At 49.0% G+C, this 44,959-nt stretch carries 41 protein-coding genes; 5 read left to right on the top strand and 36 right to left on the bottom strand.

Annotated features, from left to right (window positions below; translation table 11 throughout):
• Positions 1 to 580: 580 nt before the first annotated feature.
• From ACMP1L_RS00215 to ACMP1L_RS00285, 15 genes are all read right to left on the bottom strand, one after another.
• Positions 581 to 1,279 carry a YoaK family protein gene (locus tag ACMP1L_RS00215; RefSeq protein ID WP_243025538.1) on the bottom strand — a complete coding sequence of 233 codons (699 nt, stop codon included), beginning with the start codon at positions 1,277 to 1,279 and terminating at the stop codon, positions 581 to 583.
• A 187-nt stretch (positions 1,280 to 1,466) separates the two neighbouring features.
• Positions 1,467 to 1,961, bottom strand: a complete 495-nt coding sequence (locus ACMP1L_RS00220) for a LeuD/DmdB family oxidoreductase small subunit (RefSeq protein WP_118732076.1) — start codon at positions 1,959 to 1,961, stop codon at positions 1,467 to 1,469.
• The gene (locus ACMP1L_RS00225) at positions 1,961 to 3,223 is read right to left on the bottom strand and encodes a 3-isopropylmalate dehydratase large subunit (RefSeq protein WP_118732075.1); all 1,263 of its coding nucleotides are present in this window, start codon (positions 3,221 to 3,223) and stop codon (positions 1,961 to 1,963) included. Before ACMP1L_RS00225 ends, ACMP1L_RS00220 begins: the two co-directional genes overlap by 1 nt.
• Positions 3,224 to 3,261: 38 nt before the next feature.
• Positions 3,262 to 4,446 (bottom strand): mandelate racemase/muconate lactonizing enzyme family protein, encoded by a 1,185-nt coding sequence (locus ACMP1L_RS00230; RefSeq protein WP_418451564.1) that lies wholly within the window; start codon positions 4,444 to 4,446, stop codon positions 3,262 to 3,264.
• Complete coding sequence (locus ACMP1L_RS00235; RefSeq protein WP_418451566.1) at positions 4,443 to 5,699, bottom strand: pyridoxal phosphate-dependent aminotransferase; 1,257 nt, start codon at positions 5,697 to 5,699, stop codon at positions 4,443 to 4,445. Before ACMP1L_RS00235 ends, ACMP1L_RS00230 begins: the two co-directional genes overlap by 4 nt.
• 110 nt (positions 5,700 to 5,809) lie before the next feature.
• On the bottom strand, positions 5,810 to 6,685 hold the full coding sequence (locus ACMP1L_RS00240) for a LysR family transcriptional regulator (RefSeq protein WP_182432555.1): 876 nt from the start codon (positions 6,683 to 6,685) through the stop codon (positions 5,810 to 5,812).
• A gap of 142 nt (positions 6,686 to 6,827) precedes the next feature.
• Positions 6,828 to 8,366, bottom strand: coding sequence for a tripartite tricarboxylate transporter permease (locus ACMP1L_RS00245; RefSeq protein ID WP_118732071.1), 1,539 nt, complete (start codon positions 8,364 to 8,366; stop codon positions 6,828 to 6,830).
• A gap of 12 nt (positions 8,367 to 8,378) precedes the next feature.
• Entirely contained in the window at positions 8,379 to 8,816 is a 438-nt protein-coding gene (locus ACMP1L_RS00250) for a tripartite tricarboxylate transporter TctB family protein (protein WP_182432554.1), read from the bottom strand.
• Between the two features lie 133 nt (positions 8,817 to 8,949).
• Complete coding sequence (locus ACMP1L_RS00255) at positions 8,950 to 10,026, bottom strand: tripartite tricarboxylate transporter substrate binding protein (protein ID WP_118732069.1); 1,077 nt, start codon at positions 10,024 to 10,026, stop codon at positions 8,950 to 8,952.
• 49 nt (positions 10,027 to 10,075) lie between these two features.
• Positions 10,076 to 11,233: a MalY/PatB family protein gene (locus ACMP1L_RS00260; protein WP_418451568.1), complete on the bottom strand. Its 1,158-nt coding sequence runs from the start codon at positions 11,231 to 11,233 to the stop codon at positions 10,076 to 10,078.
• A gap of 580 nt (positions 11,234 to 11,813) precedes the next feature.
• Complete coding sequence (locus ACMP1L_RS00265) at positions 11,814 to 13,319, bottom strand: tripartite tricarboxylate transporter permease (protein ID WP_418451569.1); 1,506 nt, start codon at positions 13,317 to 13,319, stop codon at positions 11,814 to 11,816.
• 17 nt (positions 13,320 to 13,336) lie between these two features.
• The gene (locus ACMP1L_RS00270; protein WP_418451571.1) at positions 13,337 to 13,774 is read right to left on the bottom strand and encodes a tripartite tricarboxylate transporter TctB family protein; all 438 of its coding nucleotides are present in this window, start codon (positions 13,772 to 13,774) and stop codon (positions 13,337 to 13,339) included.
• A gap of 234 nt (positions 13,775 to 14,008) precedes the next feature.
• A complete protein-coding gene (locus ACMP1L_RS00275; protein ID WP_418451573.1) occupies positions 14,009 to 14,392 on the bottom strand; it encodes a GNAT family N-acetyltransferase in 384 nt (127 codons plus the stop codon).
• 625 nt (positions 14,393 to 15,017) lie between these two features.
• Entirely contained in the window at positions 15,018 to 15,539 is a 522-nt protein-coding gene (locus tag ACMP1L_RS00280) for a MarR family winged helix-turn-helix transcriptional regulator (RefSeq protein ID WP_418451574.1), read from the bottom strand.
• An 11-nt stretch (positions 15,540 to 15,550) separates the two neighbouring features.
• Positions 15,551 to 16,273 carry a FadR/GntR family transcriptional regulator gene (locus tag ACMP1L_RS00285; protein ID WP_177303366.1) on the bottom strand — a complete coding sequence of 241 codons (723 nt, stop codon included), beginning with the start codon at positions 16,271 to 16,273 and terminating at the stop codon, positions 15,551 to 15,553.
• Positions 16,274 to 16,559: 286 nt separating this feature from the next.
• Here ACMP1L_RS00285 and ACMP1L_RS00290 point away from each other — a divergent pair, with 286 nt between their 5' ends.
• The 5 genes from ACMP1L_RS00290 to ACMP1L_RS00310 all read left to right on the top strand — a co-directional run bounded on the left by ACMP1L_RS00290 (position 16,560) and on the right by ACMP1L_RS00310 (position 22,220).
• Positions 16,560 to 17,930 (top strand): MmgE/PrpD family protein, encoded by a 1,371-nt coding sequence (locus tag ACMP1L_RS00290; RefSeq protein ID WP_118732061.1) that lies wholly within the window; start codon positions 16,560 to 16,562, stop codon positions 17,928 to 17,930.
• 29 nt (positions 17,931 to 17,959) lie between these two features.
• Positions 17,960 to 18,844: a fumarate hydratase gene (locus ACMP1L_RS00295; RefSeq protein ID WP_118732060.1), complete on the top strand. Its 885-nt coding sequence runs from the start codon at positions 17,960 to 17,962 to the stop codon at positions 18,842 to 18,844.
• Between the two features lie 33 nt (positions 18,845 to 18,877).
• Positions 18,878 to 19,468, top strand: a complete 591-nt coding sequence (locus ACMP1L_RS00300; protein ID WP_118732059.1) for a FumA C-terminus/TtdB family hydratase beta subunit — start codon at positions 18,878 to 18,880, stop codon at positions 19,466 to 19,468.
• A gap of 174 nt (positions 19,469 to 19,642) precedes the next feature.
• Complete coding sequence (fumC, locus tag ACMP1L_RS00305; protein WP_418451576.1) at positions 19,643 to 21,007, top strand: class II fumarate hydratase; 1,365 nt, start codon at positions 19,643 to 19,645, stop codon at positions 21,005 to 21,007.
• A gap of 43 nt (positions 21,008 to 21,050) precedes the next feature.
• Positions 21,051 to 22,220 (top strand): NAD(P)-dependent malic enzyme, encoded by a 1,170-nt coding sequence (locus tag ACMP1L_RS00310; RefSeq protein WP_118732058.1) that lies wholly within the window; start codon positions 21,051 to 21,053, stop codon positions 22,218 to 22,220.
• A gap of 55 nt (positions 22,221 to 22,275) precedes the next feature.
• Here the strand turns inward: ACMP1L_RS00310 and ACMP1L_RS00315 are convergent, their stop codons facing one another.
• The 21 genes from ACMP1L_RS00315 to ACMP1L_RS00415 all read right to left on the bottom strand — a co-directional run bounded on the left by ACMP1L_RS00315 (position 22,276) and on the right by ACMP1L_RS00415 (position 44,560).
• Positions 22,276 to 23,886, bottom strand: a complete 1,611-nt coding sequence (locus ACMP1L_RS00315) for an FAD-dependent oxidoreductase (RefSeq protein WP_118732057.1) — start codon at positions 23,884 to 23,886, stop codon at positions 22,276 to 22,278.
• 15 nt (positions 23,887 to 23,901) lie between these two features.
• Positions 23,902 to 24,576 carry a 4Fe-4S dicluster domain-containing protein gene (locus ACMP1L_RS00320; RefSeq protein ID WP_118732056.1) on the bottom strand — a complete coding sequence of 225 codons (675 nt, stop codon included), beginning with the start codon at positions 24,574 to 24,576 and terminating at the stop codon, positions 23,902 to 23,904.
• A 36-nt stretch (positions 24,577 to 24,612) separates the two neighbouring features.
• Positions 24,613 to 25,467, bottom strand: coding sequence for an FAD/NAD(P)-binding protein (locus tag ACMP1L_RS00325; RefSeq protein WP_118732055.1), 855 nt, complete (start codon positions 25,465 to 25,467; stop codon positions 24,613 to 24,615).
• Positions 25,460 to 26,497: a 4Fe-4S dicluster domain-containing protein gene (locus tag ACMP1L_RS00330; RefSeq protein ID WP_418451579.1), complete on the bottom strand. Its 1,038-nt coding sequence runs from the start codon at positions 26,495 to 26,497 to the stop codon at positions 25,460 to 25,462. The genes ACMP1L_RS00325 and ACMP1L_RS00330 overlap by 8 nt, the downstream gene beginning before the upstream one ends.
• A gap of 3 nt (positions 26,498 to 26,500) precedes the next feature.
• Entirely contained in the window at positions 26,501 to 27,469 is a 969-nt protein-coding gene (locus ACMP1L_RS00335; protein WP_118732053.1) for a 4Fe-4S dicluster domain-containing protein, read from the bottom strand.
• Positions 27,457 to 27,915: a hydrogenase iron-sulfur subunit gene (locus ACMP1L_RS00340; RefSeq protein WP_118732052.1), complete on the bottom strand. Its 459-nt coding sequence runs from the start codon at positions 27,913 to 27,915 to the stop codon at positions 27,457 to 27,459. Before ACMP1L_RS00340 ends, ACMP1L_RS00335 begins: the two co-directional genes overlap by 13 nt.
• Positions 27,906 to 29,891, bottom strand: a complete 1,986-nt coding sequence (locus ACMP1L_RS00345; protein WP_118732051.1) for a CoB--CoM heterodisulfide reductase iron-sulfur subunit A family protein — start codon at positions 29,889 to 29,891, stop codon at positions 27,906 to 27,908. Before ACMP1L_RS00345 ends, ACMP1L_RS00340 begins: the two co-directional genes overlap by 10 nt.
• A gap of 23 nt (positions 29,892 to 29,914) precedes the next feature.
• Positions 29,915 to 30,307, bottom strand: coding sequence for a 4Fe-4S dicluster domain-containing protein (locus tag ACMP1L_RS00350; RefSeq protein ID WP_177303361.1), 393 nt, complete (start codon positions 30,305 to 30,307; stop codon positions 29,915 to 29,917).
• Positions 30,304 to 31,125: a CoB--CoM heterodisulfide reductase iron-sulfur subunit B family protein gene (locus tag ACMP1L_RS00355; RefSeq protein WP_347560154.1), complete on the bottom strand. Its 822-nt coding sequence runs from the start codon at positions 31,123 to 31,125 to the stop codon at positions 30,304 to 30,306. The genes ACMP1L_RS00350 and ACMP1L_RS00355 overlap by 4 nt, the downstream gene beginning before the upstream one ends.
• Positions 31,126 to 31,435: 310 nt before the next feature.
• A complete protein-coding gene (locus ACMP1L_RS00360; protein ID WP_418451582.1) occupies positions 31,436 to 32,494 on the bottom strand; it encodes a 1-aminocyclopropane-1-carboxylate deaminase/D-cysteine desulfhydrase in 1,059 nt (352 codons plus the stop codon).
• Between the two features lie 33 nt (positions 32,495 to 32,527).
• Positions 32,528 to 33,703 (bottom strand): UxaA family hydrolase, encoded by a 1,176-nt coding sequence (locus ACMP1L_RS00365; protein ID WP_418451584.1) that lies wholly within the window; start codon positions 33,701 to 33,703, stop codon positions 32,528 to 32,530.
• Positions 33,700 to 34,020 (bottom strand): UxaA family hydrolase, encoded by a 321-nt coding sequence (locus ACMP1L_RS00370; protein WP_118732048.1) that lies wholly within the window; start codon positions 34,018 to 34,020, stop codon positions 33,700 to 33,702. Before ACMP1L_RS00370 ends, ACMP1L_RS00365 begins: the two co-directional genes overlap by 4 nt.
• A gap of 214 nt (positions 34,021 to 34,234) precedes the next feature.
• Complete coding sequence (locus tag ACMP1L_RS00375; protein ID WP_118732047.1) at positions 34,235 to 34,663, bottom strand: hypothetical protein; 429 nt, start codon at positions 34,661 to 34,663, stop codon at positions 34,235 to 34,237.
• 157 nt (positions 34,664 to 34,820) lie between these two features.
• Complete coding sequence (locus ACMP1L_RS00380) at positions 34,821 to 35,642, bottom strand: TPM domain-containing protein (protein WP_118732046.1); 822 nt, start codon at positions 35,640 to 35,642, stop codon at positions 34,821 to 34,823.
• Positions 35,643 to 35,658: 16 nt separating this feature from the next.
• Positions 35,659 to 36,750 carry a hypothetical protein gene (locus tag ACMP1L_RS00385; protein WP_118732045.1) on the bottom strand — a complete coding sequence of 364 codons (1,092 nt, stop codon included), beginning with the start codon at positions 36,748 to 36,750 and terminating at the stop codon, positions 35,659 to 35,661.
• Between the two features lie 214 nt (positions 36,751 to 36,964).
• On the bottom strand, positions 36,965 to 38,293 hold the full coding sequence (locus tag ACMP1L_RS00390; RefSeq protein ID WP_418451585.1) for an SPFH domain-containing protein: 1,329 nt from the start codon (positions 38,291 to 38,293) through the stop codon (positions 36,965 to 36,967).
• A 193-nt stretch (positions 38,294 to 38,486) separates the two neighbouring features.
• Positions 38,487 to 40,487 carry a molecular chaperone HtpG gene (htpG, locus tag ACMP1L_RS00395; protein ID WP_418451586.1) on the bottom strand — a complete coding sequence of 667 codons (2,001 nt, stop codon included), beginning with the start codon at positions 40,485 to 40,487 and terminating at the stop codon, positions 38,487 to 38,489.
• 173 nt (positions 40,488 to 40,660) lie between these two features.
• Positions 40,661 to 41,158 (bottom strand): DUF5721 family protein, encoded by a 498-nt coding sequence (locus tag ACMP1L_RS00400; RefSeq protein WP_475544496.1) that lies wholly within the window; start codon positions 41,156 to 41,158, stop codon positions 40,661 to 40,663.
• Between the two features lie 70 nt (positions 41,159 to 41,228).
• Entirely contained in the window at positions 41,229 to 42,230 is a 1,002-nt protein-coding gene (locus ACMP1L_RS00405; RefSeq protein WP_418451589.1) for a peptidylprolyl isomerase, read from the bottom strand.
• A gap of 25 nt (positions 42,231 to 42,255) precedes the next feature.
• Positions 42,256 to 43,761: a DUF2130 domain-containing protein gene (locus ACMP1L_RS00410; RefSeq protein ID WP_418451591.1), complete on the bottom strand. Its 1,506-nt coding sequence runs from the start codon at positions 43,759 to 43,761 to the stop codon at positions 42,256 to 42,258.
• Between the two features lie 16 nt (positions 43,762 to 43,777).
• Positions 43,778 to 44,560, bottom strand: a complete 783-nt coding sequence (locus ACMP1L_RS00415; protein ID WP_118732039.1) for an HAD family hydrolase — start codon at positions 44,558 to 44,560, stop codon at positions 43,778 to 43,780.
• Positions 44,561 to 44,959: the final 399 nt, after the last annotated feature.

The following is a 44,959-nucleotide window of genomic DNA, read 5'->3' on the forward strand; positions in this document are numbered from 1 at the left end:
ACAAGATCAGTGACATAATCCAGATGGAAAAATATCTGACCCTCTATCAATGTGCAAGGGAATGCAATGATTTTGACTCCTTTGTAAAGGTCGTGGCGTAGTTTTGTGCAATTTTTCAAATTTGCTCATTTATAGTTATAATAACAGAATGATTTCAAACAACAGGTACGAAAACTTCTGCTTAAAGTATTAAATAGACGAAACGACAAGAAACGTTATACGAGGAAAGGATTCAAAGAAATAATGAAATTCTATCCCTTAGCAATGCCTACATCTATGTCAACTTGTTTTGAAACTGCAAATATTATTATGGAGAGCCGTATGCAGGAAAGCCGCACGTACGGCTCTGTGAGTGGCTTACGTTGTGAGGCATAAGTCTATTCGACTTCTTCATGAACGAATATAGCGGCACCCCAAACTCATACGCCTTGTCTGAGCACGCAAGGCGTATGAGTTTGGGGTGCAGGAGAAACAATCAGCTATAGAGCACATAAAGTACAAAATTCTGCTTAAAGTCTGCGGTTCTGTATGCGGAGCCCAAAACTTCGGACTTTATTTAGATATTGTGACTTATATTTATTTAACGCAGCTTCTCTAAAAACATCAGTAGGAAACTGATCAAAAGTAGCACACTAGAAACCCAGATTGTAGTGATACCTAGTTTCAGAGACATTACGCCGCCTACACCGGCTCCAATGGCAAAGAAGAAAATAATGCCAAAATAATAGAGAAACTGCCGCAGCTGCTCCGGCTTGTGATCCTCAAAATACATGGTCAGCGCTGTGGTTCCGCTTCTTAAGTTTCCGATACACATGGTACTGGCGTAGGAATAGCCGCCCACCTTGCGGAAGGACTGCACCTGCATCGCGCAGGCAAAGGAAACCAGCACAGTAGCCAGCATATTCCGCTCCTCCGGCAGAAACCCTACCAGCGTCAGTATGATAATCTCCAGCAGAAGAATGCTCTGCCTCCAGTGCAGCTTCCTTGCGTCTTTAAAATGCAGATGAATCTCTTCTGAAATATAAACCCCCAGCACAAACGAAAGCAGCGGTACCAGATACCTCAGTGCGCTTCTCATGTTGCCACTGATGATATGCTGGCTCATGAGGACCACATTTCCAGTCTGCGCATTGGAAAATACATGATCGCGCACATTATAGGTATAGGCATCCTGAAGTCCGCCGGACAATGCCAGAAACATATTATTCAGAAACGCCTCAGACATCTGTTTTTCTGTCAGCAGCTTCGCCGCACATTTTTTCAAATAATCTGTATTCATGATAACTTCTATCCATTTCCCATTTTATCATCATTTGTTTGCCAGCCGCTCCCCGGATCCCGGGTTGCCGGCTCTGGTTCATTGTACTTGACTTTCCGGCAAATGTCCACCCCTATTCCAAACAAAAAGGCCTGTTATCCCACAACGATTATCTGCGAAATAACAGGCTCCTCCTTTCATTCCCGGATCAGGAGAACAGATTGCGCTTAATGCGGTTGATCAGTCCGCCGCAGTTCATGATATCATTAATGAAAGCCGGAAACGGTGTAATCTCATAAGTCTTGTTCCGGGTCACGTTCATGAGGATTCCCTTGTCAAAATCGATGGCAAGCTCATCCAGCTCCTGGCAGTCGTCTACTGCTTCGGTACAGATTACGATTGGAAGACCGATATTGATCGCATTGCGGTAGAAGATACGGGAAAATCCTTTCGCCACCACGCAGGAAAATCCTGCTGCCTTGACGGATTTCGGTGCATGCTCTCTGGAGGATCCGCAGCCAAAGCCGACTCCGGCTACCAGAACATCTCCCGGATCCATGCGTTTGATCAGATCCGGATCATAATCCTCCATGCAGTGTTTTGCCATTTCACTGTCTTCTACAATACTGGTATAACGTGTCGGATACATCTGGTCTGTATTGACATTATCACCGACGCGTCTTGCTTTTCCCTGAATAAACATTATTCCATCACCTCCTGCGGATGTGTGATCCGTCCGGTAAGCGCACTGGCCGCCGCAACAGCCGGGCTGGACAGATAAATTTCTGATTCCAGATGGCCCATACGTCCGGTAAAGTTCCGGTTCGTTGTCGCAAGGGCCCGCTCGCCTGCTGCCAGAATCCCCATGCTTCCGCCGATACACGGACCGCAGCACGGAGTCATGATGGCACAGCCTGCGTTCATGAAATCCATCAGAAGGCCCTCTTCCATGGCCTCGCGGTAAATCTTCGGAGTCGCAGGAATGACAATGACGCGTAGTCCCGGCGCAACCTTCTTTCCGCGCAGGATATCTGCTGCTTCCTTTAAGTCAGACAGTCTACCGTTGGTGCAGGATCCGATAACGATCTGATCCAGCTTTACCTCGCCAAACTCAGAGAAGCATCTGCCGTTATCCGGTTTGCCCGGGAAAGCTACAATCGGCTCAACCTCATCCAGATCCAGTACCAGGGTCTTCTCATATGCGTCAGCCGGAGCCTCCCCGCATACGATACCGCCCTCAGCGCCCACTTTCTTTAAGTAAGCTCTGGTTACATCATCTACCGGGAATACTGCATTCTTTGCGCCGGCCTCTACCGCCATGTTGCAGATGGTCATACGGTCATCCATAGTCAGATCCGCAATGTCACCCACAAACTCCAGGGACGCATAGTCCGCGCCATTTACGCTGATCTGGCGAAGCAGCCAGAGAATGATATCCTTTCCTGATACCCATTTTTTCTTTTTGCCGCGGAGCTCCACGCGGATTCCGCGCGGAACCTGGAACCACAGCTCTCCGGTCAGCATGGCTGCCGCCATGTCCGTGCTTCCGATACCGGTGGAAAACGCGCCGAATGCACCATAGGTACAGGTGTGGGAATCCGCACCCACGATCAGGTCGCCGGTATGTACATAGCCCTTTTCCGGAAGCAGTACATGCTCTATTCCACCATTTCCTACATCATAAATATCAGAAATCCCCTGTGCTTTCGCAAACTCTCTGCAGGCCTTGCACTGGGTTGCTGTCTGAATATCCTTGTTCGGGGTAAAATGATCCATTACAATTACTACCTTTTCCGGATTTTTCACCTTTGCACCCTCGATTTTCGCGAACTCACGGATCGCTACCGGGGTAGTCAGGTCATTTCCGAGAATCAGATCCAGGGATACCTCAATCAGATCTCCCGCCTTTACAGACTCCATGGCGCAGTGGCGGGCCAGAATCTGCTGTGTCATCGTCATACTCATCGGTTTTTCTCACTCCTTTTTGTCTATATCCATTCTTTTTACTGGTCCATAACAGCTCCGTCAGTAGTCAGCCTGGTTACCACTTTACGGCGCTCAAACGGGAATTTTTCTTCCACACCGTCTATCAGCTCAATTCCAAGTCCCGGTGCGTCCGGCACGATCAGGAAGCCGTCCCGGCACTCCGGCATACGATCCACGATATCGCAGACATGGAACTCGGATTTTCCGGTCTTCTCGAACACGAAACGCGCATGGGCTGCCGGTCCGTTCGGATCCGGATATTCCTGAATGGTAAAGCACGGAACCGCTGCGTCTAACTGGATGCAGGCTGCAGTTGCTACCGGGCTTAACGGATTGTGCGGGATGATTCCAAGATGGTTGGCCTCCGCAATCGCTGCAATTTTCTTCGCTCCGGTGAAACCGCCGCAGACACAGATGCTCACACGCAGATAATCCAGCGCCTGACGTTTTACCAGCATCTGGTATTCCTGCGGTGTATGGATACGTTCACCGGTTGCCAGCGGAATGCGGATCTTCTGAGCCACCCATGCCATGGAATCAAAGTTGTCCGGAATCAGCGGATCTTCGTAGAACATCGGAAACAATGGCTCTAACTGGGAAGCCAGCGCAATGGCCTCCGCAGGGTTTAAACGCCGGTGATTCTCGATACATAAGTCTACATCCAGGCCAACTGCCTCACGGATCCGGCTTAAGCGCTCTACACCATTGCTCATCTTTCTTGCATAGGTCTCAAAATAGCGGGTAGATCTCGGCTCATCCAGGAACGGGGATAAATGACCGATAGCCGTAAAGCCTTTCTCCTTCTCTGCCAGGCAACTCTCCATCAGCTCCTCAAAGGAACCCCCGGATACATGTGAGTATACCCGGACTTTATCTCTTACTTTGCCGCCCAGCAGCTGGTATACCGGCACACCATAATACTTTCCGGCAATGTCATACAGCGCGATATCGATGGCACTCAGCGCACCCAGGACAGCCGCTCCGCGGAAATGGAAGCAGCGGTACATATACTGCCAGTGATGCTCAATCCGCAGCGGATCCTGACCGATCAGATACTCGCGGAAGGATTTGATCACCTCTCCGGAGGACTCCAGAAAGCCCCAGTCGCCGGATTCGCCGATACCGGTGATTCCCTCATCGGTATATACTTTTACAAATAAGAATTTATTGACCGGAATTAATTTGATATCTGTAATCTTCATACTTCTGCCTCCACTCTGTCTACTGCCTGTTTGATGATAGCCGGTGCCCGCAGGCATTTCTCGGTGGTGACTGCACACGGTGAGAAGCGGAGCCCTTTCTTCTGAGGCACCACATATACATGCTCCTCCTCCAGATATGCAGCGACCTTAGCCGGATTTTTGCACGGAATTGCGATGAAATAGCCATGCTTGTACGGACAGCACTTTAAGCCCACACGCCGGGCTTCCCCGTAGAAGCTCTGGCCGCGCTTTGTAATCAGATCCGAGAATACCAGGCGCTCTTTGTCTACCTCGGCTTTCACTTCCGGATTCAGATTAATGTCCACCAGAATCCTCTGGGCGATCCGGACAACATTGGACCATACGGATCTGGAGGAATAGGACATGGCGGCCTTGAACAGGTCTGCAGCCTCCTTCGTTTCCGCCAGGCAGACAATGGCACCACAGCGCATGCCGCACATGGTATAGCTCTTGGACATACTGAATACCACCAGGGTCATCATGTTTTCCGGCATATCATGGATGCTGTCAAAAATAGATCTGGTTTCCTCAAAGCTTCCGTCAAAATCAATATAGGACACATCCAGACAGAAGGTCAGGCGGCGGTCCGGATACTCAGCTGCCAGCTTTTTCAGAACAGCTGCTACCTTGTCCATCTCTTCCTTTCTCATGGAGTAACCGGTCGGGTTGTTGGCCGGAGTATTGAGCAGCAGCAGTACCTGTTTCTGTTTTTCCAGAAGCTCTCTTAAGCCTGCTTCCATGCCCTCTACGTTAAAAGTATCCTGATCGTTGAACATCGGAAAGTCTTTTAAGAAACGTCCGTGCTCCTCACAGATGTTGCGGTACGGTCCCCAGATCCAGTCGGTGGTCAGAAGGCTGTCTCCGTTATCCAGAAAGTTCCAGATGGCATGACGCAGTGCGCCGCAGCCGCCCGGAGTCGGAACAGACTCTACATGGAAGCGCTCACTGACATGACCGAACAGGGAAATCTGAACCGCCTCATTGAAGCCTGGTATACCACCGATCGGCGCATAGCTGCACATCTCCTCTATCGGCATGGAACGAAGCATCTTCTCCACCGTTGGAAGTACCATCAGCTTTCCGGCATCGTCCTGACACTCGCCCAGAGTGGAATTGATCACAGCATCTCCACCCAGCTCTGCAATGGCCGCTTTGGCCTTCTGGCTTGCGGCAAAAATTTTATCCGGTGCATACTCACGCATTGCATGATCTGCAAGTGTTACATATTTCATAGGTTTTCTCCCTTCCGTTTTCTGCAATATACTCTGTCCTTATTATAATAGAAAGAGCTTCTCAGCGTAAAATACACTTTTTCTATGTCTCCATAACCTCTTTTTATGGCTTACCGTTTCAGCTCCTGCTTGATAAAGGAGATCAGCGTGCGGGCATCGTTGTAGATCACCTTGCCACGCCGGGTGATGAGGCCGATCTCCGCCCGCATGGGATTTTCCAGCGAGAGCGCACAAATCTGGTCATCCATACGAACCGCATCCCGGAGCAGGAATGCTCCGCAGCCGTCCCGTATCACCAGATTTTTGATGGTATGCAGCTGGCCGGTCTCCATCCAGATATCCGGTACTACCCGATTCTCCTTCATAAGCTGCTGTACCCGCTCATTGATGTAAAACCCTTCCTGAAACACCACCAGTGGACAGCTGCAGGCTTCCCGGAAGCTGACGGATTCTTTCTTCGCCAGCTCATGATCCTTTGAGACACAGAAACAAAACTCTGAATTGTACAGATGCGTCCACTCCACATCCCAGATGCGAGAGGAGTCCACCGACAAAATGGCCAGATCCAGCTGGTCATCCAGAAGTTTTTTGACAATATCAATGGCACCGCTCTCTTCAATCTCCAGACTGATATCCGGATATTCCTGCCGGAATTTGCCAAACAGAAGCGGCAGCAGAAAACTTCCGATCTGCAGCGGAACCCCAAGGCGGATATGATTTTTCTGCCCCACGAAATCATTTAAATCCCGATTCAGGGTGTCCATGCTTTTCAGGATTCCGTCAATGCGTTCCTGCACAAACCATCCTTCCTCCGTCAACTGAATCTTGTTGTTTCGCCGCAGGAACAGGTTTACCCCCAGCTCTTTCTCCAGTTCATGAACCGCGGCTGTCACAGAAGGCTGGGAAATATGCAGTTCCTTTGCAGCCTTCGTAATGCTCCCGCACCGACAAACGCAGGAAAAATATTCCATCTGGCTGATCTTCATATATTCTCTCCTTCCGTTTTTATTCATGGTGTCCGCGCCTTTGCTCTATACAGGCACGACACGGAATGAAAAAAACACCACAGACGGAACTGACACAGCATAAATGCTGTCCCCCGGTTCCATCTGCAGTGTTTTCCTTGTTTTAAGCAGCCTTTGCTGCTTTATTTGCCTTGATGCGTTTTACCAGCGGCATACCGATAAAGATGATGGACAGAATCAGTAATGCACAGCTTAACGGTCTGGTAACGAATACAGACAGAGAGCCGTCAGCAAACTTCATGCTCTGAGTCCAGTTGTTCTCCATCATGCTTCCCAGGATAGAAGCAAGGATCAACGGAGACTGCGGAATCTTGTACTTATTGAAGGCATATCCAATAAATCCAAAGAATACCATGACATAAATGTTGAATACGTTGTTGCTTACTGCAAATGCACCGGTTACACACAGGGTCAGAACGATGCCGCTTAAGATCATACGATTCAGACGAAGTACTGCGGTTGCAAGGAAGTTACAGTAGTAAACGGAAAGCGGAAGCATGATGATGTTGGCTACGATGAAGCCAAGGATAATCATGTATGCCATTTCCGGGGTATCACGGAACAGGGTCGGGCCGGTTCTCAGTCCCTGAATCGTCAGTGCGCCAAGGAACAGAGAAGAGGTAGAGTTTCCAGGAACACCAAGAGACAGAAGCGGAACCATGGAACTTGCTACCACTGCATTGTTTGCTGCCTCCGGAGCCGCAATACCCTCCGGAACACCAGTACCGAATTCGAGGTTCGGACGACGTCTGGAAGCCTGGTCGTATGCCATGAAGATTGCCATGATCATGCCAGCACCTGGAATAATTCCGATCACGTTACCAATAACACTGGACTGTACCCAGATCGGAAGCAGGCGTTTCGCCATTTCCTTGTCCGGAAGAACCACCTTTACTTTTTTGTAGTTCTCTTTTACATCTTCCTTGAAGTTTTCTACCTTCTGTTTTACTTCTTTCACCTTCGGGGTCTTCTGAATACCCTCGATCATCTCAAGAATTGAAGTAATACCAAACAGGCCGATTAACATCGGGATCAGGGAAATACCATCCATCAGGCTGACCTGGCCGAAGGTAAATCTTGCAAGACCGGTCTGCGGGCTCATGCCGATACAGCTGAAGATCAGGCCGACAGCCATCGCAAGAATGTTCTTTGCAATGTTGTTGCCTGCCATGCCGATTACGGTACTCATACCAAGTACAGCCAGCATAAAGTATTCCGGCGGTCCAAACTTCAGTGCCTGTTTTGCCAGGAACGGAGAAAGGAATAACAGAACGATCGCACTGGTCAGTCCTCCAAAGGTGGAACTGGATATGGCCAATCCAAGCGCCTGTCCGCTCTTGCCCTTCTGGCTCATCGGATAACCGTCATACGCGGTAACTGTAGCAGATGCAGTGCCCGGAATCTTTAACAGAATAGACGGAACAGAACCGCCGCAGGCAGATGCACAGTAAATACCAACCAGAAGACAAATCGCAACCTGTGGTTCCATACCGAATGTGATCGGGATCAAAACCGCCATGGTAATACTGTCGTTTAGTCCCGGAAGGGAACCAACAATCAGGCCGATCACAACACCGCCTAGCAGTGCAAGTAACGCAGTGGGCTGTACCAGCTGCCCTAAACCTAATAAAATGCCGCTCATAAACCCACCTCCTTAGAAATCAAGCAGTATCATCGGCAGCGGAACTGACAATAATACTTTAAAAATAAAGAATACGCATGCAACTGCAAGCGCAGAACACAGCAGGGTAACACCGGTCTTTTTGTAACCCAGAGAACGGATCACAAAAAAGCACAAAATAAACGTATCAATAATATAACCGATTTTCTTTAACAGAAATACATAAATAACCAGAGCCAGAAGTGTAATTCCAACCATCTTCAGGTTCACACCCTCCAGCTTTACAACCTGCTGGTGTTTGATCAGAATCTCAACAAATAAGTATACCGCACAGAGCAGCAGCACACCGGCTGACATGATCGGGAATACACCCTCACTCTCCATGGGAATGGCCGTCACAATGATATAAACCGCCATCAGCATAAACACGATCGGCATAGCCAGTTCGATCATTAATTGCTTTTTATTCACAGCAATTCCTCCTTTTTTATCGTTTTCTTCACACTGTAAGAAAAAATGCGCCGCGCCCGGCTGCTTTATAGCCCGCGAGGCGCGGCGCATCATGGCAGTTAATGCTTACGAATGCTTACAATGTTTACTCGGATTAGTTACCCTTTAATTCCGGAACCAGAGCCTCCAGATCCTTAGAGCACTGATTAGCATATGCCTGGAAATCTGCTGCGTTCTTGTATGCATACGGAATGGAAGCTTCCTTCATAGCATCAATGAACTTGTCAGAAGTGATGATCTTGTCGAACTCAGATACCAGATAATTGTATACATCATCCGGAACACCGGCCGGGCAAGCGTAACCACGGAATGCACCAGCTACCAGATCTTCACCCTTTTCTGTGAAGGTTGGAACATCCGGGATGTCTGCATTTCTCTCTTCACCGCCCATTGCAAGGCCGATGATCGTACCATCTTTGATCTGGCTTACAGTCTCACCAGTACCCATGAATGCTGCATCGCAGTGACCGCCCATCAGCTGCTGCATCTGTACGGATGCACTGTCGTTGTGCAGATACTCAAAGTTTAAACCAAGGTCTTTTGCAAACTGGATTGCTGCAATGTGATGTGCAGTAGAATGACCCGGAGTTGCAACCTTTACGGTATGAGTCTTAGCATACTCAATGAACTCCTCATAGGTCTTGTACTCTGCAGTCGGCGGAACTACCAGGATCTCAGGATCGAAGCATACCATGCCGAGCGTCTTGAAGCTGTCCAGAGTGTAGGTTACATCTTTTAACAGCGGGTTGTTTACAACTGCACTGGTGTAAGCCAGTAAGGTGTAGCCATCCGGATCTGCGTTAGCCACAGCGGTATGACCGATAACAGCACCGCCGCCTGCCATGTTCTCAACGATCAGGGACTTACCGTCAAAATAATCTTTTCCTGCCGCTTCTGCCAGGATACGAGTGGTGATATCTACACCGCCGCCTGCATCGTAAGGAACGATGATCTTAATGTTCTTTTTCGGGAAATTGTCCGGTTTTGCAGCCTCTTTCACGGTCTCAGCTGCCTTCTCTTCTGCTGCAGTCTCCTCTGCCTTTGTCTCAGCTGCTGCCTCGGTAGCTGCTTCGGTAGCTGCTGCAGTGGTCTCTGCAGGTTTGCTGGAGCATCCTGCTAAAGATGCTGCCATGATTCCTGCGAATAATAATGCTGCCATTCTTTTTTTCATACTGTCTCTCTCCTTTTTCTTTTATCTATCGTTCATTTCCAAGCCTGGTTTATGCCAGCGCTTTCACGATCCGATCAAGTGCCTGTTCTACCGTGGATTTCGGACAGGCGATGTTCATCCGGAGGAATCCATCTCCATCCGGGCCAAAGGTCTTGCCGCTGTTAAATCCAAGCTTCACAGTCTCAACAAAGAATTTGTTTAGCTCGTCCTGACTCATATTCAGTCCGCGGCAGTCCAGCCATACGAAATAAGTACCATCTGCATGGATTGCCTTGATTCCCTTTACATCTTTCAGGGTTTCCTCGACAAGGGCACGGTTCTTTTCAATATAAACTGCAAGCTGGTCTGCATAGTAATCGCACGCTTCATATGCAGTACAGAATGCAATGGTTCCGCAGATATTCTCACCAATCTGCTTATTATTGACTACGATATCATGAACTGCATTCTTGAGTACCGGGTTTGCAGCGATGAAGGCCGCGGTACGGAATCCCGGAACATTGAAGGTCTTGCTTGGGTTCATAAAGGAAACGCTGTTCTGCTCGAATTCCTCACAGATACTTGCAAACGGAATGTGCTTGTGTCCGCTGCTTACGAGATCCTGATGAATCTCATCTGCAAGAACAATTACATGGTATTTCATGCAGATATTTCCAAGCTTTGTAAGTTCCTCTTTCGTAAACACATGACCAGTCGGGTTCTGCGGGTTACAGAGGATAAATAATTTTGTTCTCGGATCTTTACATTTCTCTTCGAAGTCTTCAAAGTCAATCTCGTAATGATCTCCGGTTAAAACCAGCTTGTTTCTTAATAAATGGCGTCCGTTATGATCGGAAAGATCTGAGAACGGCGGATAACACGGAGACTGGATCACAATGTTGTCTCCTGGCTGGCTCAATGCACGTACCGCACAAATCAGTCCGGTAATAACGCCCGGAACAAATTCAACCCATTCCGGATTCACGTCCCACCCGAAACGTTTTTTCTGCCATCCTGCTCCTGCTTTCTTTAAGCGCTCGCTAATCGGAGTGTAGCCGTATACGCCCTGTTGCATTCTTGCTACCAGCGCATCTACAACCGGCTGCGGAGCCTTAAAATCACTGTCTGCAATCCACATTGGGATGACATCTTCCGGATATACGGAATATTTTTTGGAATCAGTTCCTCTCCGGTTGACAACCTCGTCAAAATCATGTACCAAACTCATCTTCAGCATTCCCCTTTCTTCATCAGCACCGATACCCTCTCCCTATGCCTGTCTCCAGTATAGGCTCCGATCCGGTATTTGTAAAATACTGCTTTTTGATTGTCCCATAGGTTTTTCCTATCAGTTTTTTTGGTATACCATATGTTTAACATGTTTAGAGTCTAAACCTTTTTTTCCTGTTTGTCAATATACCATTGTATAGTTTGTTGTATTCCAATAAAGTTATTGATTTTTTTTGTGCAATTTATCACACAAAGAAAAGTGTAGTGCTTATTTTAATCCGTTTTTTTGCCTTTTCGCTTTATTTTTTTAATTATGTCTTGTTTTCTGAAGTATAAGACTTTTCTTTATGCTCTGCCTCCAGTTATGATTTCATCTCCGAAGCGCTATTCCTACTTATCTGGTATGTTAATATGTTATACTGGTTATTTTTCATTTTTTCAATCTGTTTTCTTTCGTTTTTTCCAGAAATACAAATTCCTTCCACAAATAGCAAAAGCAGAACCGTCCTTCCGGCAGTCCTGCTCATACAATCCATATTCTGTTTTATACAATGTGTCTGCTTTATGTGCATCTGTTTTTATGCTTTTCCTGCCTTCCATTGCTTCCAGAGCGGAAGTCCGATGAAAATAATCGAAAGAATCAGCAGCGCACAGCTTAACGGTCTTGTAACAAACACGCTCAGGGATCCATCTGCAAACTTCATGCTCTGGGTCCAGTTGTTTTCCATCATGCTGCCAAGAATAGAGGCCAGGATCAGCGGAGACTGCGGAATCTTGTATTTGTTAAAGCTGTAGCCCACAAATCCAAAGAATACCATGACCGCAACGTTAAAGATATTGTTGCTTACCGCAAAGGCACCGGTCACACATAATACCAGCACAATGCCGCTTAATATTTTCCGGTTCAGGCGCAGCACAGCCGTAGCCAGCACATTACAGTAATAGACCGACAGCGGAAGCATAATGATATTGGCCAGCAAAAATCCCAGGATGATCATATATGCCATCTCCGGGGTATCGCGGAACAGGGTCGGGCCGGTTCTGAGTCCCTGGATCGTCAGTGCACCCAGAAACAGGGATGAGGTAGAGTTTCCAGGGACACCCAAAGACAGAAGTGGTACCATAGAGCTTGCCACAACCGCATTGTTGGCAGACTCCGGTGCTGCGATGCCCTCCGGTACACCGGTGCCAAATTCCAGATTCGGACATCTTCTGGAAGCCTGGTCATAAGCCATGAAGATCGCCATAATCATGCCGGCACCCGGGATGATTCCGATGACATTACCAATCGCACTGGACTGGATCCAGATTGGAAGCAGGCGTTTGGCCATAGCCCGATCCGGCAGTGTTACCTTTACCTTCTGGTAATTCTCTTTTACGTCCTCCACAAACTGCCTGGCATCGGTCTTTCCCTTGATGGATTCGATCATTTCTAATATAGAAGTAATACCGAAGAGACCGATCAGCATTGGAATCAGGGAAATCCCATCCATCAGACTGACCTGTCCAAAGGTGAAACGGGCCAGTCCGGTCTGCGGGCTCATGCCGATGCAGCTGAATAAAAGGCCGACGGCCATGGCCAGAATATTTTTTACCACGTTCTTTCCAGCCATGCCGATTACCGTACTCATGCCAAGGATGGCCAGCATGAAATATTCCGGCGGGCCGAATTTCAAAGCCTGCTTCGCCAGGAACGGTGACAGAAACAGCAGAACAATTGCACTGCTGATGCCGCCAAATGTAGAACTGGAAATCGCCAGTCCCAGAGCCTCTCCGCTCTTTCCCTTCTGCGACATCGGATAACCGTCATACGCTGTTACCGTAGCGGATGCAGTTCCAGGAATCTTTAACAAAATTGACGGTACAGAACCGCCGCAGGCGGACGCACAGTAAATTCCGATCAGAAGGCAGATTGCCACGCTCGGCTCCATACCAAAGGTAATCGGAATCAGAACCGCCATAGTAATACTGTCATTCAATCCCGGAAGCGAACCTACAATCAGGCCGATCACCACACCTCCAAGCAGTGCCAGCAGAGCCATCGGCTGCGTCAGTTGCCCTAGCCCAAGTAAAATACCGCTCATACATTCCCCTCCTCGCGTTAAAAATCAAGTATGATCATTGGAAGCGGCACAGACAGTACCACCTTGAAAATCACGAACACAACTGCTACAGCAGCCACGGAGCAGACCGCAATCATGCCATATTTCCGGTATCCCAGTGAGCGGATGATGAACGCGCAGAGAAGAAACGTGTCAATGACATAACCGATCTTTTTCAGCAGGAACACATACACCAGCAGAGCCAGCAGCGTAATTCCCACCATTTTCAGGTTTACCCCCTGCAGACTCACGACCGCCTGCTGCTTCTTCAGCGTCTGGAACAGCAGATATACTGCACAAAGAAACAGGACTCCTGCCGACATCATGGGAAAGATTCCCTCACTTCCCATGGATAATGACTGAACTGCTACATAGGCTGCCATCAGAATAAAGGCGGCCGGCATAGCCAACTCGATGATCCATTGCTTTTTGCTCATCCCATAACCTCCTTGCCTTCTTTTGTACGCGCGTTAAGGAAACTATAAAAATATTTGGCCTGTTTAGATTCTAACCTACTTTATGGAAATAATAAAGTTAATATGATGTTAACTTTTGCCGTGAAACCATATATATTTTTTTATTTTTCTGTGCATTTTTAATAATTTTATTTTCTAACAAAAAAAGAACCGGGCTTGTCACTGCAAAACCCAGTTCTTTTTCCTTATGCTTTTCTACTTTTTTTCTGCCGGCAATGCCCGCATAATCCAGGCATCTGGACGGCCCTTGCGAATGAGTGCCTCTTCCATCCGAAACCCGCATGCTTCATAGCACCGGATGGCCCTGGTATTATTCTGATAAACAACCAGGCTCACGCGCTCCATCTGCAATATGCAAAAATCCAGTTCAGCAAAACCTATGATTCTTTCCTGAAAGATTACCCGATAAAGAAGCATTCGTTTTCTTGAGGCATAGCTTTGTTTCATCTGGGCCAGATTCGGAGGATAATCATACACAAAATCTGCTCCCCACAAACAAAATTCTTCATAAGACTGCTTTTTGCACAGCTGATACAAAAGCTCTATATCTTTGCCTTCTGCTGTTTCCACATACAGCATACACAATGCTGATAAATCTTGGAAGATCCATTCCTACATGGGCCAGAAAGCCCGGCATATACTGCCCGAAGAAACCATACAGAATAAAGCAGCCTGTAACAATTGCAAGTGAGGTGCCCACAGATCTGCGTGTTGCCTCAATCAAGGCCAAAACAAGAAGAACACCAAAAACGATATCGTAGGTATATACCACTCCGCTTCTCAAGTCGATGGTACTGTCAATTGACATGATATAGATTAGGCTTCCTGTCCAATTCCTGCTGCCGCTCCAAACATTGCGGTCCAGCAATGGAACAGGCAGAATACAAAAGCCAATAGAAACGATAGTTTTTTTAACATGTTCATCCCCCTTTATGTTGGAAGTCAGTGCCGTGTGTGAAGTTTCTTCTCAGGTATGTAATGCAAAAATTATTTTCTTTTCGTTCTTTTTATTTGAATATTCTGACTTTTCCATCCATTTCTTTTTTATTTTTATCTTTTTTGTGCACAATTTGTTGTTTTGATTCTAAACTATTTTTTTCAATACCTTTTTCCTATTTTTGACATCTTTTTCATTTTTTCGTTTTTGCCACTGTTTATTTTGCACAAAAAAAGATTAAAGAATGATTTGTAAAGCTTTCATTCTTTAATCTTTTCCGTTCACAGGATAATTTTGTTTTATCTTGTTCTTTTTTCGTTCTTCTTCGACCTGGCGTCTGACCTCCAGCCAGGTTTCCAGTACCTGAAAGGCGGTATTCATTTCCTCCGGCGTGTAAAGCCTCCGTACTTCATTCATGGATTCACCGGCATGGACCATATCATAATTTCGGTGGGCCAGATCCAGTTCCTTTCCCTTTTCTGTCAAAAACAGCGGTAATTTGTTATCTCCATTGGACGCTTCCCTGCAAACCAGACCCTTTTTCTCGATTTTTTTAAGAATCTGGGAAATAGCGCCCTTCGTCTTACCATTATGCCGCGCAAGTTCTGTTACTGTAATGCCAGGATTATCCGCAATGTGCTTGAGTGTGTGAACCTCAACAGAGGTATACTCTTCTCCCGTTCCGTAATCCTGCGGCACCTTTGTGGAAATGTACAAATTGGCTACCTGGTGGATAATATCCACAGCCTCTGCATTGCTGTATTCTTTGCTGCTCCGCTTTGCCGCCATTTGCTTCCCTCCTATTCCTTCATTTTGTCATGATCGGCCATGACCCGCTTTAACGCCCTGCTCAGATGGAATTTCATATATTTGCTGGCATCATCCGCATTTCCGCTCTCGATTTTGTAGAGAATGGCTTCATGATCCATGAGGGTAGAATCGCTGACACTCTCCGGACGCATGGTGTATTGTTTGGAAATCTCCAGAAGATCATAGAGACTGCGGTACAGGTTTTCCAGTACCGGGTTCTTGGCCGCCGCGATCACCCGCAGATGGAAAGCATGGGATGAACGTGTAAAGGCTTCGCTGTCTGCGTCCGGATCGTCGATCGCTGCGGACATGGCTGTAATGGCATTGCGGATCTGTTCAATATCCTCATCCGTATGCCGCAGTGCTGCATAGTATGCCGCAGCGGACTCCAGAAAGATCCGCACTTCAAACAGATTTTCGATGGTTTCCTGGGTGATCTCCGTTGCAAAATTAGCTCCCGGTGTAAACAGCTGTACATCTACCCGCTGAATGATCATTCCATCCGCTCCGTTGCTGATAATTCCAATATACTCCAGAATTCTTAAGGCCTCCCTCACCGGAACCCGGCTTACACCAAACTGAGCAGCCAGCTCCCGTTCTGAAGGAATTGTGTCTCCCTCCTTCATCTGACCGGACAGGATCTGCTGGCGGAACCAGTCCAGGATCACTTCGTAATATTTATTTCCAGTTTTTGATACTTTCTTTTCTTCCATGAATTTCCCCTCAGTTCTTCTAAATGTAAAAAACATTCCGGCAAATAGCATTCGTGCTCTTTTTCTGTGTTTCACATTTTTTGTTATTTAAAAGATACAATAAAACTTCTGTCATTGTCAATAGTCCCCAAAAAAGCCTCGTCAAATTCTATAATTTTTTTCTCATTTTCTCTTCCATTTTGTCATTATGTGTGGTATTCTGTAATCACAGCTGGTATACCACCAGAGAAAATAACAATTTCCAGACACTTTAACGAAAATATCTAAATCTGTGAGGAGGCTTTATATGAGTACTGCCAATCAGGAAACCCGGAAACTGGCCGCCTATATCAAAGATATGGGCTATGACCATTTTGATGCCCACACCATCGACATCACCAAAATGTGCATTCTTGATTTCATAGGTGTAGCCATTGCCGGTTCCGCAAAGAAAGAATCATCCATCTGGAAGGAATATTATGCCGAGAAGGTAACTGCTCCCCAGGCCAGCCTGTTCCAGCCTGGTTTTCCAAATATGACCACTGAACAGGCCGCTGCATTAAATGCAGTATTTGGCCATGTCATGGATATGGACGATGTGCACAACGCATCCATCACCCATCTGGCTGTCATCACCGTTCCGACCGCTTTTGCCCTTGCGCAGAAGCTTCACCTGAGCGGCAGACAGGTAATCGAAGCAGTGGCTGCAGGCTATGAGGCAGGTGCCCGCATCGGAGAGACCATCAACCCTTCCTCCTATAAATACTGGCATACTACCGCGGTAGTCGGTGCCTTTTCCTCCGGTGCCACCGCCTCTAAGCTGCTTGGTCTCACGGAAGAACAGATGGTAAACTGCTTTGGCTCCGCTGGAACCCAGGCTGCGGGCCTGTGGGAATTCCTGGCAAGCGGATCCATGAGCAAGGTTCTTCACACCGCAAATGCGAACCTCTGCGGTATGCGGGCTGCTGAGCTTGCAAAACTTGGCTTTACCGGTGCCCCTGCCATTCTGGAGGGAGAGCGTGCTTTTGTAAATGCACTTGCCCCGGAGCATGACATGAACAACCTGATAAAGGGCTTCGGCGAAGGCTACCGCATCACCGAAAATTCCTTCAAGCCGTATGCTTGCTGCCGCCATACCCATTCCGCGGACTACTGTGTTGAGAAGATCCTTGCGGCACATGACATCAATCCGGACGATATCGTATCCATCACGGATGATACCTACAGCACCGCGGTACAGACTACCAACAATCCATATCCGGAAAATCCGTACGCAGCGAAATTCAGCGTTCAGTTCTGCATTGCCGCTGCCATCATTTTACGGGATTTAAGCGACCGGGTATTTACCATCGAAAACATTAACAATCCAAAGATCAAAGACCTGATGTCCAAGATCAAGGTCAATGTCAGCCCGAAGCTGGACGATGAGTTCCATCAGGATCCGAACCAGTGGTCCCACAAGCTCACCATCACCATGAAGAGTGGCGAGATTATCACGGATCAGGTAGACTACCCGATCGGTGACTTCAAGAATCCATTCGACTGGGCTATGGCTGACCGCAAATTCCGCCTGCTGACGGAGGATATGCTTGGTGCCGACGTGGTTACCCGCCTGTTAGACAACCTGCATAACCTGGAAACATTCGATGATATCAACAAAGTATTTCAATTATCATAAACCCAATACCATTTAAGGAGGTTTTTATTATGGAAAAAGAATTGATGAAAGAAGCCATGCATGATGCCTGCATCAGAGCCGTAACCGAAATTTCAGCTGATGTAAAGGCACTGGTTCAGGCTGCTCTGGATCGCGAAACCAATGAAACCGCGAAGAGTATGCTTTCCTCCATGCTGGAGAATCTGGATATCGCAAAAGCACAGGACAAGGCAGTCTGCCAGTCCCCTGGATATCCGACCACCTGGATTTCCTACGGCGATGACAACTTCCCGTCTTTCGCAAAAGACACGATTGCTGAGGCGCTCGGTGAAGCCACCAAAAAGGGCTACCTTCGTCCGAGTATCGTTGATCCGTTAACCCGTCATAATCCTGGCAACAACACCGGTAAGGGTGTTCCGAACATTGAATACCAGTACAATCCGGGACAGGATTATGTCGATTTCATCATCAGCTTCAAGGGCTGCGGCGCTGAGCTTGGCAATGCCATGAAGATTTTCACTACCGCTACCTTAAAGCTGGACAAAGATTTTGAAGGTTTAAAACGTTTCGTTCTGGAAACCGCGATCAACGCAGGCGGAAAGCCATGCCCGCCATTCGGCATCGGCATCGGCATCGGCGGACAGATGGATATCGCATCCAAGTTAAGCCGTGAAGCAATCAGCACCCGTAACTGGTCCGACACCAACCCGGATCCGCTTCTTGCAAGACTGGAGGATGAGCTCCGCGACAACATCAACAAGCTTGGCCTTGGTGCTGCAGGAACCGGCGGTGACACCGTATGTCTGGCCGTTAAGATCGGAACCGCTGCAACCCATACCGCCATTGCTCCGGTAGCAATCAATTTCCACTGCTGGGTAGCAAGACGTGCCGGCATCCGTATGTATAACGACGGACGCATTGAAAAGCTTCTGTAATCAGTATCGGATCAGAAAGGAGATCACAACCTTATGGAAAAGAAAGTTCTTACTATGCCTATTAAAGAAGAGGATGTCCGTGAGTTAAAGCTCGGCGATGTCGTATATCTGACCGGCCATATCTTTACATCCAGAGATATGGGACATTTAAGAATCCGTCAGTTACTGGAGAAGGGCGAGCCGCTGCCGAAGGATTTCAACGGCGCTGCCATCTTCCATGCCGGCCCGGTATGCTTAAAGAATGAGGATGGTTCCTGGCGCTTAAACGTAATCGGACCGACCACCAGTATCCGTATGGAGCCATACGCTGACATGGTTGGAAAGCTTGGTGTCAAAGCGGTCGTCGGAAAGGGCGGCATGGAAAAGGATACTCTGGCAGCCTGTGAAAAATATGGCTATGTTTACCTTCAGGCAGCTCCTGGCTGTGCTGCAAAGCTGGCACAGGGTATCAAGGGTATTCAAGATGTTACCTGGTTTGAGATGGGTATGCCGGAGGCACTCTGGGATCTGGAGGCCGTTGAGTTTGGTCCTCTGGTAGTCGGCATGGATACTCACGGAAACAGCATCTATAAGAATCTGAAGGAAGCTGCTTTCAAGAAACTGGATGAGATTTATCCGGCCTAACTTGCAATTTCATACAAAATCCAGTATGATGAAGCCAGTGCATACGCTTTTTTGCGGCACTGAGGTACAACACGATCATAACAGCGCTGGGCGGCAGGCCCGGGGGTGGCCCCGTCCTGCTCCCCCAGGGCTGTTTTTGTTTTAAAATTAACGATTTAAGGAGGGTTTTACAACATGGAGTACAGAACAGAACATGATTCAATGGGTGAGGTTCAGGTTCCAGCAGACCGCTACTGGGGTGCACAGACTCAAAGAAGCTACCAGAACTTCCGGATCGGCATCGAGAAAATCCCGAACGAAGTCATCCGCGCTTTTGCAATCTTAAAAAAGGCAGCCGCTATGGCCAACAACCGTCTTGGCAAAATGGATGACAAACGCGCTGGACTGATTGCCCAGGCCTGCGATGAGATTCTGGAGGGCAGGCTGGAGGGCAACTTCCCGTTAGCTGTATGGCAGACCGGAAGCGGCACCCAGTCCAATATGAACGTAAATGAGGTCATTGCCAACCGGGCCAATGAGATTGCCGGTGAGAAGCTGATCCATCCAAATGACCATTCGAATATGTCCCAGAGTTCCAATGACACGTTCCCGACGGCCATGCACATTGCGGCAGCTACCGAGATTGAAGACAAGCTCTTCCCGGCCATCGACCGCCTGACAGCAACCTTTGACCGCCTGATGAAGGAAAATGAAGGCATCATCAAGACCGGACGCACCCATCTGCAGGATGCAACCCCGATCACCTTCTCCCAGGAGATCAGCGGCTGGAAAAATATGCTGGAGAAATCCAAAGCCATGCTGGAGTTGGCGCTTCCGGGACTTCGTGAGCTGGCTCTGGGCGGAACCGCAGTCGGAACCGGCTTAAACGCACCGAAGGGCTTTGACACTGAGGTAGCAAAGGCCGTTTCCGAGCTGACCGGCAAACCGTTTGTAACTGCATCCAACAAGTTCCACTCTCTCACCAGCAAGGACGAGCTGGTATTCGCTCACGGCGCATTAAAAGGCCTTGCGGCGGATATGATGAAAATCGCCAACGATGTACGCTGGCTGGCCAGCGGCCCGCGCTGCGGCTTAGGCGAAATCTTTATTCCGGAGAACGAGCCGGGAAGCTCTATCATGCCGGGTAAGGTAAATCCGACCCAGTGTGAGTCCGTTACCATGGTAGCAGTCCAGGTGATCGCCAACGATACCGCAGTCGGTATGGCAGCATCCCAGGGCAACTTTGAGCTGAACGTATTTATGCCGGTGCTGATCTACAACTTCCTGCAGTCCGTCCGCCTGTTAACCGACTCCCTGACCTCCTTCAACGACAACTGCGCATGCGGCATCCGCGCCAACAAGGAAAAGATGGATGACAACCTGCACCGGTCCCTGATGCTGGTTACCTGCCTGAATCCATACATCGGATACGAGAACGCAGCCAAGACCGCCAAAAAGGCTTACAAGGAAAATATTTCCCTGAAGGAAGCCTGCGTAGCCCTGGGATTCCTGACCGCAGAGCGTTTTGACGAGGTATTTAAACCGGAACAGATGGTATAATTTCATTTTTTATAACAAGATCATAGCAAAGGAGAACAAGAACATGGATATCAACGAAGCTTCTTTAAAAATGCACTATGAGTTAGGCGGCAAGATCGAGGTTGTTTCCCGCAAGAAAATCGAGACCAGAGAGGATCTGTCCCTGGCTTACACTCCAGGCGTTGCAGAGCCGTGCCGCGTCATCGCCAAGGACTACGAGCAGTCCTTTAAGCTGACCCGCCGTGGGAATCTGGTTGCTGTCATCACCGACGGCACTGCTGTTCTGGGACTTGGCGACATCGGACCGGCCGCAGGCATGCCTGTTATGGAAGGCAAATGTGCCCTCTTCAAGGAGTTCGCCGACGTAGACGCATTCCCGATCTGCATCGATTCCAAGGATACCGACACCATCGTCCAGACCATCTACCTGATCTCCAAGAGCTTCGGCGGCATCAACCTGGAGGATATTGCTGCTCCGCGCTGCTTCGAAATTGAGCGCCGCTTAAAGGAGATCTGCGACATCCCGGTATTCCACGATGACCAGCATGGTACCGCCATCGTCGTTGCTGCAGCCCTGATCAATGCCATGAAGGTAACCAAAAAAGAGATGGGCAAGATGCGCATCGTCATCAACGGCGCAGGCGCAGCCGGCATCGCAATTGGTAAGCACCTCATCAACATGGGCTTCGGTAATGTAATCATGTGCGACATCAACGGCATCATCTGCGAGGGTGATGAGGGCTTAAATGCCGGACAGGAAGAGATTTCCCATGTCAGCAACTTAGCGCACGAGCACGGCAAGCTGGCTGACGCATTAAAGGGTGCTGACGCATTCATCGGCGTATCCCGTCCTGGACTGGTAACCAAAGAGATGGTTTCCACCATGAACAATGGTATCGTCTTCGCCATGGCTAACCCGACCCCGGAGATCATGCCGGATGAGGCTCTGGCTGGCGGCGCTGCTGTTGTTGGTACCGGACGTTCCGACTTCCCGAACCAGATCAACAACGTCCTGGTATTCCCGGGTGTCTTCAAGGGTGCACTCTCCGTCCGTGCGAAAGAGATCACTGAGCTGATGAAGGAGCGTGCTTCCTACGCTATCGCCAGCCTGATCCCGGATGATCAGCTGACCGCAGAGAACATCATTGCTTCCCCGCTTGATAAGACCGTGGCTGACGTAGTTGCTAAGGCTGTAGCTGACACCGCTGTAGAACAGGGCATCGCAAGAGTTTAATGACAACAATAAAAAAATATGGGGCTGCCGCTATTGCGACAGCCCCTTTCGCATCTTATAAGCTTCTCTCTCTGCGTGCATACGGCGGAAGAAGAAGCGGAGATACACGGTCGGTGTGAATGCCGGCAGCTTCCAGCTCCTCGGCAAACTTCTCCACATGATCCAGATTCGGTGTGCCAAGCTCTACTTCATGAGTAAGCTCTGCGGCATGCTTTCCTGCATCACGGCCAAATACAATGATATCTAACAGGGAGTTGCCCATCAGACGGTTGCGTCCGTGGATTCCTCCGACAGCCTCGCCTGCTACCAGCAGATTCGGGATGTTGATGGTCGCACAATCTGCACCGATCTCCAGACCGCCGTTCTGATAATGCAGGGTCGGGTAGATCAGGATCGGCACCTTGCGCATATCAATGCCATAGTTCATGTACATACGCAGCATAGCCGGGATACGCTTCTCAATGGTTCCCTCGCCATGGATCATCTCGATCATCGGGGTATCCAGCCATACACCATAGCCGCCGCCCGGAGTCGGAACACCATTTCCGCGTGCCGTGCACTCACGGATAATAGACGCTGCGGATACATCACGGGTCTCCAGCGGATGCATGAAGGCTTCGCCTTCACGGTTTACCAGCTGGGCACCTACGGAACGTACCTTCTCGGTTACCAGGGCACCAAACAGCTGAGCCGGGTAAGCAACACCGGTCGGGTGATACTGAATGGTATCCTGGTACAGCAGATTTGCTCCTGCACGGTATCCCAGAACCAGTCCATCTGCAGTTGCGCCGTAGTGATTGGAGGTCGGGAAACCCTGGTAATGCAGGCGTCCTGCGCCGCCGGTTGCAATAATAACAACCTTTGCTCTTGCGATCAGGTACTCATCGGTCTCCATATTCTGGAGAACCGCGCCGGCAATCTGGCCCTTGTCATCCTTGATCAGCTCAATGGCTGAGGTAAAATCTACAACCGGAATGCCGCGGTTGATGACCTCATCACGCAGCACACGCATGATCTCGGCACCGGAGTAATCGGCACAGGCATGCATTCTCTTTCTGGAGGTACCGCCTCCATGGGTGGTTACCATAGTGCCATCCGGGTTCTTATCAAACATAACACCCAGATCATTCAGCCACTGGATAGCCTCCGGAGCCTCCATAACCAGCTTGGATAACAGCTCCGGCTTTGCAGCGAAATGACCGCCGCCGAACGCATCCAGATAATGTCTCTGCGGAGAGTCATTCTCCTTATCTGCTGCCTGAATGCCGCCCTCTGCCATCATGGTGTTTGCATCACCAATTCTTAACTTGGTCACGATCATGACGTTCGCTCCGCCGTTGTGAGCCTCTATGGCTGCGGAAGCGCCTGCTCCGCCGCCGCCGATAACCAGCACATCAACATCGTAATCCGGATGGGTAAGGTCAATATCCTTGCCCAGTACACGGCTGTTAGCCTGCAGCAGCTCAGCCAGCTCGGCCGGTGCCTTCTCGCCCTTGTTCGGTCCCATCTCTAAGGTTGCGAATCCGCTCTCCTTGTAGTCAGGATGAAACTCTTTCAGCAGATTGTCTTTCTCGTCCGCATCCATACGGCGTAATTCTTTTCCGATTCTGGATGCTCTGGATGCTTCTACCTTCTTAATGGATTCCAGCATTTCCTCTGTATACATGACTTCATCCCTCCCTTATTTCTCGATATCGCGGTTGTTGTACAGTTCCTTCATCTGGTCGATCGGGGTCTCCATGATCTGCTCGATCAACTGATCGTACTCGCCATGGCGGATCTCATCCACACGCTTCTCCAGATGCTCGCTCTCCGGCGCAATGTACTTGCCGGTCAGTCTTCTGGCCAGCAGGCCTACCATCGGATGGGAGATTCCGGCCGGGCATCGGGTGGAGCAGATTCCGCAGCTTACGCAGTCAAAGGATTCCTTCGCGCATTTCTCGAAATCGCCTCTCTGCGCATAGGCAATATACTGCATAACATTTAACTTCTGCGGGCATGCCTTGGTACAGGCATTACAGCCGATACAGCTGTAAATCTCCGGGTACAGCTCCATCATGATCTGCTCATTCGGACGGAGATCCTCAATGTCGTAGGTGCGCTTGTCCGTCGGGAAGAACGGGATGCTTGCCACATACATTCCCTCCTGCACCTGAGTCTGGCAGGCCAGACAGGTCTTTAATTCATTCTGTCCCTTGATCCGGTAGATGGTTGCACAGGCACCACAGAATCCGTGACGGCAGCCGCAGCCTCTTACCAGTTTGTATCCGGCATATTCCATAGCGGTCATGATGGTCAGATCTGCCGGTACCGTATATTTTTTACCATAGAAATAAACATTTACCATTTCCTGCATTTTTTTATCCTTCCTGATTATCCTCGTAATCCAGCCTTAGTACTCATCCGGCAGCTCGTCTACCTCGTCGCACCGGAATACCGGTCCATCCTTGCAGACATACTTGGAACCGATGTTGCAGCGTCCGCATTTACCGATGCCGCATTTCATGCGGAGCTCCAGTGTGGTATACACCTGGGTCTTCTCAAAGCCCATCTCCTGCAGAGCCGCCAGTACAAACTTGATCATGATCGGCGGTCCGCAGACCAGAACGGTTTTATCTACTGAAAATTCCAGTTCTTTTAAATAGGAAGGAACAAAGCCTACATGGCCGTCCCATTCCGGCTGCTCCCGGTCGATGGTCAGATATACATTCACGCCCTTGTCCTTCGTCCACTCGTTCTGAATCTCATCCAGGCCAACCAGATCTTCCTTAGAGCGGGAACCGTAAAGGATATCTACAGTACCGTAATTTTCACGGTTGTCCATCACATAGTTGATGACGGAACGAAGCGGTGCCAGGCCGATGCCTCCCGCTACAAACAGAAGATTCTGTCCCTTTAATACCGTTTCTACCGGAAATGCATTGCCGTAAGGTCCTCTCACGGTCAGCTCATCTCCGACCTCCATCGTATGCAGATAATCGGTCAGGGTTCCGCAGCGCTTGATGCTGAACTCCTGATATTTTTTATTGGTTGGGGAAGAGGTAATGGAAAACATAGCCTCACCCACTCCCGGCACGCTGATCATGGCGCACTGTCCCGGCATATGCTCAAAGAGCTTTCCGCCCTCCGGACGTTCTACCCGAAAGGTCTTGACATCCGGGGTCTGATCCTTGATATCCGTGATCACGCCGACCATCGGCACTAATTCATCGTGTTTATGGCTTCCGCCGCATCCACAGCTACACATCTTCTGTCACCCCCAGACTTTTGATCACCTTCAGGATATTCAATCCGGAAGGACATTTGTTCACACAGCGTCCGCATCCTACACAGGAGAACAGGCCGCCGTTGTTTTCCGGATAATATACCAGCTTGTGCATGAATCTCTGACGGAAACGCTCCTTCTGGCTCTTACGGTTGTTGCCGTGGGCCATCAGGGTGAAGTCAGAGTACATACAGGAATCCCAGCAACGGAATCTGCGGATTCCCTTTCCGGTGTCATAATCCCGGATATCGTAGCACTGGCAGGTCGGACACACAAAGGTGCAGGTACCACAGGCCAGGCACGGCTTATAAAGTTCATCCCATTTCGGAGAATCAAAGATTTCCTGCATCGGGGTGTTTTTGAAGTAGTCCAGGGAAAGGCTGCTGTAAGGAAGCTTTCCGGTAATGGCACGGATCTGCTCTTTTTCTGCTTCCACAGCCTCCTCACCGGTTTTGTCTGCCTCTGTGAGCAGTTCCTTCACGGTTTCTGTGAGCGCAGCTCCTTTTTCGGTTACCGGCTTCCAGTACAGATCCTCTCCCACGCTCCAGGTTACGATATCGCCAACCGGCTCTGCGGCATCGATATCGAATGCCTTGCAGAAACAGGTTACATCCGGCTCATGGCAGGCTCTTGCGATCAGCACACCATGCTCTCTGCGTGCCTGATAGTAGGAATCCACCGGATCGGCCAGGAATACCCGGTCCAGAACCTCAATGCCCTTTACATCACAGGCCCGGATGCCAAACACGGCAAAGGACTCGCCGCAAAGCTGCTGGGGATCGATGGAAATCTTCTTTCCCTCTTTATAACAGGTATACAGTGTCTCACTCTGCGGAAAGAAAAGATCCTTTGGAGATTTCACTGCATTCAGCGCATCCAGCGCCGGCTCTTCCTCGTTTGTCCAGATTCCGTAGTTTACCTGACCATGTTTGTGAAGCGGCATATAAAGATCCATGTTTTCTGCGATGGCGGCAAAGAGTAACGGAAGTTTTTCATTTGAAATTTTGTACATATCCTAACCCCTTTCCCCGGCAGCTCCCGGCTCTACATCATCCAGACGGAAATCGGTAAGCGGTGCTCTTGACTCCGTATCATCACCAGCCTGATATTCTCCGTAGAACTGGTCGATATCCTTGATCATCTTGCGGTTCAGCAAATGAAGTGGAATGCCCTGCGGACACACGCGGCTGCACTCGCCGCAGTCAGTACAACGTCCTGCCACATGGAAAGCACGGATTAAGTGGAACATCTGTTCCTCAAAGGTATCTGCGTTGGCTTTCTGCGCGGTATCAAAACGGTCACTGTCAAATACACACTTGTTGCAGCTGCAGGCCGGACAGACATTGCGGCAGGCATTGCAGCGGATACACTTGGAAAGCTCACCCTGCCAGAAAGCGAAACGCTCCTCCGGACTCAGACTCTCTAACTCCCGCACCTTCGCGAAGCGGTCCTCAGCCGGTACGGCCAGCTCCAGCTCCTCGTGAATCAGCTCATCGTATACCTTATGCTCATTTCCCTTGCAGCACAGGCAGCGCTCCAGGATGCCGTCTGCAAAGGAACAGGTCTTTTCTCCATAGATGGTCTGAATATGAAGGGTGTCGCCATCCTCTTCCACAGACTCAATGCCCTTTATGCCTGTATTTTTGATCTTTTCAATATCCAGCTTGCCCTTGCAGCCCACGCCGATAATGTAGCTCTTTTCGCGATCAATCCGGCGCTCTTTTAATAACTGGTTGAAGCTGTAGGTATCACACGGTTTTAAGAAAACCAGGGTCTTCCCTTCCAGCTTGCTGGCCTGGATCATATATTTGCTTAAGTTTGCCCCGCAGAAGCTGTCATAAACCAGCTCCTCCAGCTGTTCTCCGTTTTCAAAAAAGGCCGGCTGCGGATTATAAGGCAGGTCTTCGCCGCGTTTCCATCCAAGGACACGCTGTACCTGACCGGAGGCAAGCAGCTCTTTGGCTCTCTCTTTTATTTCCTGCATCTTAAATCCTCCAATCTCACATTTTTGCCGAGGCTCCGGATCTTTTCGATAAATTCGTTCATGGTTGTTGCAAATTTTACACCCTCTGCAGCAGATACCCATTCAACCCGGGCTCTTCCCTTTTCTACTCCGATGTAGTCTAACAGAGAGAAGAGCATGGTCATTCTTCTTCTTGCATAATAGTTTCCGGTACTATAGTGGCAGTCACCCGGATGGCATCCGCAAAGGATCACGCCGTCCGCTCCCTTCTGGAATGCTCTCAGGATAAACAGCGGATTGACACGGCAGGAACAGGGAACGCGGATGATCTTGACCTCTGCCGGATATGCAAGTCGGCTGGTTCCCGCCAGATCTGCTCCCGCGTAGCTGCACCAGTTACAGCAGAACGCCACAATCACAGGCTTAAATTCTGCATTTACTTCTGTATTCTCATGTTCTACCTGCATATTGCATCTACCTCCGCAATTAATTGTCTGTTGGAAAAGCCCTGCAGATCCATCGCGCCAGACGGACAAGCTACCGTGCAGGCACCGCAGCCCTGACACAGTGCGCTGTTGACGCAGGCTACGATGCGCTCTTCCTTCACGCCGTGGTCTACAATCAGCTTCGTCTCATAGGAAATTGCGCCGTACGGACATACCTTCTCACAGGAACGGCATCCGTTGCAGTAGCGCTCATCCGGTTTGGCGGTACACGGGTTTGTTACCAGCTTATCCTTTGCCAGCAGGCCAATGACCTTGGCTGCTGCCGCACCGGCCTGGGATACGGTCTCCGGAATATCCTTCGGTCCCTGACATACACCAGACAGGAAGATTCCTGCGGTCGGGCTTTCTACCGGACGCAGCTTCGGATGTGCTTCTGTCAGGAAATTGTTCGTATCAATGCTGGCCGTCAGCATGGTAGCAAGCTTTCTCACAGATGGATCCGGCTCAATGGCTGCTGCCAGAACCACCATATCCGTATCCAGCAGAATCCGGCGATTATCAATTAAGTCCATTGCCTGGACACGAAGATGTCCGTCTACCTCTGCTACCTTTCCGACCTGGCCCTTGATGTAGTTCACACCGTACTCCTCTACGGCTCTGCGGTAGAACTCATCGAAGTTCTTGCCCGGGGTACGCACATCAATGTAGAACACATTGACCTGAACATCCGGATATTTATCACGGATCAGCATCGCATGCTTTGCGGTATACATACAGCAGATCTTAGAGCAGTAGCTCTTTCCGCGGCAGGTGGTATCACGGGATCCCACACACTGGATAAAGGTTACGGACTTCGGTGCCTTATGATCAGACAGGCGCTCTAAATGTCCCTTCGTTGGTCCAGCTGCATTGGTCAGACGCTCAAACTCCAGGGAAGTGATGACATCCGGGCAGGTATCATAGGAATACTCACCGAACTTGTCCAGCTTGATCATATCAAAGCCGGTAGCCACAACAATCGCACCGTACTCTCTGGTAATGATCTCATCCTCCTGGGTATAGTCAATGGCTCCGGCCGCACAGACCTTAGCGCAGAGACCACATTTGCCAGTCTGGAATTTGATGCAGTGCTCACGATCGATAACCGGAACATTCGGAATAGCCTGCGCAAACGGAGTGTAAATGGCGCTTCTGGTTCCCAGTCCCCGGTTGAACTCGCTCGGAGTCTTCTTGGACGGGCACTTCTGAGAGCAGACACCACAACCGGTACACTTGCTCATGTCAACGCTTCTTGCCTTCTTGCGGATATCCACCTTAAAGTCTCCGACGAAGCCGGATACCTTTTCTACCTCACTGTATGTATACAGATTGATCCGCTCGTGGGCAGAAGCCTCTACCATCTTCGGGGTCAGGATACATGCGGAGCAGTCCAGGGTCGGGAAGGTCTTGTCCAGCTGGGACATCTTGCCGCCGATACTCGGAGTCTTCTCCACGATATCTACCTCGTAGCCTGCATCTGCAATATCCAGTGCAGTCTGAATTCCGGCGATTCCGCCGCCGATAACCAGCGCACGCTTTACAACCCGGCTCTCCCCCGGCTGCAGCGGCGCGTTTAAATGCACCTTCGCTACAGCGGCTCTGGCCAGGATAATGGCCTTCTCAGTTGCTTCTTCCCGATTCTTATGAATCCAGGAACAATGCTCACGAATGTTTGCGATTTCCAGCATATACGGGTTTAATCCCGCTTTCTCCACCGCCTTGCGGAATGTGTTCTCATGCATACGCGGGGAACAGGAACAAACAACAACACCAGTCAGATGCTTCTCTCTGATAGCGTCCTGGATTTTTGATTGTCCAGCTTCCGAACACATATACTGATAATCTTCCGCATGAACCACGCCAGGCTCGTTTTTGACCGCTTCTACCACTTTTTCAACGTCTACAGTCGCCGCAATGTTTGTACCGCAGTGGCAGACAAATACTCCTATTCTTTGCAATGATTTCACCTCGGATCTTTCTTCTACTTACTATATTTACGAAAAGCGCTTACTAAAAGCTGCTGCGGAAGCTCCGGATCAAGCAGCTCCGGAATCTCATCCGGTGACAGATAATTGCCGCCCTGGCTTCGAATCACCATCAGACGGACTGCCTCAATCAGCTTGGCCGGTTTTACATCACGCGGGCAGCGCTCCACACAAGCAAAACAGGAGAGGCATTTCCAAATGGATTTGGATTTTAACAGCGGTTCAATCTCTCCACGGTCTACGTAGGAAACGAACTGATGCGGACGGATATCCATACTGTCACAGGCCGGGCAGGATGCGGAACACTTGCCGCATTTCATACACTTTTTTGTATCGACATTGCTGATTCTGCAGATCAGCTCTGCTTTGTCTTTGTCTGTATGGATCATACCTCGCCATCCTCCTTTCCTTCCCGGATGTCTACTCCAAGAGCTTCTGCAAGAATCTCTGTGAAATACGTTACCTTCGGTGTATGTGCATGGCCGCTGTTATGATTTAAGTTGTACTGGCACAGTGGACAGGCCGTTACCAGTTCATCTGCTCCGTTGTATTCTGCGGAATCCAGAATGGTGTCCACCATCTGTCCGGCCATTTCTTTTTCCTTTAAAGAAATATATCCGCCGCAGCACTCATTGCGATACGGGTATACCACCGGCTCTGCTCCAAGGGCACGGATGAAATCCTCCAGAATCTTTGGATTTTCCGGATCGTCAAACTGTAAAATACCGCTTGGGCGAAGAAGCATACAGCCATAGTACGCACCGATCTTTCTGCCGGTCAGCGGTTTTACCACCTTCTCCTTTAATTTGTCAAAACCAATCTGATCTCTCAAAAGCTCCAGAAAGTGGTATACATGGGTTTCGCCCGCATAGGGCTCCTTTAACCCAAGATAATTGTTTGCACGATCCCGGATATCAGCAACATTCGCCATATCATCATTCACGCGCTTAATCACATGATGACATGCAGAGCAAATCGTTACCAGATCCTGGCCCTTTTCTTTTGCTGCATTCAGCGCACGTACCGAAGATAATTTCGTAGCAATCTCATCGGAAGCCAACGGATATACGCCTCCGCAGCACTGCCAGTCCTCAATTTCTTCCAGGACAATGCCCAATGCCTCCGCTGATTTGCGTGCGCAGATATCCAGTTCCTTCGCCTTGTTCTTCAAGGTACAGCCCGGAAAATAACTGTAAACCATCAGCATCACGCCCAATTTCCTAACACTTTGTCTTTATGTGTCAAATTATTCACGTTAAGCAGACATTGTTATCTTTTTACTGATAATTTTTGTGCAGAAACTGGGCTTTCCTCCTTTCTTTTGTATACCACTTTCGTTTTTATTCATGAGCGGTATTCCACTTTTTCTTAATAATACCATAATTATAAACAATATGGTAGTACTTTTTGAGAAATTTTTCACATTTTTTCACATCAAACAGCCTACTGGTATACCAGTAGGCTGTTATCTTTTTATCATATCATTCTTTGCTTTTTTGTCCGTGAAATATCCCGCATTACTGAAGCACATTCAGGTCTCCAATAATGGCATTTTCCGAAAACAATGCCGTTGCTCCGCCAGTGTGAAGATAAATAACCGTGCTGCCTTTTTCGACTTTTCCGCTGCGGATATAATCCATCATGCCATGAAAGCTTTTTCCGCTATAAACAGGATCTGTAAAGATTCCCTCCGTTCTGGCCAGATAACGAATATCATCGTTGGCTTCCTTATATGGCATTTCATAGCCAGGTCCATAATAAGCGGCATCAATCTCAAAGATATCTTCCGATACCTGTTCCCCGGATTGCAGGAGTCCCAGGGTGCAGTTTCCAAGATCCACAATCTGTCTTGAATAAGAAACCGGATCCTTTGGCCCAACCTGAATTGCCACCAGACGGGTCTGATCACCAAGCAGTGCTTTTCCGACACTTAGTCCAGCCAGCGTTCCGCCGCTTCCAGTCGCCGTAAAGACCACATCAGGGTGAATCTCCATAGAGCGGGTCTGCTGCATCAGTTCTATGTATGCATCCGCAAATCCGCACACGCCATGTGGTGTAGAGCCACCTACCGGAATATCATAAACCTTATGTCCTTCCTGCTGCAGACGGGCAATATGTTCTGCAATATCCGCAGTCGAAGCCTGAATAGTATCTTTGGTGCTGCGCCCATTTGCAGGCAGGATATGAATCTCTGCTCCAAGAATCGTATCCAGAAGCAGATTCGCCCGAATGTCGGCGGCGTCCGGATTCACATGCGCAGCCAGATACAGAACCGGTGTCATTCCACATTTTCGCACGGCTGTGGCGGTTTCCATTGCATGGTTGGACTGGGTTGCACCGTAGGTAAACACTGTATCACAGCCTTTATTTTTTGCATCATTCAAAAGGTATTCCAGCTTGCGGATCTTGTTTCCTCCAAAGAGCGTCATGCCGGAAAAATCTTCCCGCTTCGCATAAAGATTGATTTCATATTCATTCGAAATGCGGTCCAGACGCTGAAGGGGCGTGGGATAAAATCCCAGATTGATTTTACCAACTCTTTGCAAAAGCATTTTTGCATTTTCTATACGATCCATACACGGATCCTCCTTATTTTTTATTCATGGTTGTTAAATAACCGGTCCCAACGTATGAATCTCAATTGCACTGTAGTAATGAAGGCTCTCGTTTTTGCTCACTTCGCCGTTTAAGGTATCTACCAACTTTGCGAATACTTCTTCGCCTACCTGCTCGATACTTTTCCTGCCCTCCAGGATCAGTCCCGCATTGATGTCCATGTCCTGTTCCATATGCTGATAGGTCACCGGATTTCCGCATACCTTCACAACCGGCATAATCGGGTATCCCTGCGGTGCTCCTCTTCCTGTGGAAAACATCATGATCTGTGCTCCGCTGCAGGCCATTCCAGTCAGAATCTCCGGTTCACGGCCCGGCGTGTCCTTGATCCAGAGTCCCTTCTTAATTTCCTCGCTGGTACGAACACGCTCTGGATATTCCATGACGCCCTGAATCGGGCTGGTGCCGGATTTTAAAATTGCGCCCAGAGACTTCTCCTCAATGGAAGAAAGTCCTCCCTCGATATTTCCCGGGGTCGGCTGTCCTTTTCGCATATCACACCCCAGCGATTTCGCACGTGTCTCCATCCGGTTCACAATAAAGCCGATCCGGTCTGCCACCTCCTGGTTCACAGCCCGCCGCATCAGGATATGTTCTGCACCGATAAACTCCGTCGTCTCTCCAAAAATAACTGTTCCTCCAAGACTTACCAGCTTGTCAGCCGCGTAGCCCAGCGCACAGTTGGATGCCATGCCGGACGTTGCATCGGACGCACCACACTTGATGGAAAGCACAACCTCAGACAGGTCTGCCTCCTCCCGCTGCTGACCAGAGATTTTCCGTACCAGGCCTGCAGCCGCGTCAATACCGGCCGCAATAGCTTTGCTAACACCGCCAAGCTTCTGGATTCCAATAATCTCCACCGGCTTTCCTGCCGCCTGGATCTCCTGGAACATTCTCGCATAATCCGTTCCCTCGCAGCCCAGGCTGACAATCAGAACTGCTCCTACATTCGGATTTAATGCAAGGCCGATCAGGGTATCCGTTACCCGCTTTAAATCCGGCGGAAGCTGGCTGCAGCCCTGGTGATGGAATAAGCCGACTGCCCCCTGCACGTTCTGCACAATGGCCTGCGCTACATCAGCTGCACAGACTACGCTTGGAATCACTGCTACCAGGTTCCGGCATCCTACACTGCCGTCTGCTCTTCTGTAACCGTAAAATTTCATTTGGTCTTCGCCTCCCCGCCGTCCTTATTCCAGTCACCTCTCGCTCTCATACTCTCCAGATTATGGACATGTACATGTTCTCCCTTTCGAATGTCAGCGGAAGCCATTCCTATCTCTTCTCCGTATTTTACAATAATCTGCCCCTTCGCAATATCCTGCAGCGCAATCTTGTGTCCGTAAGGAACCGCCTCCAGTGCCTTCACCTCTATTGTCTCTCCCTTTTTATCCCGGACCTGAATCGCATCGCCACCTTGTACCTGCTCAGCAAAGATTGTTGCCACATTGTCTTTGTCATTTACCTTCAGTGCAAGAACCATGTTCTCTCCTCCTTCTTAAGATACTTTCAGTTTACTCCTATAAAAATCTCCTGTCCAGTAGTAAGAATTTATTCATCTTTTTACAAAAAAAAGAGCCCCCAATCAGCAAAATTTCTTTTCTAATATGGTGGCCCTTACAATTTTCTTTTGTTTTTACAAGATTCTTTTTTAGCCCATATTCTGGACAACTTCTTTTATAAAAGTTTTTATTTCATTACGCAATATTCTGGCTGTTTTCCTCGCAGATTTCTTTTACGGAACGATCATCATGGGAAAGACCGTCTGCATACTTGCGGATAATATCCGCCGCATAGCGGATCAGCTCCGGATTCTCATTTTTCCCGATCGGCAGATTGCCGTTTGCCTGCTCCAAAAGCTTCTGAAGTGCATTCGCAATCCACAGTAATTTCGGAAGACATACCGGATGCTCTGCCTCATGACACACCTGCATGCTGTTGTCCTGCGCTTCTTTATTTCCGATCATAACGGTATGATACTCACCGTCCTCACTGACCCAGATTTCATCGTGAACGCCTGTATTCAGGAGACTTCCCAAATAAATTTCCTGCTCATCCTGACCGGTGAGAAATTTTTCTTCGGATTCTAAAATCAATTCTGCTAATTTTTTTATGCCTTTGTACATCTGTCCTACCTCTGTTAAACTCGAATTCTAATCTGCGCAAAACGCATTTCCTTTTATTATAAGGATATGAGCATGATTGACAAGTAGGATTGCTGTTCTTTTTTTAAGACATAACTCATTTTGTGCGGATCGGAATATGGTCAGCCACAGAGAGCTTCTAGAACTTTCCTCCGCCCCCGCCATGCGTTCTTCCGGAGGATGAGGTGTGAGTGCTGCTTCCGCCGGAGCTTTTGGGTTTTGGTTTTTCGGTTCTGTGAATGGTGCGGTAGAGAAAATAATCGCCGCCGGATGTTACCTGCAGGCTTCCCGGCCGGATGTAATCCCGCGCCTCCCGCTGCATGCCAACTGATTTGAGCTGGCTCTTCATGCTTCCCACTGCCAGCAGAGCTGCACCAAGGCCTGCCGCAAACGAGAGCCCCAGCCAGATCGCAGACAGCGGCTTTTTCGGCATATGGTCTGTATCGTAGGCTTCTCCGCTGTTGGCCTGATCAATAAAATCATCACACAGTTCTATATAGTTTTCAAATGCCCCCAGGTAATCTCCGTCTGCCAGCTGCGGCCGGATCTGTTCTCCGATATACCGGATACCGGCGTCCGTAAACACAGTAATTCCGTAGCCGCAGGTAGAGATATACCAGTCGTGATCCTCCAGACTGACCAGCAGCAGCACGCCGTCACGCTCATCTCCATATCCGAAATCACAATCATCGTAAAGGTTATCCGCATATGCTTCCACACTCTCGCCACTCAGGCTGTCCACCAGTGCTGCCGTCACATCAAAATTCTGATTGTGGCTGATCTCATCCAGCTGCTCATTCAGCTGTTCGGCCTCATCCCCGGAAAGAATCTCATCCGGGTTCTGAAAACGGTAATACTCCTCGGAAAATCCATCTGTATCTGCCATTGCCGGAGCACAGCCCAAAATAGAAAGAAGACCTGCTGCCAGAAGGGCCGCTGCATAAGCTTTTCTTGTTTTCATCGTCCTGTCCCTCCTGTTAAACTCCGAACATCCATAAAATCAGACGCAATATGTAAAATATCATAGTAAAGATCACAGTCAGCTTAATGGTCATCCTTCGTGCCGCGTTCTTATCTGCCGGGAGATCTCCAACAAATTTACCGGTCTGTCCGTTCATGGCAAACAGATACTTCTTCCCCTCCCATGTGGTATTTAAGATCCACACCGGAAGCAGGGCATACCGGACACTTCCGCCGTGAAGCTGCACACTGCTGTTCTCGGCGGCCACCGTGGTATAACCGGTCACTGTCTCCTCAAAAGCACGTTCTACCGACTTTTTCACACGCTCATTCGCGCGCGGCGCGCTCTCCTCTGAGTCTGCATCGTAGCGGTCTGCCAGATACCCGGCCAGGTAAGCAGGCTGGAACGCAACCGCCTCACTGATTTCAAACGGTTCTATGGATTCCATCAGATCATCCGGAATTTTAGAGTCTCCATCCACCGGGACCTTCTCAAATCCGATGCTGCCGCCCCGGTTGATCAGATAGAAGCTGGTTTCTGTATAGTCATACCGGCTGTCGCTCCAGAACCGGGTTCTGGTTCCGCGATAACGGATGTTTGCATCTGCCTCAGTGTCAAACAACCAGAACGGCACATAAATTCCGCGGATTTCATCAATATGATTCTGGTCTTTGAAAATCTTCGGCAGAAGCTTTTTCCCTTCCAGATGCTTCATCAGTCCGGATTTTGCGGCCTGTTTATCCAGTTTAAACGGAATGATGAGATCCGGGCGCAGCGCACCGGAAAGCTTTCCGGTCATTACGACAGGATTTCCGCAAAACGGACAGACTGACGCCGCTGTATTCTCATCCGCCACGATCTCACCACCGCAGGATTCGCAGTGATAGGTACTCAGCCCCTGCTCCTCCCCTTCCTGCCAGATGCTGCCCTCCGCCTTATCCCATCGCATATCATCCTGTTTTTCTTCCTTCAGAGTTGTATCATACTGCTGCAAAGTCTCAATTTCAAACTCGGTATCGCAGTAGGGGCATTTCAATTTCTGTGCCTTGCTGTCAAAGCGGATGCCACCTCCGCAGCAGGGACATTTGTATTCCTGTAGTTCTCCCATCTCATTTCTCCGATCTTTTCCCTTACGTAACTGTCCCGTGCCTTCACACGCACTATCTTACGATATCCCCCTCATCAAAGGGATCGTTACCGTCCACGCATGCGTGTCCAGCAACAGGATTTTGCCGATGCTTCGCATTCCAAATCGGCAAAATCTGCTGCCACCACTGCAACATACGGAATTTTCAGTTCAGAAAATCCCTACCCAGAAATAATTACAACGAATTTCCACATTCCGGACAGAATTTCGGCGGATGTGCCGGATCCTCCGGCTCCCAGCCGCACTTGTCGCACTTATAAAGAAGTGCCCCGGCTGGTTTCTTTGCTCCGCAGTTGGTACAGAATTTTCCCTTGTTCACGGCACCGCAGGAGCAGGTCCACCCGTCTGCAGGTTTCGGAGAACCACACTCCGGACAGAACTTTCCGTTTGCCCTGGTTCCGCACTTTGTGCAGATCCAGCTGCCTTCCGGCTGCATTTTCGGAATCGGATTTTGCGCCTGCTGCCCGGCTGGCTGCATGGGCTGTGCCTGCTGCTGTCCCATAGCAAACAGATTCTGCGCATTTGCGCCTCCTGCTGCGTTCATGGCCATGCCCATTCCCATAAATCCGGTCATGGCACCGCCGCCATTGGCTGCCGCTGCCTTCATGGCATCAATCTGGCCGCCTACCAGGCGTGCTGCTGCCGTGTTCGGATTCGTAGTCATTGCATTTTCTTCCCACTCCGTCAGTTTCTTTCTCTGATCATCTGGAATGCTTAAGGAATTAATGTTGACAGAAAATACCTCAATGCCTCGTTTCTGACGCCAGGAAGAAGACAGCACCTCATTTAATGCGTCCGAAATCTCCAGCGTGTGGGCCGGAATCTCATAATACTGGATTTTCTGTGCGGAGAGCTTTGCCAGCGCCGGCTGCAGGGCAGTCATCATCTCACCCTTTAAGCGGGCCGCGATTTCTTCGCTCTCATAAGTATCCGCAACATTTCCGCATACATTGGTATAAAACAGAAGCGGATCGCAGATCTTGTAAGTAAATAAGCCGTTGCAGCGGATATCCACAGACAGCTTGTAGCCAAGGGACTCATCCACCACAACGCGGAACGGGATCGGCGTTGCTGTTCCAAACAGGATTTCCCCCAGCTCCTTGGTGTTGATATAATAAACCCGCTGGTCTTTTGCCGTGTCACCTCCATAGGTAAAACGCTTACCCACGATCTTGAAGGTTTCCTTGATGCTGTCTCCCAGATTGCCGGTAAAAATGCTCGGCTCAGTGGAGCTGTCATAGGTAAATTCGCCTGGCTCCGCGCAGACCTCCACAACCTTGCCCTGCTCCACGATCAGCATGCACTGACCGTCCGCCACCGCAATACCGCTTCCGTTGGAAATGGCATTATCATTACCCTTTGTATTGGCAGAACGGAACGATGTCCGCTTTCTTCCTCTCTTCACCAGTATATCTTTATCCATTGCATCACAGTAGAAAAATTCTTTCCACTGATCTGCCAGAGTTCCCCCAAGTGCTCCTGCTGCTGCTCTGATCAGTCCCATATACTTACTCTCCCTTCCATATTTATGTCTCCGGCCTCTGAAAAGCAGATACCGGAACATTTTTTTCATTTTACCACAAATATCAGGAAAAAAGAAGAAAGCTGTCAGACAAATCTTGATTTCTGTTTGTCTGACAGCTTTCGCTTCAAAAGGCTTTATGCCCTGTATTCTGTTTTACCTGTGCGGCCGGTCATTATTTCTCAGCCAGCATCATCATGATCTCATTGGTACGTGCCACAAATCCGGTCATGCGCTCCGGACTTAAGCTGCCGTGCGCCAACAGAGCCAGATCGTAAAGCTGCTCGCAGATCTTATGGGTATTCTCGCCCTCACCGTGATTCAGTACATACTGGACCAGCTTATTGTTGGCATTTAATACCAGGGTCTCGCCTGCACCTCCGAACATGGACGGATCCATACCGTACATATTGTACATCTTCATCATATCCTGCATACGGCGGGTCTCCTCGGAGACGGTCAGCATGGAAGAAATGCTCTCATCTTTCAGTTTTTCTACCTTGATCTCCAGCTTGTCATTGCCGAGAGCCTTCTTGAAGGTTTCGGTCAGAGCCTCAGATGTCTTCTTGAACTCTTCATCATCGTCCTTGACCTCTTCCTTGAAGGTGCTGTTTAAATCTGCATCGATGCGTAAAAACTTCAGACCCTCATTTTTCTGCTCCAGATGACCGATGAACGGGCTGTCGATGCTGTGCGGCAGGATAACCGCATCCAGACCTTCCTTCTTGAACATGTTGATGTACTGGCTCTGCTCTTTCTCATCTGTTACATAGAAGACGGTGTTCTCATGCTTCTCTTTGTTCTCCTCCAGGCAGTCCTTTAAGGTCAGGTACTTGCCGTCCAGATTCTTAAAGAGGATGTAGTCATTCATCTTCTCTGCAAACTTTTCATCCTTAATGCAGCCAAATTTGATGAACGGTGCGATATCATCCCAGTATTTCTCATAGTTTTCACGGTCGGTCTTGCACATGCCGCTTAACTTGTCTGCTACCTTCTTGGTAATATAATCAGAAATCTTCTTAACAAATCCATCGTTCTGCAGTGCACTTCTGGATACGTTCAGCGGCAGATCCGGACAGTCGATGGCACCCTTTAACAGCATCAGGAATTCCGGGATCACCTCTTTGATATTATCAGCAATAAACACCTGATTGTTATACAGCTTGATGGTTCCCTCGATGGAATCGTACTCGGTGTTGATCTTCGGGAAGTACAGGATACCCTTTAAATTAAACGGATAGTCCATATTTAAGTGGATCCAGAACAGCGGCTCCTTGTAGTCGTGGAACACCTTGCGGTAAAAGTCACGGTATTCCTCATCGGTGCACTCGTTCGGATGCTTGCTCCACAGCGGAGTGGTATCATTTAAAGCCACCGGGCGTTTCAGAATCTTATATTTCTCTTTGGCCGGCTCGGTCTCTACCGTTTCTTTCTCGCCGTTCTCGTTTTCCTTCTCTTCCGTCTTGGCCGGCTCTACAATAGTCTCAATGATGGTATCCTTCTCAGTGAGCTCATCCTTCTCAATTGTTTCATACTGCGGCTCAGCTTTTTCGTTATTTAAAAAGATCGGAACCGGCATAAAGGAACAGTATTTTTCCAGAACCTCTCTTGCACGGTACTCATTGGAGAACTCGTAGCTGTCTTCATTTAAATACAGAGTGATGGTGGTTCCCTGCTCTGCCTTCTCGCCGTCCTTCATCTCGAAGGTCAGGCCTCCCTCAGACTCCCAGTGAACCGGCTTGCTGCCCTCTTTGTAGGAAAGGGTGTCGATGGTTACTTTGTCCGCTACCATGAATGCGGAGTAGAAGCCTAAACCGAAATGACCGATGATCTGGTCTTCATTGGCTTTGTCTTTATACTTTTCGAGGAAATCCTGGGCACCGGAGAAGGCGATCTGGTTGATGTACTCCTCCACCTCAGACTCGCTCATGCCCAGGCCGTTATCGGTGATGGCAATGGTCTTCTCATCCGGATTTACGGTAACCTGTACCTTATATTCCATGCCTTCCGGTTTGGTATACTCCCCCATCAGCTCCAGCTTTTTCAGCTTGGTGATGGCATCGCAGCCGTTGGAAACCAGCTCACGATAGAAGATATCGTGGTCGGAATACAGCCATTTCTTAATGATCGGGAATATATTTTCACTGTTTATGGATAAATTACCTGTTCTGCTCATAATACATTGCTCCTTTTCGATTCAGAATGGAAAGACAGCTCTTCAAACCGCCTTTCAAATTACCATAACGGTATTTTAATACCACAAAATCGAAAAGTCAATAAAAAATCAGCACTCATTTGCGTTGAGTGCTAATAATTTAGAAAATTTTAATTTTTATCAGGTTTCTGTTTTCAGACTTCTACGTAAGGTATCTGCAGCTTCTTGAAATATCTCCGGACTGTCTCATCCCATTCCTGCTCGATTTGCTTGTCCAGCATAAAAATTTTCAGGGATGTTCCGGTCACACAGGCCGCCGCGTGATTTTCATAACGGATGTTTAAATACAGGGCCGCTATCTGGTCTGCCGGAAGATCTGGCTTTACCCGGCGTATGAATTTCTCATTTTCCTCCGGTGAGAGCTGCAGAGTGATCTGAAAGCTCTCCGGCAGCTTTCTGCCTCTGATCAGGGAGTAACAGAACGGACGCAGCGTCTTCCAGGAAGAAAGCTCCTCGATCCGGTTCGTTTCCAGCTCCTCATCCGAATAATAGCCCTGGCGGATCCGCCCATCTATGGTAAAGCTGTTAAACGTCACAATGTTAGCCTCCCGCACCAGCCAGTAGTCAAAGGTCTCTCCCATAAAAAGCTGTGCGGTAAAGGTTTTTAAATCTTCTATTTTTAATGCGATCATCTGTAAATCCCCCTTTTTCGCTGCCTGCTCCTGCGTCAACTCTGCAAAACACCATTCCCTGCTCACGCAGCTACTCCCTCATCATCTCATGATACCGCTCAAAGAAATCGGACGTAGTACAGTCGGCCCCATCACTTAAGGATACCTTGTTCCAGATTGCTCCGTCAATTTCCACCCTGTGCTCTGCTTCGTAAGAATCGTAGATACTGCGGAACGCCTGATTTTTTCGCTGCAATGCCAGGTTGTTCTTGCGTTCCAGTGTTGCGTCCTCATCAAAATCACTGACACATTTTACCACATACCATTTTCCCTGCCATACAAACGGCTCACTGATTTCTCCTGCTTCCAGCGCAAAGACCGGTTCCTCATAGACGGCATCACGCTCGCCCCGCCCCACGGATACCTCAATGTCCGGATTCTCGGACTCTTTTCTGGCTGTAGCTGCAAAATCTGCCCCCTCATTTGCCACCTTCGCATAAAGTTCCTGTGCCTTTGCTTCGTTGCTGACTGCAATCTCCTGCACCTGAATTACCCTTGCCTCACTGTCACTGATTTCCAGGTTCACGTCCTTTGTCAGCTCGTCCACCAGCTTATTGGCCCGGTGATAAGCCTCATACATCGTGTATACATCATCCCGTGTTGCTTTGGTATAAGCCTTATCCGCATCCGTCAGGGAATTGTAGTAATCATCTGCCAGCTGCTTTAACTGCTCCCGTTCCTGACTGGTCAGCGTCAGTCCCTGCTCGTCTGCCAGAAGATTCATGGATTTGACCTCACCTAAAAAGGTGCGTATCTGCTCTAACAGATACGTCTGGAACGGTGTCTTGTCCTCACTGACCTCCACATTCCAGATCTGGTCGGTATAGACCTGGCGGTAGCGGTTGCGTTCCGTGGCAATGATGAGCATGGTCTGGGCATCCGTGTAACCCTCTGTGTCAGCACTGTCTGACACCATAGGAATGTTGACGCTGCAGGCGGTAAGGAACATGATCTGGGATGCAGCGAGAAAAGCCAGCATGGCCATTCTAAGTCTCCAGATAAGTCTCTTTGTTTCTGTTCTCTGATTTTTCATTCTTTCAATCCTGATTTTCCATTTTTTACTCTGGATCCTGTCCCGATCCTGCCTGATCCGGATTCTTTGACAGAAGTTCTGCTGCCCGTGCCTCCGCAAACTTCTCCTGCATGGTAGGATTCTTCCAGGTCAGCTTCTTGATGGTCAGGTCATCCAGCTTATTGTTTGCCAGACGCAGATTGTTCTCCGATGCAAGCAGATGGTCTTTCACCTTCTGCAGATGGTCGATAGTCTTGTCAATCTCGTCAATGGCTTTCTGGAACCGGTCGCTGGCCAGGGTATAATTTCGCCCAAACTTGTCCTTGAAATCCAGAAGCTTCTCCTCAAACCGGGTGATATCCAGGTTCTGGTTCCGCATTGTCTCCAGTTCCCGCTTGTACTGTAGGGAATTCATGGCGGCATTGCGCAGAATCGTGATGATCTGGATGAAGAACTGCGGGCGGATCACATACATCTTCGGATACTTATGGGACATATCCACAATACCCGTATTATAGTAGTCGCTGTCCGCCTCCAGAAGCGTTACCAGTACTGCGTACTCGCAGCCCTTCTCCCGGCGGTCCTTGTCCAGCTCTTTGAGGAAATCCGCGTTCTTATGCTTGGTGGCGGTAGTCTCGTTTTCATTCTTCATCTCAAACATGATGGAGATGTACTCCAGACCGTTCTCATCGTAATCCCGGAAAATGTAATCGCCCTTGCTTCCGCTTTTAGATACCTCATTATCCTTCTCAAAATAGGCATTCTGGAAGCCAATGGCCCGCACCTGGTTGAAGGAGACCTCGCAGTGCTGCTCCAGCGTTTCCCCCACCATTTTGGTAGACTGCTTCGCCTTTAAGTCGCGGTAGTATTCGATCATCTCGTCCTTATCTTTGAGCTGAATCTCATAATGCTCCTTGACGGCCTTCTCTTCCAGACGGCGCTCTGCCTCATAGCGCTCCTTCATAGACTGCTCCTGCTGCCTCAGCTGCGCTTCATACCGCTCCTTCAGTTCCGTCATGGATGCCTGCTGCTGCTTTAACTGCATGCCATAACTTTCCTGTTGCTGTTTCATCTGCATATCGTAGCTTTCCCGCTGCTGCTTCAGCTGTGCATCCAGACTTTCCCGCAGAGTTTTCTCCTGCAAAGCTGCCTGTTTTTCTGCCAGCTCTGCCTGCTTTCTTGTAAGCTCCGCCTGCGCTTTCAGCTCTGAGAGTTCAGCCTGCTGACATCGGATCTGCCCCTGCAGCTGTTCCTTCAAATTTGCTTCCGCTCTCGCCACCGCAAGCTCCTGTTGTTTCCCGGCCTGTTCTCCCTGAGCCTTCAGCTTCAGGATCTCTGTCTCTTTCGCCGCAAGCTGCTTCTCGTAGCTTTCTGCAGTCTGGGACTTCGCCAGTTCCAGGGCAGTCTTCTTCTCAGCCTCCAGCGATGCCTGCTGACGGGTCAGTTCCTCTTTAAACTCTCTGTCCCGCACCTGCTTTGCAATGGCAGCGTAGCCTTTTTCATCAATCTCAAATGGTTCCCCACAATTGGGGCATACCAGTTTCTTTTCCATATATTAAAACCTTTCCTTATACCAGCAGTTTCAGGATCTTCAGCACGCCGTCCCGCACATTGGTATCTGCCTGAAATCTGGCTGCTTCCTTAACTTCCGGTCTTGCGTTGCCGATCGCAAAGCTGTAGTAAGCCCGGCCAAGCATCTCTATATCATTTAACTGGTCACCAAACGCAATGGTCTCCTCCGGCAGAATCTCCAGACTCTCCTGCAGCAGCTTCACAGCTTCTCCCTTATTAACGCCGGTTGCCATACAGTCCAGCCACATATCACCGGAAATGGTCATCTTTAAACGGTCACCGTACTTTTCGCGCAGCTCCTTGGTGTGTGCTTCAATATCTGTCTTCCGGTATGCGGATACCTTGATGAACTGGTCATCTACTGCCAGTACATCCTTTACGCTCTTTGCCTGAAATTTATAACCGTTGACGATCCAGTCCTCAAACTCCGGATCCGGATTTTCCAGGTAAGCCACATCCGGGCCACCAACCATGACAGTCAGTCCTGCTTTGCGGATATCCTTTACCAGTTCTTCCACCAGAGAACGATCAATGGGATTTACAAACAGCTGACGGCCATGACAGCCCACATAAGCACCATTATCTGACAGATAAAAAATTTTCTCCTTGATCGGATCAAACACCTGCTCAATACTTGCCCACTGTCTTCCGCTCGCGGCTGCAAACTGCATTCCCTTCTCGCGAAGCTTCAAAATCACCTCAAACAGCTCCGGATTCAGCTCATGGCCTCCATCCTCCAGCAAAGTTCCGTCTATATCTGATACCACCAGCTTAATCATGGAATTCTCCTCTTCTCTTTTATCGATTCACAGTCATTCATACCTTATTAACTTACTATATAACCCTCCAACCGTCAAGAGAACCATTCTTCTCACTGCACATGAAAATTGCAATTATCTTCCTTCAGGTATTTCTGCATAAGGGCACTTCCTGAAAATACTTGCAACGCCCATGCAAACATGATATGTTATAGACAAAGCAGAAATATTCTTTTAAACCGTATTGGTTATGGTGCATTTGGTTACAGCCTGCGGTTCTCTCATTTCTATGGCGATGCCATTCTGAATTATCTACTGGAATTTTTCTTTGCTTGAACACCCAACTATCAACACAAAGGAATTCCAGAATGATAAAGAAAAGCAGAATGGGATTCCGGCATAAGGAAGGAGATGCCTATG

The sequence above is a fragment of the Ventrimonas sp. genome, assembly GCF_048380235.1.
Taxonomy (GTDB): Bacteria; Bacillota; Clostridia; order Lachnospirales; family Lachnospiraceae; genus Brotaphodocola.

Excerpts from the sequence above, each read along its gene's own strand:
- ACMP1L_RS00215 (WP_243025538.1), bottom strand. The coding sequence starts at position 1,279 with ATGAATACAGATTATTTGAAAAAATGTGCGGCGAAGCTGCTGACAGAA.
- ACMP1L_RS00220 (WP_118732076.1), bottom strand. The coding sequence starts at position 1,961 with ATGTTTATTCAGGGAAAAGCAAGACGCGTCGGTGATAATGTCAATACA.
- ACMP1L_RS00225 (WP_118732075.1), bottom strand. The coding sequence starts at position 3,223 with ATGAGTATGACGATGACACAGCAGATTCTGGCCCGCCACTGCGCCATG.
- ACMP1L_RS00230 (WP_418451564.1), bottom strand. The coding sequence starts at position 4,446 with ATGAAGATTACAGATATCAAATTAATTCCGGTCAATAAATTCTTATTT.
- ACMP1L_RS00235 (WP_418451566.1), bottom strand. The coding sequence starts at position 5,699 with ATGAAATATGTAACACTTGCAGATCATGCAATGCGTGAGTATGCACCG.
- ACMP1L_RS00240 (WP_182432555.1), bottom strand. The coding sequence starts at position 6,685 with ATGAAGATCAGCCAGATGGAATATTTTTCCTGCGTTTGTCGGTGCGGG.
- ACMP1L_RS00245 (WP_118732071.1), bottom strand. The coding sequence starts at position 8,366 with ATGAGCGGCATTTTATTAGGTTTAGGGCAGCTGGTACAGCCCACTGCG.
- ACMP1L_RS00255 (WP_118732069.1), bottom strand. The coding sequence starts at position 10,026 with ATGAAAAAAAGAATGGCAGCATTATTATTCGCAGGAATCATGGCAGCA.
- ACMP1L_RS00260 (WP_418451568.1), bottom strand. The coding sequence starts at position 11,233 with ATGAGTTTGGTACATGATTTTGACGAGGTTGTCAACCGGAGAGGAACT.
- ACMP1L_RS00265 (WP_418451569.1), bottom strand. The coding sequence starts at position 13,319 with ATGAGCGGTATTTTACTTGGGCTAGGGCAACTGACGCAGCCGATGGCT.
- ACMP1L_RS00270 (WP_418451571.1), bottom strand. The coding sequence starts at position 13,774 with ATGAGCAAAAAGCAATGGATCATCGAGTTGGCTATGCCGGCCGCCTTT.
- ACMP1L_RS00275 (WP_418451573.1), bottom strand. The coding sequence starts at position 14,392 with ATGCTGTATGTGGAAACAGCAGAAGGCAAAGATATAGAGCTTTTGTAT.
- ACMP1L_RS00280 (WP_418451574.1), bottom strand. The coding sequence starts at position 15,539 with ATGGCGGCAAAGCGGAGCAGCAAAGAATACAGCAATGCAGAGGCTGTG.
- ACMP1L_RS00285 (WP_177303366.1), bottom strand. The coding sequence starts at position 16,273 with ATGGAAGAAAAGAAAGTATCAAAAACTGGAAATAAATATTACGAAGTG.
- ACMP1L_RS00290 (WP_118732061.1), top strand. The coding sequence starts at position 16,560 with ATGAGTACTGCCAATCAGGAAACCCGGAAACTGGCCGCCTATATCAAA.
- ACMP1L_RS00295 (WP_118732060.1), top strand. The coding sequence starts at position 17,960 with ATGGAAAAAGAATTGATGAAAGAAGCCATGCATGATGCCTGCATCAGA.
- ACMP1L_RS00300 (WP_118732059.1), top strand. The coding sequence starts at position 18,878 with ATGGAAAAGAAAGTTCTTACTATGCCTATTAAAGAAGAGGATGTCCGT.
- fumC (WP_418451576.1), top strand. The coding sequence starts at position 19,643 with ATGGAGTACAGAACAGAACATGATTCAATGGGTGAGGTTCAGGTTCCA.
- ACMP1L_RS00310 (WP_118732058.1), top strand. The coding sequence starts at position 21,051 with ATGGATATCAACGAAGCTTCTTTAAAAATGCACTATGAGTTAGGCGGC.
- ACMP1L_RS00315 (WP_118732057.1), bottom strand. The coding sequence starts at position 23,886 with ATGTATACAGAGGAAATGCTGGAATCCATTAAGAAGGTAGAAGCATCC.
- ACMP1L_RS00320 (WP_118732056.1), bottom strand. The coding sequence starts at position 24,576 with ATGCAGGAAATGGTAAATGTTTATTTCTATGGTAAAAAATATACGGTA.
- ACMP1L_RS00325 (WP_118732055.1), bottom strand. The coding sequence starts at position 25,467 with ATGTGTAGCTGTGGATGCGGCGGAAGCCATAAACACGATGAATTAGTG.
- ACMP1L_RS00330 (WP_418451579.1), bottom strand. The coding sequence starts at position 26,497 with ATGTACAAAATTTCAAATGAAAAACTTCCGTTACTCTTTGCCGCCATC.
- ACMP1L_RS00335 (WP_118732053.1), bottom strand. The coding sequence starts at position 27,469 with ATGCAGGAAATAAAAGAGAGAGCCAAAGAGCTGCTTGCCTCCGGTCAG.
- ACMP1L_RS00340 (WP_118732052.1), bottom strand. The coding sequence starts at position 27,915 with ATGCAGGTAGAACATGAGAATACAGAAGTAAATGCAGAATTTAAGCCT.
- ACMP1L_RS00350 (WP_177303361.1), bottom strand. The coding sequence starts at position 30,307 with ATGATCCATACAGACAAAGACAAAGCAGAGCTGATCTGCAGAATCAGC.
- ACMP1L_RS00355 (WP_347560154.1), bottom strand. The coding sequence starts at position 31,125 with ATGCTGATGGTTTACAGTTATTTTCCGGGCTGTACCTTGAAGAACAAG.
- ACMP1L_RS00360 (WP_418451582.1), bottom strand. The coding sequence starts at position 32,494 with ATGGATCGTATAGAAAATGCAAAAATGCTTTTGCAAAGAGTTGGTAAA.
- ACMP1L_RS00365 (WP_418451584.1), bottom strand. The coding sequence starts at position 33,703 with ATGAAATTTTACGGTTACAGAAGAGCAGACGGCAGTGTAGGATGCCGG.
- ACMP1L_RS00370 (WP_118732048.1), bottom strand. The coding sequence starts at position 34,020 with ATGGTTCTTGCACTGAAGGTAAATGACAAAGACAATGTGGCAACAATC.
- ACMP1L_RS00375 (WP_118732047.1), bottom strand. The coding sequence starts at position 34,663 with ATGTACAAAGGCATAAAAAAATTAGCAGAATTGATTTTAGAATCCGAA.
- ACMP1L_RS00380 (WP_118732046.1), bottom strand. The coding sequence starts at position 35,642 with ATGAAAACAAGAAAAGCTTATGCAGCGGCCCTTCTGGCAGCAGGTCTT.
- ACMP1L_RS00385 (WP_118732045.1), bottom strand. The coding sequence starts at position 36,750 with ATGGGAGAACTACAGGAATACAAATGTCCCTGCTGCGGAGGTGGCATC.
- ACMP1L_RS00390 (WP_418451585.1), bottom strand. The coding sequence starts at position 38,293 with ATGGGACTGATCAGAGCAGCAGCAGGAGCACTTGGGGGAACTCTGGCA.
- htpG (WP_418451586.1), bottom strand. The coding sequence starts at position 40,487 with ATGAGCAGAACAGGTAATTTATCCATAAACAGTGAAAATATATTCCCG.
- ACMP1L_RS00400 (WP_475544496.1), bottom strand. The coding sequence starts at position 41,158 with ATGATCGCATTAAAAATAGAAGATTTAAAAACCTTTACCGCACAGCTT.
- ACMP1L_RS00405 (WP_418451589.1), bottom strand. The coding sequence starts at position 42,230 with ATGAAAAATCAGAGAACAGAAACAAAGAGACTTATCTGGAGACTTAGA.
- ACMP1L_RS00410 (WP_418451591.1), bottom strand. The coding sequence starts at position 43,761 with ATGGAAAAGAAACTGGTATGCCCCAATTGTGGGGAACCATTTGAGATT.
- ACMP1L_RS00415 (WP_118732039.1), bottom strand. The coding sequence starts at position 44,560 with ATGATTAAGCTGGTGGTATCAGATATAGACGGAACTTTGCTGGAGGAT.